The organism is Comamonas sp. FUJ_7, assembly GCF_057369555.1.
Genome location: NZ_JBXXZI010000003.1, coordinates 109179 through 165759, shown reverse-complemented (window position 1 = coordinate 165759; position 56581 = coordinate 109179). Strand labels below are relative to the sequence as shown.

51 protein-coding genes and 1 tRNA gene (2 of these 52 only partly in view) are annotated in these 56581 nt (G+C 59.5%); 32 read left to right on the top strand and 20 right to left on the bottom strand.

Translation table 11 applies throughout. The annotated features are described in order from the left end of the window. The 4 genes in view from AC2I9W_RS06230 to AC2I9W_RS06215 are tightly spaced (at most 59 nt apart) and all read left to right on the top strand, a layout consistent with a single transcriptional unit that may run on beyond the window. Nucleotides 1-40: the end of a response regulator gene (locus AC2I9W_RS06230; protein WP_486409146.1), read on the top strand. 323 nt of this gene lie to the left of the window's left edge; the window shows 40 of its 363 coding nt (coding positions 324-363); its start codon lies beyond the left edge, outside the window; it ends in the stop codon at nucleotides 38-40. A gap of 15 nt (nucleotides 41-55) precedes the next feature. Next, entirely contained in the window at nucleotides 56-583 is a 528-nt protein-coding gene (locus tag AC2I9W_RS06225; RefSeq protein WP_486409145.1) for a chemotaxis protein CheW, read from the top strand. Between the two features lie 19 nt (nucleotides 584-602). Continuing rightward, on the top strand, nucleotides 603-2846 hold the full coding sequence (locus tag AC2I9W_RS06220; RefSeq protein ID WP_486409144.1) for a methyl-accepting chemotaxis protein: 2244 nt from the start codon (nucleotides 603-605) through the stop codon (nucleotides 2844-2846). Nucleotides 2847-2905: 59 nt separating this feature from the next. Then, nucleotides 2906-9739 carry a hybrid sensor histidine kinase/response regulator gene (locus AC2I9W_RS06215; protein ID WP_486409143.1) on the top strand — a complete coding sequence of 2278 codons (6834 nt, stop codon included), beginning with the start codon at nucleotides 2906-2908 and terminating at the stop codon, nucleotides 9737-9739. Nucleotides 9740-9840: 101 nt separating this feature from the next. On the opposite strand, the gene AC2I9W_RS06210 is transcribed toward AC2I9W_RS06215, so the two are convergent. Then, nucleotides 9841-11331: a cryptochrome/photolyase family protein gene (locus AC2I9W_RS06210; RefSeq protein WP_486409142.1), complete on the bottom strand. Its 1491-nt coding sequence runs from the start codon at nucleotides 11329-11331 to the stop codon at nucleotides 9841-9843. Nucleotides 11332-11354: 23 nt separating this feature from the next. On the opposite strand from AC2I9W_RS06210, the gene AC2I9W_RS06205 reads away from it, so the two are divergent. The 13 genes from AC2I9W_RS06205 (at nucleotide 11355) to AC2I9W_RS06145 (ending at nucleotide 24445) form a co-directional block, all read left to right on the top strand. Next, nucleotides 11355-11954 (top strand): YqgE/AlgH family protein, encoded by a 600-nt coding sequence (locus tag AC2I9W_RS06205; RefSeq protein ID WP_486409141.1) that lies wholly within the window; start codon nucleotides 11355-11357, stop codon nucleotides 11952-11954. Between the two features lie 17 nt (nucleotides 11955-11971). Further along, a complete protein-coding gene (ruvX, locus tag AC2I9W_RS06200) occupies nucleotides 11972-12487 on the top strand; it encodes a Holliday junction resolvase RuvX (protein WP_486409140.1) in 516 nt (171 codons plus the stop codon). Then, entirely contained in the window at nucleotides 12484-13014 is a 531-nt protein-coding gene (pyrR, locus tag AC2I9W_RS06195; RefSeq protein WP_486409139.1) for a bifunctional pyr operon transcriptional regulator/uracil phosphoribosyltransferase PyrR, read from the top strand. Before ruvX ends, pyrR begins: the two co-directional genes overlap by 4 nt. Before the next feature lie 2 nt (nucleotides 13015-13016). Next, nucleotides 13017-13979 carry an aspartate carbamoyltransferase catalytic subunit gene (locus tag AC2I9W_RS06190; RefSeq protein ID WP_486409138.1) on the top strand — a complete coding sequence of 321 codons (963 nt, stop codon included), beginning with the start codon at nucleotides 13017-13019 and terminating at the stop codon, nucleotides 13977-13979. Nucleotides 13980-14192: 213 nt separating this feature from the next. Then, nucleotides 14193-15485 (top strand): dihydroorotase, encoded by a 1293-nt coding sequence (locus tag AC2I9W_RS06185; RefSeq protein WP_486409137.1) that lies wholly within the window; start codon nucleotides 14193-14195, stop codon nucleotides 15483-15485. Nucleotides 15486-15683: 198 nt separating this feature from the next. After that, nucleotides 15684-16445 (top strand): lysophospholipid acyltransferase family protein, encoded by a 762-nt coding sequence (locus AC2I9W_RS06180; protein WP_486409301.1) that lies wholly within the window; start codon nucleotides 15684-15686, stop codon nucleotides 16443-16445. A 37-nt stretch (nucleotides 16446-16482) separates the two neighbouring features. Continuing rightward, nucleotides 16483-16863 (top strand): arsenate reductase (glutaredoxin), encoded by a 381-nt coding sequence (arsC, locus tag AC2I9W_RS06175; RefSeq protein WP_486409136.1) that lies wholly within the window; start codon nucleotides 16483-16485, stop codon nucleotides 16861-16863. Between the two features lie 184 nt (nucleotides 16864-17047). Next, complete coding sequence (locus AC2I9W_RS06170) at nucleotides 17048-18598, top strand: Do family serine endopeptidase (protein WP_486409135.1); 1551 nt, start codon at nucleotides 17048-17050, stop codon at nucleotides 18596-18598. 286 nt (nucleotides 18599-18884) lie between these two features. Further along, nucleotides 18885-20444, top strand: coding sequence for a phosphatase domain-containing protein (locus AC2I9W_RS06165; RefSeq protein WP_486409134.1), 1560 nt, complete (start codon nucleotides 18885-18887; stop codon nucleotides 20442-20444). A gap of 89 nt (nucleotides 20445-20533) precedes the next feature. Then, nucleotides 20534-20938, top strand: coding sequence for a hypothetical protein (locus tag AC2I9W_RS06160; protein WP_158393355.1), 405 nt, complete (start codon nucleotides 20534-20536; stop codon nucleotides 20936-20938). 276 nt (nucleotides 20939-21214) lie between these two features. Continuing rightward, a complete protein-coding gene (locus tag AC2I9W_RS06155) occupies nucleotides 21215-21874 on the top strand; it encodes a response regulator (RefSeq protein ID WP_486409133.1) in 660 nt (219 codons plus the stop codon). Next, complete coding sequence (locus AC2I9W_RS06150) at nucleotides 21871-23253, top strand: ATP-binding protein (protein ID WP_486409132.1); 1383 nt, start codon at nucleotides 21871-21873, stop codon at nucleotides 23251-23253. Before AC2I9W_RS06155 ends, AC2I9W_RS06150 begins: the two co-directional genes overlap by 4 nt. A gap of 136 nt (nucleotides 23254-23389) precedes the next feature. Further along, the gene (locus AC2I9W_RS06145) at nucleotides 23390-24445 is read left to right on the top strand and encodes a GAF domain-containing protein (RefSeq protein ID WP_486409131.1); all 1056 of its coding nucleotides are present in this window, start codon (nucleotides 23390-23392) and stop codon (nucleotides 24443-24445) included. A gap of 53 nt (nucleotides 24446-24498) precedes the next feature. On the opposite strand, the gene AC2I9W_RS06140 is transcribed toward AC2I9W_RS06145, so the two are convergent. The 8 genes from AC2I9W_RS06140 to AC2I9W_RS06105 all read right to left on the bottom strand — a co-directional run bounded on the left by AC2I9W_RS06140 (nucleotide 24499) and on the right by AC2I9W_RS06105 (nucleotide 34082). Then, nucleotides 24499-24573: transfer RNA gene (locus AC2I9W_RS06140), tRNA-Arg, on the bottom strand. A gap of 21 nt (nucleotides 24574-24594) precedes the next feature. Continuing rightward, nucleotides 24595-24903 (bottom strand): hypothetical protein, encoded by a 309-nt coding sequence (locus tag AC2I9W_RS06135; RefSeq protein WP_486409130.1) that lies wholly within the window; start codon nucleotides 24901-24903, stop codon nucleotides 24595-24597. A gap of 57 nt (nucleotides 24904-24960) precedes the next feature. Further along, nucleotides 24961-29235 (bottom strand): translocation/assembly module TamB domain-containing protein, encoded by a 4275-nt coding sequence (locus AC2I9W_RS06130; RefSeq protein WP_486409129.1) that lies wholly within the window; start codon nucleotides 29233-29235, stop codon nucleotides 24961-24963. A 2-nt stretch (nucleotides 29236-29237) separates the two neighbouring features. Beyond that, a complete protein-coding gene (locus AC2I9W_RS06125) occupies nucleotides 29238-31145 on the bottom strand; it encodes an autotransporter assembly complex protein TamA (RefSeq protein WP_486409128.1) in 1908 nt (635 codons plus the stop codon). A 5-nt stretch (nucleotides 31146-31150) separates the two neighbouring features. After that, on the bottom strand, nucleotides 31151-32338 hold the full coding sequence (locus AC2I9W_RS06120; RefSeq protein WP_486409127.1) for a vWA domain-containing protein: 1188 nt from the start codon (nucleotides 32336-32338) through the stop codon (nucleotides 31151-31153). Between the two features lie 18 nt (nucleotides 32339-32356). Continuing rightward, a complete protein-coding gene (locus tag AC2I9W_RS06115) occupies nucleotides 32357-32959 on the bottom strand; it encodes a GNAT family N-acetyltransferase (RefSeq protein WP_486409126.1) in 603 nt (200 codons plus the stop codon). 6 nt (nucleotides 32960-32965) lie between these two features. Continuing rightward, nucleotides 32966-33190, bottom strand: a complete 225-nt coding sequence (locus AC2I9W_RS06110; RefSeq protein WP_486409125.1) for a hypothetical protein — start codon at nucleotides 33188-33190, stop codon at nucleotides 32966-32968. Between the two features lie 37 nt (nucleotides 33191-33227). Continuing rightward, entirely contained in the window at nucleotides 33228-34082 is an 855-nt protein-coding gene (locus AC2I9W_RS06105) for an AAA family ATPase (protein WP_486409124.1), read from the bottom strand. A 116-nt stretch (nucleotides 34083-34198) separates the two neighbouring features. Between AC2I9W_RS06105 and AC2I9W_RS06100 the strand changes: the two genes are divergently transcribed. Beyond that, nucleotides 34199-34867: a c-type cytochrome gene (locus tag AC2I9W_RS06100; protein ID WP_486409123.1), complete on the top strand. Its 669-nt coding sequence runs from the start codon at nucleotides 34199-34201 to the stop codon at nucleotides 34865-34867. 71 nt (nucleotides 34868-34938) lie between these two features. Here the strand turns inward: AC2I9W_RS06100 and AC2I9W_RS06095 are convergent, their stop codons facing one another. Then, on the bottom strand, nucleotides 34939-35391 hold the full coding sequence (locus AC2I9W_RS06095; RefSeq protein ID WP_486409122.1) for a DUF1841 family protein: 453 nt from the start codon (nucleotides 35389-35391) through the stop codon (nucleotides 34939-34941). Between the two features lie 16 nt (nucleotides 35392-35407). Next, nucleotides 35408-37318, bottom strand: coding sequence for a glutathione-regulated potassium-efflux system protein KefC (kefC, locus tag AC2I9W_RS06090; protein WP_486409121.1), 1911 nt, complete (start codon nucleotides 37316-37318; stop codon nucleotides 35408-35410). 204 nt (nucleotides 37319-37522) lie between these two features. Here kefC and AC2I9W_RS06085 point away from each other — a divergent pair, with 204 nt between their 5' ends. Together AC2I9W_RS06085 and AC2I9W_RS06080 are read left to right on the top strand one after the other, a co-directional pair. After that, entirely contained in the window at nucleotides 37523-38155 is a 633-nt protein-coding gene (locus AC2I9W_RS06085) for a LysE family transporter (protein WP_486409120.1), read from the top strand. A gap of 131 nt (nucleotides 38156-38286) precedes the next feature. After that, nucleotides 38287-38751, top strand: coding sequence for a MaoC family dehydratase (locus AC2I9W_RS06080; protein WP_486409119.1), 465 nt, complete (start codon nucleotides 38287-38289; stop codon nucleotides 38749-38751). Between the two features lie 68 nt (nucleotides 38752-38819). Here AC2I9W_RS06080 and trmL read toward each other — a convergent pair whose 3' ends face one another. Both trmL and AC2I9W_RS06070 read right to left on the bottom strand, forming a co-directional pair. Next, on the bottom strand, nucleotides 38820-39314 hold the full coding sequence (trmL, locus tag AC2I9W_RS06075; RefSeq protein ID WP_486409118.1) for a tRNA (uridine(34)/cytosine(34)/5-carboxymethylaminomethyluridine(34)-2'-O)-methyltransferase TrmL: 495 nt from the start codon (nucleotides 39312-39314) through the stop codon (nucleotides 38820-38822). Between the two features lie 71 nt (nucleotides 39315-39385). After that, nucleotides 39386-39880, bottom strand: coding sequence for a ComF family protein (locus tag AC2I9W_RS06070; RefSeq protein WP_486409117.1), 495 nt, complete (start codon nucleotides 39878-39880; stop codon nucleotides 39386-39388). A 321-nt stretch (nucleotides 39881-40201) separates the two neighbouring features. Here AC2I9W_RS06070 and AC2I9W_RS06065 point away from each other — a divergent pair, with 321 nt between their 5' ends. The 7 genes from AC2I9W_RS06065 to AC2I9W_RS06035 all read left to right on the top strand — a co-directional run bounded on the left by AC2I9W_RS06065 (nucleotide 40202) and on the right by AC2I9W_RS06035 (nucleotide 46888). After that, a complete protein-coding gene (locus AC2I9W_RS06065) occupies nucleotides 40202-41110 on the top strand; it encodes a class I SAM-dependent methyltransferase (protein ID WP_486409116.1) in 909 nt (302 codons plus the stop codon). A 579-nt stretch (nucleotides 41111-41689) separates the two neighbouring features. After that, on the top strand, nucleotides 41690-43261 hold the full coding sequence (gene coxB / locus AC2I9W_RS06060; RefSeq protein WP_486409115.1) for a cytochrome c oxidase subunit II: 1572 nt from the start codon (nucleotides 41690-41692) through the stop codon (nucleotides 43259-43261). 35 nt (nucleotides 43262-43296) lie between these two features. Next, nucleotides 43297-44940 carry a cytochrome c oxidase subunit I gene (ctaD, locus tag AC2I9W_RS06055; RefSeq protein WP_486409114.1) on the top strand — a complete coding sequence of 548 codons (1644 nt, stop codon included), beginning with the start codon at nucleotides 43297-43299 and terminating at the stop codon, nucleotides 44938-44940. Nucleotides 44941-44949: 9 nt separating this feature from the next. Further along, nucleotides 44950-45072, top strand: coding sequence for a cytochrome oxidase small assembly protein (locus tag AC2I9W_RS06050; RefSeq protein ID WP_486409113.1), 123 nt, complete (start codon nucleotides 44950-44952; stop codon nucleotides 45070-45072). Between the two features lie 37 nt (nucleotides 45073-45109). Further along, complete coding sequence (locus AC2I9W_RS06045) at nucleotides 45110-45724, top strand: cytochrome c oxidase assembly protein (protein WP_486409112.1); 615 nt, start codon at nucleotides 45110-45112, stop codon at nucleotides 45722-45724. Then, nucleotides 45721-45918, top strand: coding sequence for a DUF2970 domain-containing protein (locus AC2I9W_RS06040; RefSeq protein WP_486409111.1), 198 nt, complete (start codon nucleotides 45721-45723; stop codon nucleotides 45916-45918). The genes AC2I9W_RS06045 and AC2I9W_RS06040 overlap by 4 nt, the downstream gene beginning before the upstream one ends. 88 nt (nucleotides 45919-46006) lie before the next feature. After that, complete coding sequence (locus tag AC2I9W_RS06035; RefSeq protein WP_486409110.1) at nucleotides 46007-46888, top strand: cytochrome c oxidase subunit 3; 882 nt, start codon at nucleotides 46007-46009, stop codon at nucleotides 46886-46888. 120 nt (nucleotides 46889-47008) lie between these two features. Here the strand turns inward: AC2I9W_RS06035 and AC2I9W_RS06030 are convergent, their stop codons facing one another. Beyond that, nucleotides 47009-47248: a twin transmembrane helix small protein gene (locus AC2I9W_RS06030; RefSeq protein ID WP_486409109.1), complete on the bottom strand. Its 240-nt coding sequence runs from the start codon at nucleotides 47246-47248 to the stop codon at nucleotides 47009-47011. 14 nt (nucleotides 47249-47262) lie between these two features. Between AC2I9W_RS06030 and AC2I9W_RS06025 the strand changes: the two genes are divergently transcribed. The 4 genes from AC2I9W_RS06025 to AC2I9W_RS06010 all read left to right on the top strand — a co-directional run bounded on the left by AC2I9W_RS06025 (nucleotide 47263) and on the right by AC2I9W_RS06010 (nucleotide 50388). Next, complete coding sequence (locus tag AC2I9W_RS06025) at nucleotides 47263-48084, top strand: SURF1 family protein (RefSeq protein WP_486409108.1); 822 nt, start codon at nucleotides 47263-47265, stop codon at nucleotides 48082-48084. Continuing rightward, entirely contained in the window at nucleotides 48011-48772 is a 762-nt protein-coding gene (locus AC2I9W_RS06020) for a hypothetical protein (RefSeq protein ID WP_486409107.1), read from the top strand. Before AC2I9W_RS06025 ends, AC2I9W_RS06020 begins: the two co-directional genes overlap by 74 nt. A gap of 71 nt (nucleotides 48773-48843) precedes the next feature. After that, entirely contained in the window at nucleotides 48844-49767 is a 924-nt protein-coding gene (gene cyoE, locus AC2I9W_RS06015) for a heme o synthase (RefSeq protein WP_486409106.1), read from the top strand. Between the two features lie 6 nt (nucleotides 49768-49773). Next, nucleotides 49774-50388 carry an SCO family protein gene (locus AC2I9W_RS06010; RefSeq protein WP_486409105.1) on the top strand — a complete coding sequence of 205 codons (615 nt, stop codon included), beginning with the start codon at nucleotides 49774-49776 and terminating at the stop codon, nucleotides 50386-50388. A 15-nt stretch (nucleotides 50389-50403) separates the two neighbouring features. On the opposite strand, the gene AC2I9W_RS06005 is transcribed toward AC2I9W_RS06010, so the two are convergent. The 5 genes from AC2I9W_RS06005 to AC2I9W_RS05985 form a co-directional block, all read right to left on the bottom strand. Next, complete coding sequence (locus AC2I9W_RS06005; RefSeq protein WP_486409104.1) at nucleotides 50404-51333, bottom strand: DUF6999 family protein; 930 nt, start codon at nucleotides 51331-51333, stop codon at nucleotides 50404-50406. 21 nt (nucleotides 51334-51354) lie between these two features. Beyond that, nucleotides 51355-53289 (bottom strand): beta-ketoacyl-ACP synthase III, encoded by a 1935-nt coding sequence (locus AC2I9W_RS06000; protein ID WP_486409103.1) that lies wholly within the window; start codon nucleotides 53287-53289, stop codon nucleotides 51355-51357. Between the two features lie 18 nt (nucleotides 53290-53307). Beyond that, complete coding sequence (locus AC2I9W_RS05995) at nucleotides 53308-54240, bottom strand: fatty acid desaturase (protein ID WP_486409102.1); 933 nt, start codon at nucleotides 54238-54240, stop codon at nucleotides 53308-53310. After that, nucleotides 54240-54983 (bottom strand): sterol desaturase family protein, encoded by a 744-nt coding sequence (locus AC2I9W_RS05990; RefSeq protein ID WP_486409101.1) that lies wholly within the window; start codon nucleotides 54981-54983, stop codon nucleotides 54240-54242. The genes AC2I9W_RS05995 and AC2I9W_RS05990 overlap by 1 nt, the downstream gene beginning before the upstream one ends. A 249-nt stretch (nucleotides 54984-55232) precedes the next feature. Further along, entirely contained in the window at nucleotides 55233-56159 is a 927-nt protein-coding gene (locus AC2I9W_RS05985; protein WP_486409100.1) for a Bug family tripartite tricarboxylate transporter substrate binding protein, read from the bottom strand. Between AC2I9W_RS05985 and AC2I9W_RS05980 the strand changes: the two genes are divergently transcribed. After that, nucleotides 56146-56310 carry a hypothetical protein gene (locus AC2I9W_RS05980; protein ID WP_486409099.1) on the top strand — a complete coding sequence of 55 codons (165 nt, stop codon included), beginning with the start codon at nucleotides 56146-56148 and terminating at the stop codon, nucleotides 56308-56310. The two genes, AC2I9W_RS05985 and AC2I9W_RS05980, sit on opposite strands and share 14 nt — an antisense overlap. Nucleotides 56311-56382: 72 nt before the next feature. Here AC2I9W_RS05980 and rpoH read toward each other — a convergent pair whose 3' ends face one another. Next, nucleotides 56383-56581, bottom strand: the 3' portion of a protein-coding gene (gene rpoH, locus AC2I9W_RS05975) for an RNA polymerase sigma factor RpoH (protein WP_486409098.1). It continues 746 nt past the right edge of the window; only the last 199 of its 945 coding nucleotides appear in the window; its start codon lies off the right edge, out of view; the stop codon is at nucleotides 56383-56385.

Genomic DNA, 56581 nt, shown 5'->3' with positions numbered 1-56581 from the left:
GGATGCAGCCGAGCTGCAGGCCAAGATCGCAGCGCTGTAAAGGGCTGCGCTGCACATGGCGAACCGCGAAGCCCTCAGAGATCTTCAATCCCGTCTGGCCGGGCGCTTGCAGGCAGCGCGCAGCGAAGACGTCAGTGTCGCGGCCTGGCTGGCAGTCCAGGCAGGTGGACGAGACTATCTGCTCCCGCTCAATCAAGCGGGAGAAATTTTCCCTTGGACTGGTGTTCAGCCCGTCCCTTACACACAGACTTGGTTTCTGGGCATCGCCAATTTACGTGGTGCCCTGATGGGAGTCGTCGATCTGGCTCAGCTGCTAGGGCATGGCGGCACTCGCAATGAACAGGAGCTCTTGGACTGCAGTTTGCTGGCATTCAATCCCGCTCTGGAAGTCAATGCCGCTTTGCTCGTTGACCGCTTGCTGGGCTTGAGGGCAGCCGATGCCTTTACCAAGGCTGAGCCTGCGCCAGAGCATTCCCCCAGTTTTTTCGGTGCCGTTCATATTGATGCGAATGGTCGCCGTTGGCAGGAGCTGAAGTTGCAGCTTCTAACTCAAACGGCCAAGTTTTTAAGCATTCGTGCTTGAGGTTTCTGGATAAAGCGCTATGTCCTTTGCACAAAAAATAAACCAGTTGTTCCGACGCAAGCCCATTGCGGCCACTGTCAGCAGTGAAAGCAGCATGATGAGTGAAACCGTCGCGCAGGATATGTATGACGGAGCACTGAACAGTGTGCAGGGGGCACCATCCGTTTTTGGTGTGGAAGAAGCCGATCGCGAAGCTGAGCTGGTTCGTCTGCCCATTCTGGGATCGGCCACAGCCTCCAAGCACCAACGCACTTTGTTTGCCTTGCTGGGTGGCTCAGCACTGGTGCTGGTAGGTAGTGCTGTCTGGATGCTGCGAGATGCCAACAACTCCAACCAGCAGCTGGCAGCGACAGGTCAGGCCCTGATGCAATCACAGCGATTGGCTAAGTCTGTCTCCATTGCCATGACGGGGGCTGCTCCTGCATTTGCAGACGTTAAGGACAGCGCTGGCGTCCTGGCGCGCAATGTGCGTGCGTTGGCGGCTGGCGATGACGAGCTGGATGTGAATGCGCTGAGCAGCGGTTTGCAAGAGCAGGTGAGCTCTGTGAATGCGCTGATGGAGCGCGCCGAAAAGAGTGCGGCGCTGATTCTGGGCCAGCAAAAGACATTGACCCAGGTGGGGGATGCGCTGCGTTCAATCAACCGCCAGTCATCCGACTTGCTGGAAACCGCTGAAACCATTTCCTCTTTGAAACTGCAGCAAGGCGCTGGTGCAGCCGAGATTTCTGCTGCTGGTCAGCTGGTGATGTTGACGCAGCGCATTGCCAAGTCTGCCAACGAATTCCAGACGCTGGAGGGAGTGAGCCCCGAAGCCGTGTTCTTGCTGGGCAAGGACTTGAATACCTTCAAGGAAATTTCCGAGGGCTTGCTCAATGGCAGCCCCGAATTGCGCCTGTCTGCCGCCCGTGATCCGCAGGTGAGAGAGCAGCTGGAAACACTGATCAAGCAATACGACGACACGCGTACACAGGCCAGTGCCATTCTGGGAAACCTGCAAGGTTTGGTGTCGGCCCGTGAAGCACAGGCCAGCATCAACAACGACAGTGAGCCTTTGCGTCAGCAACTGGAGCAGCTGCAGGCATCTTTGCAGGGTTTGGGTGGAGCCAACATGCTGCAGCTGGCGTTGCTGGCGCTGGCCATTTTGACCGCCGTGCTCAGCGGTATTGGCATCTCGCGCGTGCAGCTGCTGGATAGTCGCTCTCGTCAGAAAGAAGCCGAGCGTCACCAGGTGGATGCCCGCATGCAGGAGCAGGAAGCCAAGCGCATCAACGACGCCAACCAGGCTGCCATTTTGCGTTTGATGAACGAGCTGCAGTCCGTGGCCGAGGGAGACCTGACGCAGGAAGCCACCGTGACCGAAGACATTACCGGCGCAATTGCCGACTCGGTGAACTACACGGTGGAAGAGCTGCGCGCGCTGGTGGGATCGGTGCAGAACACGGTGACCCGCGTCGCTCAGACCACCGAGCAGGTGGATCTGACATCGACCGAGCTGCTGGCAGCATCGAATGAACAGCTGCATGAGATCCGCGAAACCGGCAAGTCGATTCTGGACATGGCTGGCCGTATCAATAATGTTTCGGCCCAGGCGCAGGAGTCAGCCCAAGTGGCCCGTCAGTCGCTGCAGGCGGCTGATTCGGGACTGAAGGCTGTGCAGAACGCGATTGGCGGCATGAACTCCATCCGTGACCAGATTCAGGATACCTCCAAGCGAATCAAGCGCCTGGGCGAGTCTTCGCAGGAGATTGGTGAAATTACCGAACTGATTTCGGACATTACCGAGCAGACCAACGTGCTGGCGCTGAATGCCGCCATTCAGGCCGCATCTGCGGGTGAAGCGGGCCGGGGTTTCTCGGTGGTGGCGGAAGAAGTGCAGCGACTGGCGGAGCGCTCGGCCGATGCCACGCGACAGATTGCATCACTGGTGAAGGCTATTCAGACTGATACCCAGGACGCGGTAGCCGCTATGGAGCGCTCTACGCAAGGGGTGGTGGAAGGGGCTCGCCTGTCTGACTCCGCGGGTACTGCACTGTCTGAAATTGATAGTGTGTCACGCAGACTGGCTGAGTTGATTGAGCAAATTTCCAACTCAACTTCGCGTGAGGCCAAGATGGCCAACGGTGTGGCTGAAAACATTCAGCACATTTTTGCGGTGACTGAACAGACCGGTGAGGGTACGCGTACCACTGCACAGCAGGTGCGAGAGCTCTCTCATATGGCTGAGGAACTGCGTCAGTCTGTTTCCCGATTCAAGATTGCCTGATTTGACTGGCTCTCCCTCTTATAAAAATGCACGACCCCTGAGGGTTAAGGAACTAGAGCATGTCAGTGGTTGACGACTCGCCAACACGTGCAGCCATGTCTGCACCTGCAGAGCAGGACCTGGGGCCATTGGCCTGGGTGCTGGATGAAGTGCGCAAGTCGCTTGAGGCAGCGACCAAGGCTGTGAGCCGTTTCATGCGCGATGCGGATGCGGCTCGCCTGTCGGATCTTGAAGAGCTTGATACCTCGGCCCTGCGCATTGCGCGCCAGCAGCTGCATCAGGCCTGTGGTGCTTTGGAGATGGTGGGCGTCACGGCTCCGGCACAGGTTTTGCGCAGCATGGAAGCTGCGGTGAACCGCTTCGTGCAAAGGCCTGAATACTGCACTCTTGAGGCGGCCAATACACTGGAGCGCACTCACTTTGCGCTGATGGAATTTCTGGAGGCAGTTCTGGCCGGGCAGCAGGTGTCTGCTGTGGCCTTGTTTCCTCAATATCGAGAGACTCAGGCTCTGGCTGGCAATGACAAGGCACACCCTGCCGATTTATGGCCAGCCGAGCGCCGGGCGCGTGAGCCCCATTGGACAGGCAATGTGCCGGAGCCGCTGGCTTATGGACCTCACGCCCGTGCCATGCTGGATGGCGTGGTGCTGCGCATGGTCAAGAGCGATGACCGCGAGGCCGCAGCCCAGATGCGTGAGCTGTGCCTGCGCTTTGCTGCAGGCCAGACCGAGGATGTGGCGGCGCGCAGCTTTTGGAAGATTGCTGCGGCCTTTTTTGAAGGACTGGCGCGGGGGCTGATTACCGCCGACATCTATGTCAAGCGCATGGCTTCACGTGTGCTCATGCAGTATGCGGCGATGGCCAAGGGCGACAGCCTGCCCCCGGCACGACTGCTGCAGGACCTGATGTTTTTCTGCGCTCAGGCTAAGCCGCGTGAGCAAGCGGGTGACAGCCTGAAGGCAGTGCATGAAGCCTATTCCATGGAGCAAATGCCTCTCGTGGACTATCACGTGGCGCGGTATGGCCGCTTTGACCCAGCAGTGCTGGTGCAGGCTCGCAAGCGCATTGCCGCAGCTGCAGAGACATGGTCGGGTGTGGCTGGCGGTGATCGCAGCAAGATCAAGGCCATGGTGGAGCAGTTTAGCCAGGTCTCCGAGTCTCTGGTCAAGCTGCAGCCAGTCAGCCATGGGCTGGCCCGCGCGCTGATTCGTGTGGCGGAAACGGTGGATCGCATTGGCGAGCCGCCTCCGGCAGAGCTGGCAATGGAAGTGGCGACGGCAGTGCTGTACCTGCAAGCCAGCTTCATGACTGCAAGGCATGACGAGGAAATTCAGGCCGCACAGTCCCGCGTGCTGGTTCAACGCTTGGATGCGGCTTTGCACGGAGCACCGTCCGAGCCTCTGGAAAGCTGGATGGAGGAGCTTTACCGCCATGCCAGTGACCAGCAGACCATGGGGTCTGTGGTTGGTGAGCTGCGAGTCACTCTGGGAGAGGCGGAAAAGCAGCTGGATCTGTTCTTCCGCAACCCCGCAGATGCGTCGGTGCTAGCTTCTGTACCGGGTCAGATGGCGCAGATGCGCGGTGTGTTGTCGGTGCTGGGCTTCGACCAGGCCGCAACAGCCATGCAGCGCATGCGCGAGACCGTCGAGCATCTGATGCTTGGCGAAGTGTCGCTGGAAAACCAGCCGCGTGTGTTTGAAAAGCTGGGAAGCAGTCTGGGAGCCATGGGCTTTCTCATCGACATGCTCAGCTACCAGCGCAATATGGCGCGCAAGCTGTTTGTCTACGATGAGGAGAAGGACGAGCTGCGCATCGTCATGGGGCACAGCCGCAGTCGTGGGCCGGAGGCTTTCCGCCCGACAGTGGACATCCCAATGGATGTCGCCGCACAGGCTCCGGTGTTCCAGGCCGCACCCGCACCCGCACCTGTCACTGCAGCCGCTGTAGCGGCCTCTGCACCCGTACTGAAGCAGGCACCGGCCATTGAGCCTTCGGTGGCAGCACCGCCACCGCCTGCAGAAGAGCCCTCGTTTGCACCGACCGAGCCGGCAGCGTTGCCCACTCAAGACACTGCTCCTGCAGTGCCTCAAGTGGCAGCGCCGCTGCTCAAGCTGGATGCAGAAGATGGGGGCGGGCTGTGGGCGCCGACGGAGCCAGGTGCTCTGCCTGAATTCGAGATGATGGCGGCGGCTCCCGCCGTCGAAGAGCCGGAGGCTGTGGGCTCAGACGCTCTGGCCGATGCCATGGCACAGGTGTTTGCCGGCATACAGTCGAGCAAGCATGAAACACCGGATCCCAAGGTCGAAGCCTTGTCTGCAGAGAACCAGGCGGCAGATTTTGCAGCTTTGCTCACTCCTGATGCGGGCGCGGTTGATTGGGTGGCTCCTGCAGCACTTGCTCCCGCGCAAGAACTCAGCGCGCAAGAGTTGGACGGTGACGATGAACTGCTATTCATCTTTTTGGAAGAAGCCCGCGAAGTGGTGGAAAACGGTCTGCAAGCCCTGAAGGCGCTTGCCGATGACCCTGCCAATTTGACCGAGCAGACCACATTGCGCCGGGCTTTCCACACGCTCAAGGGCAGCTCGCGCATGGTGGGGCTGGATGAGTTTGGTGAGGCCGGTTGGGCCATGGAGCAGATGCTCAATGCCTGGCTGGCAGAGCAGCAGCCCATGCCAGAGCCTATGCAGATGCTGGCGCAGGATGCTTTGAAAGCGTTTGCCGCCTGGGCTCAGGATATTGAAAACAAGCAGGCGCAGAACTGGTCGGCAACACCATTCCGTGCGGCAGCCGATGCCATGCGACTGCAGGGAGAGCGCGCGGAGGTGGGCCTGGTACCACGACGTGGCGAGCGCTCTGAGCCGGTTGAATCTACGCCTGACGCGGTAGCTCTTGATGCAAGCAGTCAGGAGCTGGAGATGCCCTCCACCTTGCCGGAGCAAGAGGAGATCATTGAAGCGACAGAGTTCTTGGCTTTGGCTTCCGATGCCGAGGTGACCGAACTCCCCGTTGCAGAGACGGATTCGCCTGACACCGTGGACGGCCTTGAGGTTGTCGATGAAGTCGATACTGCTGGTGCTGCAGAGCGGGTTTGGCCTGCGGAGCCGGAGCTTTCTCAGGCGCTAGCTCCTGCAGTGGACTTGCCAGAGACTCAGGAGCAACCTGTCGCTGAAGCGGTTGAGTGGGTCATGCCGGAGCTGGACTTCCCTGAAGAGCTGTCGTTGGAGCCTGTGGCGGACACCAGCTCCGAACCCCCTGCGACTGCTGACGACTTTGCCCTGCCGGACCTGGATATCCCCGACGACTTGCTCCAGCCACTGAGCGCGGCTGAAGAGGCCGCCGTCGTTGCCGATGAGCAGGTGCCAGATAGCAACGCAGCGGTTCAGCAGCCCGTGTCTGCTGAACCGGTGCAGGAGCTGGACTTTGCCGCTTTTGAGGCCGCGATGCGTGAAAGCGAGCAAGCGGCGATTGAGGCCCAGACGCAGCCAGAAACCGTGGGTGAAGTGGAGGCCGAGCCTGCACTGCCCGAAGAGACGCCTGTTGAGCAGGAGCCGGACTTCGAGGCAATCGAGGCCTTGCTTGATGGTGCAGTGGCTGAAGCAGGCGCTGTAGCGCCGGAGGCTGAGCCATCCACTGCTGAGCCCATTGCTGAGCCTGTTGAGATTGAGCTTGCAGAGCCAGAGGCGCAAGTTCAGGAAGATCTGGAGGCTGACGGCTATCGCCATATCGATGGTTTGCGCATCAGTGCCCCGCTGTACAACGTCTACCTCAATGAGGCAGACGACTGGTCCAAGCGCCTGGGCGAGGTGCTGCAGCAATGGTCGCAAGAGCCCACCGGCCCCATCCCCGAAGATGCCATTGCACTGGCGCACTCGCTGGCAGGCAGCTCGGGCACGGTGGGCTTCAAGGCATTGTCGAATCTGGCACGCCTGCTGGAGCATGCCTTGCAGCATTTGCAGCCCCAGGGCCATGCCAGCGAGCTGCAGATTCAGCAAAGTGTGACGGCATCGGATGAGGTGCGCCGCTTGCTGCATCAGTTTGCTGCCGGCTTCCTCAAAGAGGCCGTACCTGCGGTGGAAGATGCACTGCGTGAGATCCTGAATACGCCGATCGATGTCAGCGAATCTGAAGTCGTCGATGACGGGCTCGACGAACTGGCGCAACTGGCTGATGCCGAGTGGCCCGAGGTTCCCGAGATTCTGACACCCGCCGACCCCAAGGACGTGCCGCTGGACTTTGCCCAGGCGCAGCCCGAGGCCGATAGGCCTGCGACGGATGTGGTTGAAGACGGCTTGGCAGCAGACCCGATGCTGGATGCTGTTGCGCATGAGGATGAGCTGCCCCCGTACTCCATGCTGCCCACCAGCAGCAGTGTGGCGCAGGAAGCCGAGTTGCAGCGTCGCATTGATGAAGCCATTGCCCTGGCAGTACATGCCAGCGACGATGAAGACGACATTGATGTGCTCGACCAGGTAGACCCTGACCTGTTCCCCATCTTTGAGGAAGAGGCCGTTGAGTTGCTGCCCAAGCTCGGTGCGGCACTGCGCCGCTGGCATGGACGCCCGGCTCTGGATGAGGCGCGCAACGAGGCCCTGCGTGCCTTGCACACCATCAAGGGTAGTGCGCGACTGGCGGGAGCCATGCGCATGGGCGAAATGGCCCACCGACTGGAGTCGGCAGTCGAGCGCATTGACCAGGAAAAGCCCACAGCGGATGCCATCGAGCCATTGCTGAACAGCTTTGATGCTTTGCAAGCCAGCTTTGATGTGCTGCGCATGGCTGAAGAGCAGGAAGCTGAACAGCCTCTGGCACAGCTGGATGACCAGCTGGCTTCCGCGCCACTGCATCTGAGTGCGACCGTCAACGATGAGCCTGCGCAGAGCGCGGAAGGTGTGGCTGCTGAAGATGTGGCGCAGCCTTCTGAGCCCATCCAGATGCCTGCGCCTGTGGTGCCGCGTGCAGCCTCGCAGCAGACCGTGCGTGTGCGGGCGCAGTTGCTGGACCGTCTGATTTCTCAGACCGGTGAAGTGCTGATTGCCCGCTCGCGGGTGGATTCTCGACTGAATCAGGCACGCAGTGCGCTGGATGACCTGACTGGCAACCTGGAGCGTTTGCGTACCCAGCTGCGCGACATCGAAGTGCAGGCCGAAAGCCAGATGCAGTCGCGTCTGGCCCTGTCCAAGGACACGGCGGCTGGGTTTGACCCGCTGGAGTTCGACCGCTTTACCCGCGTGCAGGAGCTGACCCGCATGATGGCCGAGTCGGTCAACGACGTGGCCACCGTGCAGCGCAATCTGCAGCGCGATCTGGCTGCTGCCGAAGACGACCTGGTCGCTCAAGGCCGCCAGGCGCGCGACCTGCAGCGCGATCTGCTACGCACGCGTATGGTGGAGTTTGACTCCTTTGCCGAGCGTCTGTATGCCGTGGTGCGCCAGACTTCCAAGGAGCTGGGCAAGCAGGTGCGCCTGAACATTCTGGGCGGCACCATCGAAATGGACCGCGGCATGCTGGAACGCATGATGCCGGCCTTCGAGCACTTGCTGCGTAACTGCGTGGCACACGGCATTGAGTCGCCCGAGCAGCGCCAGGAGCTGGGCAAGCCCGCTGTCGGCACGATTGAAATCGTGCTGAGCCAGGAGCGCAACGACGTGGCGCTTTCGGTGGAAGACGATGGCGCAGGCTTGAATCTGGAGCGCATTCGCGCCAAGGCCATCAGCCTCAAGCTATGGACGGACGAGCGTCATATGACGCTGGAGGACGCAGGCCGCCTCATCTTCGAGCCGGGCTTTACAACGGCTGCCGAAGTGACCGGCGTTGCGGGCCGTGGCATTGGTATGGACGTGGTGCGCTCCGAAGTGAACGCACTGGGTGGCCGTATCGAAACGCATACCGAGCCCGGTCGTGGCAGCGCCTTCAGACTGGTGCTGCCCCTGACCACGGCGCTGACGCAAGTCGTCATGCTGCGTATGGGCGCTGTGACCATGGGCGTGCCTGCAAACTTGGTGGAAATTGTGCGTCGCGTACCCGTCGATGCGCTGGAGGAAAGCTATAGCAAGCAAGAGTTCCAGGACGGCAGCGAAGTCATGCCGTTCTACTGGGCTGGTGCACTGTGGCAGACCTCGCTGCGCAGCGAGGAAAACGTGGGCCGCACGCGTCCTGTGATGATTGTGCGCAGCGCCTCGCAGCGTGTGGCACTGCATGTGGATGAAGTGCTGGGCAACCAGGAAGTGGTGATCAAGAACCTGGGGCCGCAGCTCTCGCGTCTGCCCGGCTTGACCGGCATGTCCGTGCTGCCCTCGGGTGCTGTGGTGCAGATCTACAACCCTGTGGCACTGGCCAACGTCTATGGCGACAAGGTGCGAGCCATGCTGGCCAAGGCCGAGCAGGCTGCCCAAGAGGGGCAGCTGAGCCAGGGCGCAGGCGCAGGCTTGCTGGGCGCCGAAGCCGCGCAGACCACCGTGCCTTTGGTGCTGGTGGTGGACGACTCCATCACCGTGCGCCGCGTCACCCAGCGTCTGCTGCAGCGCGAAGGCTACCGCGTCACGCTGGCATCCGATGGCCTGCAAGCCATGGATCGCCTACAGGACGAGCGCCCCACGCTGGTGCTGTCGGACATCGAAATGCCGCGCATGGATGGCTTCGATCTGCTGCGCAATATCCGCGCTGACCAGAAGCTCGAAGGCCTGCCCGTGGTGATGATCACCTCGCGTATCGCCCAGAAGCACCGCGAAATGGCGCGCGAGTTGGGTGCCAATCACTATCTGGGCAAGCCGTACTCGGATGAGGAACTGCTGGGTCTGATTCAGCACTACGCCTTGCAGCGCAGCGGCCCGGCACCCGAGCGAAACCCGCTCAGCGGGCCAGCGCCCGATGAAGAAGAAAGCCTGGCTGAATAAGACCTGCTACTGAAAAGAAAGCGGCTTGCGCAAGTTCTGATTGGGTTTGAGATTGAAAGTCACCTCAAACCTAGATGGAACAAGCGCAAGCCGCTTCTTTTTTAGCTGTTGGATTTCAGAATGCCATAGCGGGCCAGAGTCTTCTCGCGCGCTGCGGCGTGGTCGACGACGGGGTGGGGGTAGTCGCTGCCCAGCGTGATGCCAGCCTCCAGCAAATCCAGCGGCTTGGCCTGCCAGGGCGCGTGGCGCAGTTTGGCGGGCAGGGCGGCCACTTCGGGCACATAGCGGGCGATGAACTTGCCCTCCGGGTCAAACTTTTCGCTTTGGGTTACCGGGTTGAAGATGCGAAACCAGGGCTGGGCGTCGCAGCCCGTGGAGGCCGCCCATTGCCAGCCGCCGTTGTTGGCCGCCAGGTCGAAGTCATTGAGCTTTTCGGCGTAATACGCTTCGCCCCTGCGCCAGTCGATGCCCAGGTCCTTGACCAGAAAACTGGCCGTGACCATGCGCAGCCGATTGTGCATATAGCCGCTGGTATTGAGCTGGCGCATGGCGGCATCGACCAGCGGGTAGCCGGTGCGGCCCTCGCACCATGCGGCAAACAGGGCATCAGCCTTGGCTCCTGTCTCCCACTCAATGGCGTCGTAGGCAGGCTTGAAGCTGCGCTCCACCACATGAGGCTGGTGGGCAAGGATCTGAAAGTAGAAGTCGCGCCAGATCAGCTCGCTCAGCCATGTGGAAGCACCCTCGCGGGCCGCTTCAGACCAGTCTTGGTTATTCGCCGCTTCGTGGGCCAGTCGTGCCAGCTCGCGTATCGACACGGTACCAAAGCGCAGGTGCACACTGAGGTAGCTGGGGCCTTTGAGGGCCGGAAAGTCGCGTGCGGCCTTGTACTGCGGCAGGCGTGGCAAAAAATCAGCCAGCAACTGGCGCGCACCGCTGACTCCGGTGGGCAGGCGCAGGCCTGCCAGCGTATCGGCGGCAAAGCCCAGCTCGGCTGCCGTGGGGATGGGGCGGCGCTGGTCCTCTGGCAGGTCGGCCAGCTTGGTGCGCAGGTCGCGCTCGCTGGGGTAGCTGCTGAGGTAGAAGGGCGAGACTTTTTTGAGCCAGGCGTTTTTGTAGGGCGTGAAGACCGAGTAAGGCGACAGGCTCTGCGTCAGTACTTCGTCGCGGCCAAAGATGCGGTGGTCCTTGAAGCGCAGCAGCAGTCGACCGCTGGCCTTGAGGCTGCGAGCCACCTGGGCGTCGCGTGCCAGGGCGGCGGGCTCGTCATCGTCATTGCAGAAGACGGCCGCTGCGCCCAGTTGCTCGGCAAGGGCTGGAATGATGTCCTGCGGCAGGCCGCGCCGGATCAATAGACCGGCATGGGGGCGGCTGGCGGACTGGCGAATCGCCTCGTCCAGCTCGCGCAGGCTCTGGCAGATGAACTCCACGCGCCGGTCGGCGTGGGGCAGGCTCAGCAAAATGCTGTCATCCAGAACAAAGACACAGAACAGCGTTTTGCATTGCTGGGCAGCGTGGTAGAGGGCAGCGTTATCGCTCAGGCGCAGGTCGCGCCGGAACCAAATCAAGCCCACAGGGTAAGAAGGAGTCATGGATCGCCATTAAAATCGCAGGCATGTCTGCAGAATCTGCGCCTATCAACTTGACGCACCACTTCCTGATCGCCATGCCTGGCCTGGAAGATGAGTCGTTTTCGCGCAGCGTTGTGTACCTGTGCGAGCACAGCGAGCGTGGCGCGCTCGGTTTGATTATCAACAAGCCTTCCAAGCTCAGCCTGCAAGGGCTGCTGAAAAAAGTGGATTTGGGCCTCAAGCGCGATGATTTGCTCGATCAACAGGTTTTCACCGGTGGCCCGGTGCAGACGGATCGCGGCTTTGTACTGCACGAGCCCATGATTATTGAAGGGGCGCCCGAGAACGAGTCGGCCTACGCTTCGACCATGACCATCCCCGGCGGCCTGGAGATGACGACTTCCAAGGATGTGCTCGAAGCCCTGTCGGATGGCGCTGGCCCCAAGCGCGTGCTGGTCACGCTGGGTTATTCGTCCTGGGATGAGGGACAGCTCGAATCCGAGATTGGCGAAAATGCCTGGCTGACGGTGGAAGCCGACCCCGAAGTCATCTTCAGCACCCCGGTGGACGAGCGCTATGACCGCGCTCTGGGTCTGCTGGGCTTGCAGCGCTGGATGCTATCGCCCGAAGCCGGACGCGCATGAATGTCGCAGAGACACGCATGAACCCTATTTCTACTTCCAACAAGGCCGCCGATGCGGCCTTTTCCTCGGCCGAAAACCAGTCCGGGGTTGCTCCCGCTGCGAGCCCGGCAGCAGCCCCCGTGCCGCAAAAGCCCGAGGTGCCTGCGCACTTTCAGCAATTTCTGGCCTTTGACTTTGGTACCAAGCGCACCGGCTGTGCTTCGGGTAACCGGGTGATGGGCGGAGCCAGCCCTCTGCCCACCATCAAGGCAGAAGGAGCTGATGCCCGGCTGCAGGCCGTGGACAAGCTGATCCGCGAGTGGCAGCCCAATGCGCTGGTGATTGGCGTGCCCTACCACCCCGATGGCGCGGCGCACGAGAACACGGCGCGAGCTCTGAAATTTGGCCGTCAGCTCAGAAGCCGCTTCAAACTGCCGGTGTATGAGGTGGACGAACGCTACAGCACGACCGAAGCACTGGCGGGCGGCGCACGCGACGCCGACGCCGCTTCGGCCTGCATCATTCTTGAACAATTTTTGAGGAGTCTCCCATGAGTGAAACCATTGCAGGAAATCAGTCGGGACAGGGCAGCCTGATCCTGGACGCAGAAGCCCTGTACAGCGAGTTGCTGCGCGGCGTGCAACGCATCATGGGGCCCAACACGCGTCTGGCGGGCATTACCTCGGGCGGTGCCTGGCTGGTGGAGCGTCTGCACAAGGATCTGAACCTGGCGGGCAAGCCCAGCGTGCTGTCTTCCTCGCTGCACCGTGACGACTTCTCGCAACGCGGCATGTCCAGCAGCGCCCAGACGCAGATCGACTTTGACGTCAACGGTGCAGACATTCTGGTGCTCGACGATGTGCTCTACACAGGCCGCACCGTGCGCGCCGTGCTGAACGAACTCTATGACTATGGCCGTCCCGCTTGCGTGCGACTGGCCGTTCTGGTGGACCGGGGTGGGCGCGAGCTGCCTATCCAGGCCGACTTTGCCGCAGCGCGCGTGGCGTTGCCGGCCGACCGCTCCCTGGCGCTGGCGCGCGACGAGAGCGGTGTTTTCCACTTCCGCATTCAAGAGGCCTGATCGTGCTGTACAAGCGCAACCCCCAACTCAACAAGAATGGCGAGCTGATCCACCTGCTCTCCACCGAAGGTCTGTCCAAGGACATCCTGACCCAGATTCTCGACACGGCCAGCAACTTCGTCAGCGTCAACGACCGCGAAGTCAAAAAGGTGCCACTGCTGCGTGGCAAGAGCGTGTTCAATCTGTTCTTTGAAAACAGCACGCGCACCCGCACCACCTTTGAGATCGCTGCCAAGCGCCTGTCGGCCGATGTGTTCAATCTGGACATCTCGCGCTCCTCGACAGCCAAGGGCGAGACCTTGCTGGACACTATCGACAACCTGAGCGCCATGGCGGCCGATATCTTTGTCGTGCGCCACAGCGAATCGGGCGCCCCCTATCTGATCGCCAAGCATGTGGCCCCCCATGTCCACGTGGTCAACGCCGGTGACGGCCGCCACGCACACCCCACACAGGGTCTGCTGGACATGTACACCATCCGCCACTACAAGAAGGATTTCTCCAACTTGCGCGTGGCGATTGTGGGTGACGTGCTGCACTCGCGCGTGGCGCGCTCGGACATCCACGCTCTGACCACATTGGGCGCCGCTGAAGTGCGCGTGGTCGGCCCCCGCACCCTGGTGCCTGCCGATATGGCCAGCATGGGCGTGCGTGTCTTCCACAACCTGGAAGAGGGTATCAAGGACTGCGACGTCATCATCATGCTGCGTCTGCAAAACGAGCGCATGAGCGGCGCGCTGCTGCCGTCGAGCCAGGAATACTTCAAGAGCTTTGGCCTGACCGAAAAGCGCCTGGAGCTGGCCAAGCCCGATGCCATCGTCATGCACCCCGGCCCCATCAACCGTGGCGTGGAGATTGACTCCGCCGTGGTGGATGGCCCGCAGGCCGTGATCCTGTCGCAGGTGACCTTCGGTATCGCCGTGCGCATGGCTGTCATGTCCATCGTCGCGGGGAATGAAGCCTGATGGAACATCAGGCCATCCCCCTGAGCGGCTGCGCCGCTTCCCCCTTCTCTCGCAGCCTTGCTGTGGGAAGGGGGACGACAGCCTCGCTGCGCGGCGGCGCTTGCTCGCTGTCTCTGGCTTGGGTTGTGCCAGTTTTTTGGGATGGGTGTTTAATATTTTGATAGCTGCTAGCGCTTATGAAATAAGGGCTAGAAGCCAATTTGGTGCCAAACCATGAAGATTCTGATTCGCAATGGCCGGGTGATGGACCCGGCACGCGGTTTCGACCAGCAGGCCGATATCGCCATCGATGGCAACAAAATCGCCGCCATCGGCTCCGTGCCCCAAGGTTTTGTGGCCGAGCGTGAAATCGATGCCAGCGGCCAGTGGGTGCTGCCCGGTCTGGTGGACTTGGCTGTGCGCCTGCGCGAGCCCGGTCATGAGCATGAAGGCATGTTGCAGTCCGAGATGTCCGCAGCCGTGGCTGGTGGCGTGACCAGCTTGGTCTGCCTGCCCGATACCGACCCCGTGCTCGACGAGCAAGGTCTGGTGGAAATGCTGAAGTTCCGTGCAGAGAAGCAGCACAAGTCGCGCCTGTTCCCCATGGGCGCGCTGACCGTGGGACTCAAGGGCGAGACGCTGACCGAGATGGCCGAGCTGACCGAATCCGGCTGCGTGGCCTTTGGTCAGGCCGAGGTGCCGCTGCCCAGCATCACCACACTGAGCCGTGCTCTGAGCTATGCCAATACTTTTGGCTATGCCGTGTGGCTGCGTCCGCAGGACAAAGACCTGGGCAAGGGCGTGGCTGCCAGCGGCGCCTTGGCCACCCGCATGGGTCTGGCTGGCGTGTCCGTGGCGGCAGAGACGATTGCGCTGCACACGATTTTTGAGCTGATTCGCGGTTCGCAAACCCGTGTTCACCTGTGCCGCATCTCCAGCGCCGCTGGCGTGGAGCTGGTGCGCCGAGCCAAGGCCGAAGGCCTGAACGTGACGGCTGACGTTTCCATCAACTCGCTGCTGCTGACCGAGAATGACATCGGCTACTTCGACAGCAGCGCCCGTGTGGTGCCCGTGCTGCGCCAGCAGCGCGACCGCGATGCGCTATCTGCTGCACTGGCGGACGGCACAATCGATGCGCTGGTTTCCGATCACTGCCCGGTGGACGAAGACGCCAAGGTGCTGCCTTTTGCCGAAGCCGAACCCGGTGCGACCGGGGTGGAGCTGCTGCTGTCCGTCGCCGTGAAGTGGAGCCGTGACTACAACATCGACCTGAGCCGTGCGCTTGCCGTAGTGACTTCTGCACCTGTGACCGTGCTGGGCAATGCCTTGGGCGAGCAGCAGTCTCAACTGGGTCAGCTGACGGTGGGCGGTGTGGCCGACCTGTGCATTGTTGACCCCGATGCCGAATGGACGGTCGAACCCCAGGCGCTGCAAAGCCAGGGCAAGAGCACGCCGTTCAGCGGTTATGAGTTGCCTGCACGGGTTCAATGCACCATCGTGGATGGCGAGGTGGCGTTTCAGCGATAGCTGCTGAACACCCCCTGAGCGGCTTGGCCGCTTCCCCCTCTCTTTACGTGCTGCGCACTAGGGGAGGGGGACGACGCCTTCGCCGCAATGCGATTCTTGCTTGGCGTCTTTGCGCTTGATACGCGCCAGTTCAAGCGCGATGCCGGTTTCAAGTTGCTGCAATTGAGTCCTAACGAGCCGCTACACTCTTTGGAAATCATGGCAAACGGCTTGCACAAAATCAAAACCAGCACGCGTGCGGTCTGGCGCGGGTGGCGTTTGATGGCCCATGTGGCCAAGGGCGCCTGGATTGTGGCGTTCCGCTTTCCTCAACTCAACCATTGGCAGCAGCATGAACATGTGCAGGCATGGGCCGCTACTTTGCTGCTGCGCGCAGGTGTTGAGCTGGAGGTCAAGGGCAAGCCTCCGACCCAAGGGCCGGTGCTGATCGTCAGCAACCATATCTCCTGGCTCGACATTCCGCTGCTGCATGCAGCGCGCCACTGTCGCTTTATTTCGAAATCTGACGTCAAGGGCTGGCCCATCATCGGCACGCTGGCCACGGCGGCAGGCACGCTTTACATACAGCGCAGCTCACGACGCGATGCCGTGCGCATGGTCGGTGCAATGGAAGAGGCTTTCAAGCGCAGAGAAATTCTGGCGGTCTTTCCTGAAGGGACGACGGGTGATGGCCGTGAGCTGCTGGCATTCCATTCCAATCTTCTGGAAGCGGCCGTGCAATGCAATGTGCCGGTACAGCCCGTTGGGCTGAGCTTTGTGGATGGGCGCACGGGCTCCATCAGTTATGCGGCCACCTATGTGGGAGATGAAACCCTGCTGGGCTCCATCTGGCGTGTGTTGAGTTCTGAGCAGTTGCAGGCAGTTGTGCACTATGGCGAGCCGGAAACGGCACAGGGCCGGGATCGCCGTATCTGGGCCAAGGACCTACATGCCGAGGTAGATCGACTGCGGGCCCAATGAGGCCGGGCTTGGGCGTGTGGCTCGCTACACTGCAGCCATGACTACAAGTACTGAAGCCCCAGTGAACCGCCCCGATATCACCATCTTCCACAACAACCGCTGCAGCAATTCGCGTGGCGCGCTGGCTTTGCTGCGCGAGCGTGGCATTGAGCCCAATATCGTGGAGTATCTGGCAACGCCGCTGACAGCGCCTGAGCTGGCTGAGCTGATTGCGCACTTGGGCGTGCCGGTGCGTGAGTTGTTGCGCACCAAGGAAGCGCAATACAAGGAACTGGGCCTGGACAATGCAGCGGTGAGCGATGCGCAAATCATTGCTGCGGTTGCCGCTCATCCGGTGCTGCTCAATCGCCCCATCGTTGTGACGCCCAAGGGGGCCAAGCTGTGCCGACCACCGGAGTTGGTTCTGGAGCTGCTTTGAGTGATTGCCTGATTTTTGAGTAAAAAATCCTTTATCTCCTTACTGGGTAATGGCTCATAGCTCTCTTTTTAGGAGATTTTAGGCGGCAAGGTGTCGATCTTTGCTTTCCTAAGTCTGGCCTAAGTGTGCAGGTTCAAACTTGCTTTCAATGACACCGCTTTGGTGTATCTCTGAAAGGTTTGCCATGAACACACTTTTGTCCACCCCTCGTCGATTGGTGATGGCTCTGGTTGCTGCAGGAGCCATCGGTGCGCTGGGCGCCACGGGCGCCGGACTGGTCGGCTCGCGCAGCCCAGCGACAGCCCAGGTAGCGTCGTCGACGACGACAGCGCCAAACCATCTGCCTGTGGTGGGAGCACCTAATTTTGCCGACATCACGGCACGCAATGGCGCCGCGGTAGTCAATATCAGCGTCGTCGGTTCTTCGCGCTCCATGAGAGATGGCGATGGTGAGGCGACAGCGGATCAGCAAAGTTTTCGCGGTGGATCGCAGCAGATGGAGCCGGACGACCCATTTTTTGAATTCTTTCGCCAGTTCGGCATCCCCGGTATGCCTGGCATGCCAGGCAGGGGCCCTGGAGGGCAGCAGTCGCAACCCTCTGAAACGCCGGTGCGCGGACAGGGCTCAGGCTTTATTGTCTCCAGTGATGGCGTGATTTTGACCAACGCCCATGTGGTGCATGGAGCCGATGAAGTCACGGTCAAGCTTACCGATCGCCGAGAGTTCAAGGCCAAGGTGCTGGGGGCGGATCCCAAGACGGACGTGGCGGTGCTTCAAATTGAAGCCACGGGTTTGCCGACCGTCAAACTGGGGCAGACCAGCCAGCTGCGGGTAGGAGACTGGGTGCTGGCCATTGGCTCCCCCTTCGGTTTTGAAAACAGCGTGACGGCTGGTGTGGTCAGCGCCAAGGGGCGTTCGTTGCCTGATGACTCCTTTGTGCCTTTCCTGCAGACGGATGTGGCTATCAACCCCGGTAACTCGGGTGGTCCCTTGTTCAATGCACAAGGGGAGGTAGTGGGCATTAACAGTCAGATCTATACCCGCTCGGGGGGCTACCAAGGTGTGTCGTTTGCGATTCCGATTGATCTGGCAACGAGGGTACAGCAGCAGATTCAGTCCACTGGCAAGGCGCAGCACGCCAAGCTTGGTGTGAGCGTGCAGGAGGTGAACCAGGCTTTTGCTGACTCTTTCAAGCTGGACAAGCCCGAAGGGGCACTGGTCGCCAGCGTTGAGAAGAATGGCCCGGCTGCCAAGGCAGGACTGGAGCCGGGCGATGTGGTGCGTAAAGTCGATGACGCGGCGGTTATCGCCTCGGGCGATCTGCCAGCCTTGATCGGCCAAGCTCTGCCAGGACAGAAGATCAAGCTGGAAGTCTGGCGCAAAGGAGAGGCAAAGACGCTGACGGCGACTTTGGGTGATGCTAGCGACAAGCCTGTGAAGGAGGCTGCATCTGCTCAGGAGGCAGGCAAGGGCAAGCTGGGACTGGCCTTGCGGCCTTTGCAGCCTGAAGAGCAAAGTCAGCTCGGTGTCGATGCTGGCTTGCTGGTTGCTCAGGCCAGTGGACCTGCTGCCGCTGCAGGAATTGCCCAGGGAGATGTGCTGCTGTCGATCAACGGGGTGCCTGCCAGCAATATCGAAGCAGTGCGCGCAACCGTCGCTAAGGCAGACAAGACGGTCGCTGTCCTGATCTGGCGTGATGGCAACAAGATTTTTGTGCCAGTACGACTGGGTTGAATGAGCCTGAAAAAAAGCCGCTATCGAGAGAAGCGGCTTTTTTGATGAATTTTGCCGATTCGCTCCGATTGCCTTGATTCATCGCAAAAGCTTGCTTAATTGCGGGGGCAAATGGGGATCTCCCTATGGATTTGTCACGTTTTATTAAGTGTCAGATTCACACGGGTGTAATGAAATAGACTGATCAGTTCAATCATTCGCCTGTTGACTGCCATCGAGAGCAGCAAAGCGTGACTGCCATCAAAACGTGACAGCCTCCGAAGTAGGCGCTGCGAGGGAGACTTCTTTGGAACAGCAAAACAGTCTGCAGGTGCAAGGCCTTGGGGCATCGTATGGCCCGCGTGTTGTCTTGGCCGAAGTGGATTTTGTCTTGCCTGCCAAGGGCGTGACGGCCCTGCTGGGCCCAGCCGGTACAGGCAAATCGACATTGCTGCGCACTTTGGCCGGTCTGAATGAAGCCAATCCACGATTTCGCACTTGGGGTCAGGTGACATACGCGGGGCAACTCCTGGACATGCCACTGAGTGCTGAAAGCCCCCAGGCCTTGCCGCGTCTGGTGCAGCAGCACGCCCGCCTTATGCGCGCCAATACGCTGGATGCCCTGATCGAGATGGGGCGCCAGACTGAAAGCCGTTCTCCATTGGAGTGGCGCCAGTGGGTGACAGAGCAGTTGCAGCAGTTTGGCTTTGCCGAGCTGGCCCAGGTGCTGGACAGCCCGACCATGCTGCTCAGCACAGTGCAGCAGCGTGCGGTTGCCATCTTGCGGGAGGCATGGGCCAAGCCTGCAGTCTTGATGGTGGATGAGCCTACGGCTGATCTGGAAGGCTATGAAGCCTTTTTGCTGCTGGATGTCATCAAGCAAATTGGTCAGCACAGCAGTGTGCTGCTGGTCACGCATCAACAGCAGCATGCTCAGGCGGCTGCCCAGCAGATGTTGTTGCTTGCGGGAGGGCGCATTCAGGAAGCAGCCAGCATGAGCGCTTTTACGCAGCGTCCGGTCAGTGCCGCAGGGCAGCAGTTTCTGCGTACCGGAAGTTGTGCCGTACCCATGCCGGGAACCCCCATTCATGAGCTGGCGGACGATGTGCTGCCACCCCCACCACTGCCCGCAGTTGCACTGGCGGCGATTGCAGAGTTTGTGGAGGCCGCGCCGGCAACTCCTGAAGTCAGTGTTGTGCAAGAGCCAGAGGAGGCGGAAGCTTCAGTATTGCCTGCTTCACAGCCTGCCCCCGAGATCAAAAAGGTCGAGGAAGAGCCTGTCGCTGCTGTGTCCGAGTCTGCCCCCGCTGCGACCTATCAGCCTCGTCCAGTCAATGCAGCTGTGCTGATGGAGATGCAGCCACTGGTCGCGGCTGAAAACGCCGTGGCTGCAAGCCGTGGGCCCAATGGATTTTCCTGGCTGGTGCCGGGCCGGTTGGCAGGAACACCCTGGCCGGGCGTGGTGCATGACATGGATGCAGACCTCAAGGCATTGAGCCGTTGCGGCATCACCATGCTGATCACCTTGACGGAAAAAGACTTTCCCCAGGATGCCTTGGCTCGTCATGGCCTCAAGAATTTTCATTTGCCTGTTTATGACCAGGAGCCTCCTACGGTTGCCCAGATGCAGATGCTCTTGGCTCGCATGTCGGCCGCTTTGCGCCGCGGTGAGGTACTGGCTGTGCACTGCCTTGCGGGCCTGGGTAGGACTGGGACGGTGCTGGCGGCCTGGTTGGTGCGCGAAGGCTTGACGGCAGAAGAGGCCTTGCGACGGGTGCGTTTGATTGATGCGCAGTATGTGCAGTCAGACGCGCAAGAGGCACTGCTGCATGAATTCGAAAACGCTCTGCTCCAAAAAATGGGCTGAGTTTTCAAGATAACGATGAAACGTGCGCTATCTGCTTCGAGTCCGAGGCGGGTGACGTACGGGCCCTGTAAAAAGAAAGTGAGTATGTAATGAGTTTGGATGCTGTGTTGACTCAGGCCGTGGCCTCGGTGCCCGAATGTCTGGCTGCCGGTTATGTGGATGCTGCTTCAGGCATGTTGCTGTCTATCCGTACCGTGGACTCCCATCCCCGCGAAGTGATTGACTTGGTGGCAGCGGCCACAGCCGATTTGTTCAACGGCCCCAATGTCTCCATGATCGAGACATTGTTCAAGCGCTCGCGTGGCGTGAACACGGATGACCACCACTACTTTCAGGAAATCATCATCAACAGCGACAACCTGATTCACGTCTTTCTGCGCAGCAAGGCGGTGCCTGACTATGTAGCCGTTTTTGTCTGCCGCCGCACAGCCAATCTGGGTATGGCTTTGACAAAGGCCCGCATGGCCATGCCAGGGCTGGAAGCCGCAGTCTGACTGTGATCCTTTGAGTCAGCGTTGGGCTGCCTCAGGCTTTATTGAAAACGATAGAGAGCAGCTTGCCTGTAGGTGGATTTTCCCTTTAAGTCTCTGTCCATGAAGGCGTGTCCGTTTTGAACGGCGCGCCTTTGTTGTTGATGCAGGGGCGCAGCAGCTTCTTGCACATAAGAGCATGGCTCTCAGATATCGTCCATATGCTCCATCGGGAGTTTGTTGCCCTGTTGCAGACCCAGAGGGGCGGCGTAATGGCTCAGGAGGCGCTATTCTTCTTGCATGCGATTGCTGCTTGTTGAAGACGACACCATGATCGGCCAGGCCGTGCAGGCGCTGCTGCGTACCGATGGCTACGTAGTAGATTGGGTGGAGGACGGAGCTCAGGCCGATACGGCTTTGCTTGCCCACACGTACGACCTAGTGCTACTAGACCTTGGCTTGCCCAAAGTCGATGGGCTGCAGGTACTGCGGCAGCTGAGGGCTCGCAAGATCACAACGCCGGTCTTGATCACGACTGCGCGTGACGCAGTGCGTGACCGGATTGCAGGTCTGGATGCGGGGGCCGATGACTATGTCATCAAGCCTTACGACATGGATGAGTTGCTGGCTCGCATCCGTGCGCTGACGCGCCGAGCCAGTGGACAGCTTGACGCTGTCTATGAGCACAATGGTGTGGTGCTCAACCCCCAGACGCGGGAAGCCAGTGTTGACGGGCAACCAGTCAGTCTCTCCGGTCGTGAGTGGGCTGTTTTACAGGCCTTGCTGAGCAGGCCTGGAGCGACTTTGTCGCGTCAGCAACTCGAAGACAAGCTCTATGGCTGGGGTGACGAGGTCAGCAGCAACGCCATCGAGGTCTATATCCATGGGTTGCGCAAAAAACTGGGAGCCGCAGCGGTGCTCAATGTGCGTGGTCTTGGTTATATGGTGCCCAAGCCATGAAAAGCATCAAAGTGCCAAGCCTCCTCCGTCTGCCAAGCTCGCTGGGCGGACGACTGCTGTCGTTGATCTGCATGGCCATTTTTGGGGTCATGGTGCTGCAAGGCGTGTTTGCCTATCGCAATGCACTGGAGCAGACGGACACATTGTTCGACTACCAGATGCAGCAAACAGCATTCGCGCTGCGCGCGGGCCTGCCTGTAGACGCCAAAGGCAGGCCACAGGGAACGCCGCCCGAAGATGAAAACCATGAATTCATCGTGCAGGTCTGGACAAATGAAGGGCTGAGAATTTTCGAATCGGCTTTGGGTGGTGCTTTGCCCCAGATGGCGGTGCTGGGCTTTACTAATGTGCCTTTGCGAGGAACGACATACAGAGTGTTCTCTCTGCAGACAAGATCCCAGGTCATTCAGGTTGCACAAGATATGCGTGTGCGCCAGGTGCTGGCGAGAGATGCGGCGTGGAGCAGCTTGCTGCCGGTAGTACTTTTGCTGCCATTGCTGGCGCTGCTGGTGTGGTGGGTCATCCGGCATTCATTGACTCCGGTGCAACGTGTCAGGCATGAACTGGCTTTGCGTCAACCGCAAGATTTGCAAGCCGTGGCGGAAGATGATTTGCCGGATGAGATGCGTCCACTGGTCAAAGAGCTCAACAGCCTGTTGTTGCGCGTGAGTCAGGCATTTGAGGCGCAGCAAAATTTTGTGGCAGATGCGGCCCATGAACTGCGCTCGCCCTTGGCTGCCTTGCAGTTGCAGCTACAGGTTTTGCACAAGGCACAAGACCAGAAGGAGCGAGCAGTGGCCGAAGAACGTCTGGCGCAGGGCATTGAAAGAGCACGCAGGCTGGTGGAACAGTTGCTGGCTTTGGCTAGGCTAGAAGGAGCGCAGCAGACGGGCTCGGTGGTGAAGGTGGACTTGCGCTTGCTAGTGGCTCAGGCGCTGGCGGATGCGGCTCCTGCCGCTCAGGCCAAAGAGATTGATCTGGGGCTGAGCGACGATCCATTGCAGCAAAGTGCATTCAGCGTAGAGGCTGATGCACAGGCCCTGGCAACTCTATTGCGTAACTTGCTGGATAACGCCATCAAATACGTTCCCTCTGGAGGGCGCGTGGATGTGGGCTGGGCTAGAGACTCCCAAGGCGATGCGCTGATCATCGAGGATTCTGGTGCAGGTATTGAGCCGGCTGAGCGCCAGCGTGTGCTGCAGCGCTTTGTGCGGGGCGCTGATGCTGGCGCAATGGCCGCAGGCAGTGGATTGGGGCTGGCGATTGTGCAAAGCATTGCGCAAAGCAGCGGTGCCGAGTTACTGCTTGATGAGTCTCCCCGGCTGGGAGGTTTGAGAGTCAGAGTGCGGTGGCCGAAGAAGTCGTCTGACAGCCGATGACTCGGTGCGGAGCCTGTTAAATCCCGAAAAGATTTGCATGATGCATCAAAGCACACCATACCTCTGAGTCACGGAAAATGGAGATTGATCTTGCTTTCTCTTTATTCGTGACTTTCTCTTTATCAAAGGCTGCCCGATGTCATCGATAGTTCAGCGACTCTCCAGCTCTGTGACATCCTCCCAGACGCTGTGCGCATTCACGCAACCTTTGCTGGAGATTCTGATCGAGGTGACCGAGCTGGAGTCGGCTTATCTCACAACCGTGGACGAGTCTCGTGGCATCCAGAGTGTTCTCTATGCGCTGAACAAAGGGGAGATGAACATTCCCGAAGGCCTGCAAGTCCCGTGGGCTGACACCTTGTGCAAAAGAGCACTGGATGAAGGTCGCAATTACGTGAACAACGTGACGGAGTGTTGGGCTGACTCGGGTGCAGCCCAAAAGCTGGGGATTAAGACTTATGTCAGCACCCCCGTCAGATTTGCGGATGGATCACTCTACGGAACACTGTGTGCGGCCAGTACAAAGTCGCAGTCTCTGAGCGATGAGGCCAGAGACACATTGCGACTGTTTGCCACCATCATCGGTGGATTTGCAGAGCGTGAAGAGCTGTTGAGATCCTTGCAGAAAGCCAATGAGGAACTGTCATCGCTGGTGATGGTGGATGCGTTGACGGGCTTGCCTAACCGGCGCTGTGTAACCGAGGAGTTGCAACGCGTCATTGCACACTGCCGGCGTACGCGTGAGTGGGCTCTGGTCGGATTTATTGACCTGGATGACTTCAAACAGATCAACGACCATTTTGGGCATGAAGCAGGAGATGCCTTGATGCGCTCGCAGGCCGAAAAACTGCGTACTGCCTTGCGCGGAAGCGACATGCTGGCGCGGTTTGGTGGCGACGAATTTGTAGTGGTGGGCGTGGGCCCTCAATTGACGCAGGATTGCACCCCCACGCTCCAAGAGCTGCAGAGACGCTTGTCTAGCGTGTCCGTTACCAGTGTTGAATTAGCCGATGGCCGCCGCATTGCTTATCCGGGCGCAAGCGTGGGCTTGGTCGGCCTGAACCCAGATGAGACCGGTGTGGATGATGCACTGCAAAAAGCCGATGCAGCCATGTATCAGATCAAATCAGTTCGCAAGCATGGGTCTGAGAGACGCACCAGGGCGAATGAATCACGCCACACTGGCTTTTAGCACTCACCAACAGAAAAGGCCGCGAAGGTGATGTACCTTTGCGGCCTTGAATTTGGTCCCCCCGACAGGAATCGAACCTGTATTTGTCGCTTAGGAGGCGACCGTTCTATCCATTGAACTACGGGGAGGGACGCTGGATTCTAACTGCGTTAGCCTGCCTCTTCGGGCTTTGATGCAGGATGTTGAGGCCGGGCGTACTGCTTTAGTGCCTTGATGGCTGGCATCACTTTGGCGTGCGCCGTGACCGAGTCGTTATCCAGAAATTCCTCAATGCTGCGTTCTTGCAATAGTTCGTGCAGGCGATTTTGTGTGACTGCCTGCAGTATTTCATGGGCCCGATCCAGGGTTTGTTCGCTGTGTGCTGCAGCGGACTCACCTATCTCGGCGATCCATTCTTTTTGAATGGCAGAGACAAGCTGGCCCGCTGCGGTTTGCTGTGGCGTGCGTGTGGCAGACATATCAGAAAAGATAGCTGCTAGCGCTTTTCATACAAGCGTTAGAGGCTGATTTCATGCTTAATCCTTTCGCACGGTATAGACCAGATCCATGGCACTGGTTACGCCGGTCTGGGCGCGCAGCGTGAGGTTGCGCGACAGGTCGTAGAAGATGTAGATGATGCCCATGGCTCCGGACAGGCTTTGCTCGTACGTCAGGTAGAGCTTGTCCGAGAGGCGTTTGCCCATGGTCAGTGCGGCGCCCCCTGCATCCCCATCGCCACCGCCCTTGAAGCCTACTTCGTCCAGGCCCAGGCTGCCGGCAATCTTGCCGCTGCTGCTGTTGCCGCCGGCCAGAAGTGCCAAGGCCGCTTGCTGCAGCAGTGCACTGCTGGCACCGCCTGAAGCAGGGTCGCGGCCCATGACGACCCAGGACAGCTTTTCTGCATCCGGCAGGACAGGGTCGGAATACAGAAGCACACGCGGCGCGCTGGCTGTTCCCAGCACCTGCACACCAGCCTTGACGGCAATGTTGGGGCGCAGGGCCAGAATGTCCAGCGAGGGGTTGTTGTAGGGGCCATTGAAGCGAATCAGGCCGTTTTCCACATTCAGAGACTGACCCCAGGCACGGTAGCGGCCTTCGACGGTACGGATTTCTCCGGTGATGCTGGGCGGCCCGCCAGCATAGCTGGCACCACGCACTTCAAGCTGTCCTTGCAGTCTGGTGGTGATACCAAAGCCTTGCAACGCAAAGTCGCGGCCCATGTCCAGCTTGACGAGGATGTCGGGCAGCTTGCGAGGTGTGGCGCGTGCCTGCTCCTTGCGGGCTTCACGCTCGGCACGCAGACGCTCTTCCTCTTCGGCCTTGCGCAAGGCGGCTGAGCGCACTACGACGTCCTTGTCCAAAGAGGGGGCCGACTCTTCCGGAAGAATGATGGAGGCTCGGTCAACGGCGAGATCACCACGCAGAATGAACTGACCTTGCTCCAGTTTTGCCTGCAGAGCACCGGAGACACTGACCTGACGGTCGGCCCGTACCAGCACCTGAAGCTTGCTGGCAGTGGCTTGCAGGTTCATGCTCAGTCCGGCGTCTGGGCCTGTGCCGGGGGTGAACTGGGCATAGCCGGAGCCGGTGAGCAGGCCACCATCTTCAGGAGCGCGGGTCAGGTTGCCGCTGTAGCCCAGAATACGGGCCTGGCTTCCCTTGCCGCCTTTGAGGCGCAGCTCGGTGATATCCAGTCGAGTGCCCTGCAGCTTGGCACGCAGAATGCCATCGCGCAGGTCCACGCCGTCGAGCAGGGATTGAATATGAAGCCCATCGGCTCTGAGATCACCCTGCCATTGCGGGTTTTGAAGTGTGCCGCTGAGAGCAGCATCGGCTGCCAAAGTGCCTTGCACGCGCCAGCCAGGCGGGGCAAACAAGGCCCATAGACCGATATCTGGCATATCTGCATGCAGCTGGCCGGACAGCGGCGCTGTGCCGGGCAGAGTCCAGGCACCTTGCTGGTAGCTGAGCTGGGTGCGCAGATCAGCGGTGAGTTTGCCAGCGCGTTCGCTATCCCACAGAAGCTTGGCGTTGACTTGCGCTCCATCGGCTTTGACGTTCAGTCGAACGTCTTGGATGCGGGCGCGCATGCCAGCTCCGCTGACCTGGCGGGTGCGGGTGCGACCGGGTTTGCTCGCGGTCGGGCCGGTGGTGTGAATGACTGTGGTGCTGGAGCCGTCATCGACAGCCAGTCGCAGGTCGCCGTCAGCACGCTCTACGGTGATATCGGCCTTGAGCTTCTTGCCCAGCGTGTCCAGATCCCAGCGGGCATTGAAGCTCAGGTCGCCAGACAGGCCTGCAGCTTCCAGTGGCGGCTCATCATCCCCAAAGCTGAATGCATCGACCCAGGCCAGGGGCAGGCCCTTGGCCTGACCTGAGCTTTGCACGCCCCATTGGCCGCTGCCGGTGTGAGTGATGGAGCCACTGTCCCATACGAGCTGGGCTGGCTTCAGCGCTTCAGTACTGGTGCGGCGAATGCCCAGTTTTGGGGGGATCAGCTGTAGCTGGCCGGCGCTGAATTGATAGACGGTGTTCAGCACCGTCTGGCCGCTGGTGCGCTGCTTGATTTGAAGCGGAGCGCCGGGCTGCAATTGCGCAAGCCAGGGGCCTGGTTTGTCATTATCGACGGTGAACTGCGCCTGGAGCTTCTCGAAGCTGGCTTGCCAGTCCAGTGGTGCGGAGCCTTTACCGCCTGCCAAACCGGCCTGCACAACGGTGTCGAGCTGCGCGCTTTTGCCCGCTTGCTGGGCTTGAGCACTCAGGCTGATGGTGGCGTTCTCGGGGCTACCGTTCAGGCTCAACACAAGCGACGGTATAACCGCGGCCTGATCTGGAGCGGAGCCCGCAGCAAGATAGCGAATTTTTTCGGCCTGCAATTTGGCTTGAAGCTGCATGCCGCTGGCGGGAATGCTTTGGCCATGAGCCGAATGTAGGCGTTTGAGCAGGTTCTCCCAGCCTCCTTTGACGGCCAGTTGCAAGTCTGCACGGCCATCCAGCTGGGCTCCACCCAGCGGGTCTTTGATACCGGGCAGTTTGCGCAGCCACTGAGAAAGTGTGGAGAGCGAGTTCAGTCTCAGCAGGCTTTGCGCATCGCCGCTGTCGGGGCCGATCTGTCCGTCAAAACTCAGCTGTGCACCGGGCGCGGCTGCTTTGATCTGAGCTTTGGCCAGCTGGGTTTCAGTGTTGAACTCAACGGCCTTGCCCTCGATGCTGGCTTGCAGGGCCTCCAGTTGCAGCTTGTCGAGTTGCAGCAGTGGCGCTTGCCATTGACCTTGTGCGGCCAGAGTCTGAATGCGCAATGCCTTGCTGTCTCGTCTGGCAGCAGCAGCCTGCAGGCTGACACCGAACACGATCTTGCTGGCCGCTGCGTTGTCGCTGCTGTTGTGGTCGGCATCAGGCTGTACTGCCTTTGCAGTGATTTCGCCTTGCAGCGGAGAGGCGTCCAGAGTGCTGTAGAGGTCTGCCGGGTTGAGTTGCTCAACCACGGCCTGGCCTTCAAAAAGCTGGGTGGTGGGCGTGAAGTGGCCGTTGAGCGCAATCTTGCCTTGGCCTTGCGTCTTGCCAACCTGAAGGTGAGAGTCCGACACAACCCATTGCTGGCCGTCATAGTGCACTTGGGCCAGCAGGTCGGCCACAGGCAGGCGCTGCTTGTCCCAAGGGCCGGGCAGGGTGTTACGGAAGCGGGCGTTCAGCTCCCAGGGCTGCGTCGTCAGATCGTCTGTTGCTGGCCAGGCCTTGTCGGGGCCGGCCTGCAGTTCACCGCTCAGCAAAGTGCGTGGGCCTTGAGGCCAAAAGGCAGAGATATCGAGGTTGTGCAGATCTGCCTTGGCAGCCAGCAGAGGCTGGCTGCGCCAGGGCATGATGCTGGCCTCAATATCGGCATGCATGGACTCGGTGGCAGCATCACTGCTGGACTTTGAATTTGATAGCTGCTTGCCCTTGTCTGTAGATGCTTTTAGGTCAATTTCATTGATATTTTCGGCGCTGGAGCTGTGCGGCTGGGCTTGCGCGCTGGCCTTGATTTCCAGGGCTGCAGCCTCGGTGGCCAGCGTGCCATGTGCGCTGACCTTGGCTTGAACGGCAATCGTGGCATTCTGCTCTTCAGGCTTTCCCAGTGGGTTGGGTACTTGTACATCGCCGCTGGCTTCTGCCTGCAGTGCCATGGGGGCTGCACCTTCCAGCTTGAGGTGTGCCTGGTAGTTGCCTTGCGCAAAACGCAGGCTGCTGACCTTCAGGTCGTGATGCGTGCCCGTGTATTCATAGCGGCCGCTCAGGTCCTGCACCACGGCTTGCGGTGGCCCTTGCCAAGTGATGTGATCGACCTTGAAAGGTAGTTCAATCTTGACTGGCAGGGTCAGCGACTGCATGCGTTCGCTGGGTTCCTTGTCGGGGTTCGGGGTGCTGGCAATGCTCAGCTCGGCAATATGAACCTCACCCAGCTTGAGTGTGCGTGACAGCACCAGAGGACGGAACTGCCAGCCAATCTGGGCGTTCTTGACTTCGACCTTCATGGTCGGGCTTTGCCATTGCAGCCAGCCGATATGGCCGCCGTTCTTCACGCTGCCCGTGACATCCTTGGCTACGAGCGTCTGGTTGGCCGGCATCCATCCGGCGACGCGCTGAAGGATCTGATTGAGGGAGTCGTCATGGCCTATCCACCACAGCAGCGTGCCCAGGGCCAGAGCAACTGCGAGAAAAGTAGCGGTAAAGAACCAGCCGAGTGCACGTAGCCAGCGTCGGCGTTTGACAGGCGAAGCGGGCTCAGCAGCAGCGACCGTCGCAGAGGAGGGGGAGGAGTCTTGTTCTGCCATGCTTAAAACGTGAAGCCCAGACGCAGGTGCAGGCGCAGTCGCTGCTCTTGTGCGCCCCAGGCGAGATCTGCTTGAATCGGCCCGACCGGGCTTTTCCAGCGTATGCCGGTACCCAGGCCAACGCGGGTGTAGAGGTGGTTGATGTCATCACCCACGGTACCGGCGTCAATGAAGATGGCGTGCTCGAAATCCTGGGTATTGCCTTTGATGGAAATGGGGCGTTGCCACTCCACGCTGCCCATGGCCATGTAGCGGCCTGCAATCACGCGGCCATTGTCGGTACGTGCACCAATCGACTGATAGCCGTAACCACGCACCGTGTTGTCACCACCCGTGAGAAACATGATAGTGGTGGGCAGGTCCACGTCTTTTTGGGCGATGACGGCACCTGCTCCGGCCCTGATCTGCAGGCGGCTGCGGCGATGGGTGGTTTCATCGCGCTCGCCCAGTGGGATCAGGCTCAGCCAACGGCCGGTGATGCGGCCAAAGGGCGAGCGCTGTGGTGTCAGCGTCGTGCCTGCACCGGCTTCCAGCGCCAGGCCAAAGCCGGATGAGGGAAGCAGGTTGTTGTCGAAGTAGCGAGCCGTCCAGCCATAGTTGGCTAGCAGGGACGAGGCACCGGGAGGTGCGCCTGCGCCTTGCGTCTTGGCGTAGTCGTACTGCAGGTACATATTGCGCTCAATGCGGTCTTCAGCCTTGGAGCGGCCAAAGCGCAGTTGTGCGCTGTTGGTGTTGAAGTCGCCGGCCGGTGCGCGCTCAAACTTGGCACCGGTAAACCAGCGCCAGAGGTCGTCACCGGGAAGCCCGACCAGCTGCGTGGAGATCAGCGGATTTTTCTTGTCCAGCTGCAGCTTGCTGGTGGCACGCCAGTTCAGGCCTGGAACCTTGTTATAGATGTGATCAATCGATAGGCGAGGTCCGGTGTCGGTGCTGGCGCCCACACCAAACACCCACTTTTGCAGTTTGGCTTCGCGAACCTTTGCGATGACGGGTGAAGTAATGGCGGCGCCTTGGTTTTTGCGCTGCTCGTCGCGCTGGGCCTCAGTGGCATCTTGCTGTGGAGAGTCTGCCAATGACAAAAAGACCGAGTCGTAGTAGCCGCTGCTGACCAGCCTTTGCTGGGCGTCGAGCATGGTTTGCAGGTCGTACTCCTTGCCTTCCGGCAGTCGTGCAATACGGGCCGTGCCCACCGGGTCGTAACGCTTGGCACCGTCGATTTGCAGTGGGCCAAATGTGTAAGCAGGGCCGGGGTCGTAGCTGACGCTGACTTGCGCTTTGTTGGTGTCTGCATCGATATCGGCCAAGCTGGTGTCAATGCGGGCCAGTGGATAGCGGCGCTTTTGCAGCTCTTTGAGGCCGCCGCTTTTGGCGCTGCTCCAGGCCGATTGGGAGAACTGCTCTCCTGCTTGCAGTGGCCAGGTTTCCTCAATCTGCAGGCGCTGTGAGGTGCCCAGTTCGTCGTTGGCATTGATGCCGGTAAAGCGAACCTCGGATTTTTCAATGACAGTAGGGGGGCCGGGGTCAACCTTGACCAGTACCGTGCGCGGAACCTCTTCGTCGGGTGTTTCCGTCAGCTCGACCGTGACTGTGGGACTGAAGTAGCCCAGAGTACCGATCAGCTCTCGTACGTTGGCATCGGTTGCGCCCAGCAGTCGTGTCAGCTCCCGACGCTGCAGGTCGGGCTGGTGACGAAAGCGCTTGAGCTCCAGGTGCTGCTCCAGCAGTGACTGAACTTCCTTGGGTGCCTCCACTTCCAGAGTGAAGGCAGGAGGGCCGCTGGAGTCTATGCCCATGGCTTCTACATCTTTGTCCTTGGACGGAAGCAGGCTGCAGCCGCTGAGTATCAATGCGGCGCTTAAAAACAAAGCCGGCTTCAGTGCCGGCTTTGGGGGAAGCAATGTCTGGGGCATAACAATTATTTTGACAGCATACGCATGGCATCCTCCAGGCCTTTGAGCGACAGCGGATACATACGATCACTCATCAATTGTTGGATGATGCTGATGCTCTGACGGTATTGCCATACCCCTTGAGGTTCCGGATTGATCCAGGCAAAGTGAGGAAAGGCGTTGGTCAGCCGCTGGAGCCATTCGGCGCCGGGTTCCTCGTTCATATACTCAACCGAGCCGCCAGGCTGTAGGACTTCGTAGGGACTCATAGTGGCATCCCCTACAAAAATCAGCTTGTAGTCCTTGTTGTACTTGCGAATGATGTCCCAGGTTGAAAACTTCTCGGCAAAGCGGCGGCGGTTGTTCTTCCACATGAAGTCATAGACACAGTTGTGGAAGTAGTAGAACTCCAGGTGCTTGAGCTCGCTTTTGACAGCGGAGAACAGCTCTTCAACCTTTTGCACATGTTCATCCATGGTGCCGCCCACATCCATGAGCAGCAGCACTTTCACATTGTTGTGCCGCTCTGGAATCATCTTGATGTCCAGATAGCCTGCATTGGCGGCTGTGGAGCGAATGGTGTCCGGCAGGTCTAGCTCCAGTTCGCTGCCCTGACGTGCAAACTTGCGCAGGCGGCGCAGTGCCACCTTGATGTTGCGCGTGCCCAGCTCCTGGGTGTCGTCATAGTCTCGGTAGGCGCGCTGTTCCCAGACCTTGACGGCGCTCTTGTTGCGCCCTGGCCCGCCAATACGTATGCCTGCTGGGTTGTAGCCACCGTGGCCGAAGGGGCTGGTGCCACCGGTGCCAATCCATTTGCTGCCGCCTTCGTGGCGCTCTTTCTGCTCTTCTAGGCGTTTCTTGAGCGTCTCCATCAGCTCATCCCAGCCCATGGCCTCGATCTTGGCTTTGTCCTCGGGGCTGAGTTCTCGCTCGAGCAGCTTTTGCAGCCAGTCCTGCGGAATTTCCTTGGTCAGGTCGGCCAGCATTTCCACGCCCTTGAAGTAGGCGGAGAAAGCGCGGTCGTACTTGTCGTAGTGCTTCTCGTCCTTGACGAGGATGGTGCGACCCAGGTGGTAGAAGTCGTCCAGGCTCCAGCGGTCTTCGCTCTTGGGGCCGATGATCCCTGCATCCAGAGCCTCCAGCAATGCCAGAAACTCCTTGACGGAGACGGGTAGCTTGGCGGCGCGCAAGGTGTAGAAAAAGTCGATCAGCATGAAATCAGCCTCTAGCGCTTATGTGGTGGGCGCATGCTGCTCTAAAAGATAGAGCAGTTGCGCACGGGCTTCGGGCCATTCACCACTGCGCATGGAATACATCACCGTGTCGCGAATCGTGCCGTCGCGGCGCAGTGCATGGCCGCGCAGCACGCCGTCTTTCTTGGCTCCCAGGCGCTCGATGGCGCGCTGGCTGGCAAAGTTGAAATTGTCTGTGCGCCAGCCCACCACGTGGCAGCCCAGTGTGCCAAAAGCATGGGCCAGCAGCAGGAGCTTGGCCGAGGTGTTGACATGGGTGCGCTGCACGCTCTTGGCATACCAGGTGTATCCGATCTCCAGGCGCCGCACTGACGGGGCGATGTCGTGATAGCTGGTGGTGCCAAGAACTGTGCCGCTGTAGTCATCGACCACGGCAAAGGCAAAGCGGTGGCCTTGCTCACGGCCCTGCAGCGCTGTTTCGATATAACTGCGTACCTCGCCAGGCTCTGGCACGGAGGTCACGCGGATCTTCCACAGCTCGCCATCGGCAGCGGCAGCCGCCAGGCCCGGCTCATGGCTCAGTGCCAGCGGCTCCAGACGCACACCGCGGTCGCGCAAAGTGACGGGGGTGACAAAAGACATGGTGCGTTACTCCACTGTATGGTTTTTGCACCGCCACAGGCGGGCCAGCTTGAGGCCTACGCCTCCGCCCACTCCCACCAGGGCGATGGCAGCAATGCTGCCGGCTCCGTACCCCTGGGCAAACAGATCAAAGCCCAGTACATGAGACAGGCCCCAGCCCAGCAGGGCTCCACCCACAAAGCCGATGGCGTCTGAGCTGCCTTCCAGCAGCAATTGTTGGACGGTGCTCATGGATGTCTCCTCTGGTTTGCGGTGCTTTAGGCGGTGCTTATCGGTTGCGCTGGTTCATGAAAACCAGCTTTTCAAACAGGCTCATATCCTGCTCGTTTTTCAACAATGCGCCCACCAAGGGCGGTACGCTGACCTTGCCGTCGATGTCCTGCAGCGAGGAAGCCGGAATCTCTTCGGCAACCAGCAGCTTGAGCCAGTCGATCAGCTCACTGGTCGATGGTTTTTTCTTGAGGCCGGGCAGGTTGCGCACATCGTAGAACACCTTCATGGCGGCATTGAGCAGCTCGCCCTGCAGCTTGGGAAAGTGCACCGCAACGATCTGGCGCATGGTTTCTGCTTCGGGGAACTTGATGTAGTGGAAGAAGCAGCGGCGCAGGAAAGCGTCGGGCAGCTCTTTTTCATTGTTCGAAGTGATGAACACCAGAGGCCTGTGCTTGGCGCGAATCATCTCGCGTGTTTCGTAGCAGTAGAACTCCATGCGGTCGATTTCTCGCAACAAGTCGTTGGGAAACTCAATGTCCGCCTTGTCAATTTCGTCGATCAGTAAAGCCACGGGGCGGTCAGCGGTGAATGCTTGCCAGAGCACGCCCTTGACGATGTAGTTGTTGATGTCCTTGACCCGCTCACCGCCATCCAAATCCGACATCTGTGAGTCGCGCAGGCGGCTGACTGCGTCGTACTCATACAGGCCTTGCTGGGCCTTGGTGGTGGACTTGATATGCCACTGCAGCAGGGGCATGTCCAGCGCACTGGCCACTTCCTCGGCCAGCATGGTCTTGCCTGTGCCGGGCTCACCTTTGATGAGCAAAGGGCGCTGAAGGGTGGCGGCGGCGTTGACAGCCAGCATCAGATCCTGCGTGGCTACGTATTTGTCGGAACCTTGAAACTTCATGGGCGGTATCAGCGTAAGTATTGATAAGCGTGCGCAATTCTCACTGCCATAATCGTTTGCACTGCAGCAAGGCATTTGAGCACCCGTCTGAACTTTTGAAGGATTGTGCGCGAAAAATGATAAAGACCTGGACCACGATATTGGCAGTAGTTGTCGCATCAGTGACCGGCATGGCAAATGCTCAGGCCATCAAGGGGGATGCCAAGGCTGGCGAGAGTAAGGTTGACATGTGCATAGGCTGCCATGGCATCCCCGGCTATCAGGCCAGCTTTCCTCAGGTTTACAAAGTCCCCATGATTGGCGGACAAAGCGAGGCTTATATCGCGGCATCGCTGCAGGCTTATCAAAAAGGTGACCGCAAGCACCCGAGCATGCGCGCAATTGCGGAGCCCCTGAGCGAGCAAGATATGGCGGATGTGGCTGCGTTCTATGCAGGCCATGGCAAAAAGCAGGAAGCTGGCAAAGTCAAAGAGCCCACAGCAGAAGTCGCGGCTTTGCTCCAAAAAGGCGCTTGCATCTCTTGTCACGGCGAGGGCTTTGCCAAGCCCATTGATCCCTCTTACCCCAAGCTGGCCGGCCAGTACTCAGACTATCTTTATGCCTCGCTCAAGGCATATCAGGATGGCTCAGGCAATCGCCTGATAGGCCGTAACAACGCCATCATGGGGGGTATGGTCAAGCAGTTCAGCAATGAGGAGCTACGACAGCTGTCTAGATATCTTGGCAGTCTGGATACGGAGCTGCAGACCGTGACGCAGCCGAATTTCAGGCTGGGCAAAAAATAAAGACTGTAGCGAAAAAGAGCCCGCAATTGCGGGCTCTTTTTTGTGAGTCGAAAGAACAATGGGCGCTCTGCTCAAGGGGAGCTTTTGAAGCGGCCATCCGTGGTGGCCAGGCGCTGCACACCGGCGACATAGGCTTCACCGTCGGGAGGGCGCCCCGAGCGCTGGCTTTCCCAGAGCATCTGACCCAGACACTCCATGGCCGCGTGATGGGCATCATGCAGGTCCTGCTTTTTGGCCAGCAGTTCGACGGCTTGGCGAATTCCTCGGGGGGAGTCCACACTGCATTGCTCGCTAATGGACAGGTGCATGGACAGGTGCAGAAACGGATTGGTGCGCTCAGGTTCTGCATCGTAGTCGCGCGCTACGGCGGCTTCCACGTCGGAGAGCTCATCAAAATACTCGGGGTGCTCGTCTATCCACAGGCTGGCCAGCGTCTCGATGGCCTCCATGGGCGCGCCGCTGATCATCTTGGCGCGTACACCGCAAAAAAATCGCCGTACGTCGGCTTGGCTGGGGTTAAACATAGTGGCGCGCAGCGTATCACGGCTGCTTGTTGTCGGCGCCGCTGTGGTCTTGCTCGGCGCTGGGTGGTGTCGCTGCAGGCAGGTCTTGAGATTCAGACTCTTTCTGCGCTTTCAGCAGGGCGGCGCGCTCTTTGGCCATTTGCTCCACCAGTTGCTGGCGGCCTTGTTTGGCCACGGCAATCAACTGGTTCTGGTCTTTGTAATGAGGGTACATACGCTCGGCCAAGGCCAGGTTGTGCTCACGAAAGCGCTGCGTGGTGAAGCGGGCCTGTGCGGGGCTTTGGCCAAGCAGCTCCAGCACGGATTGGGCAGAGAGCAGGCTGGAGTCGAACACCTCCCGTTCGGCATGTTTGATGCCCAGATCGCGCAGGCGGAACCAGTGGTCCAGGTCGCGGGCGCGGGCAACGACTTCAAGGTGAGGAAAATGCTTGCGAACCTGCGTGGCGATCTTGATGGACTGCTCAGGCGAATCCACGGCAATCACCAGTACACGGGCCGAGGCCGCACCGGCAATGCGCAACAAATCCATCCGGGTGGCATCACCGTAGAAGACGCGATAGCCATAGGTTTGGGCGGCTTCCAGCATTTCGACGCTGTGGTCAAGAATAGTGGGGCGCATCCCTTGTGCCAGAAGTACCCGGGCGACGATCTGACCATAGCGGCCAAAGCCGGCAATGATGATGGGAGACTCTTGTGGCTCTGAAATTTCTTGGGCCTTGCTAGCTTGCTCTTCTTCATCCTTGATGGTCGAGAAGCGGCGCAGCAGCAACTTGTCCATCAGTACCAGCAGCAAAGGGCCCAGCAGCATAGACAGCGCAACGGCGGCGACCAGCATGGAGGAGACGTTGTGACGAAATACCTTGTACTGCGCCGCAGTCTGGAACACCACAAAGGCAAACTCACCTCCTTGTGCCAGCATCAGCGTGAAGACTGGACGCTCGCGCCATGGAATTTTCATGAACTTGGCCAGACCAAAAATCATCAACGCCTTCAGCGCAATAAAGCCCACAACCATGGCGGCCATGGTCCAGGGTGATTTGAGGATGACGCCAAAGTCAATGCTCATGCCCACAGCCATGAAGAACAGGCCCAGCAGCAAGCCCTTGAAGGGCTCGATATTGGTTTCCAGTTCGCTGCGGTACTCGCTGTCGGCCAGCAGCACGCCAGCCAGAAAAGCCCCCAAAGCCATGGACAGGCCAACTTGCGTCATCAGCATGGCAATGCCCACCACCAGCAGCAGCGAAGTGGCCGTGAAGATTTCAGGCGTCTTGCTGCGGGCAATCCAGCGCAGCACAGGCTGCAGCAAGAGGCGACCACCGATGATGACGGCGGCGATTGTGCCGACGGTCTTGAAGATGGCCAGCCAGACATGGCTGTCACCATGTGTGGCATGGGCGGCTTTGTAGGCACCCAGAATAGGAATCAGCGCCAGGATGGGGATGGCAGCCACGTCCTGAAACAGCAAAATCGAAAACGCTGCCTGTCCGCTGGGCGTGCGCATGAGGTTGCGCTCAGCCATCACTTGCAGGCAGATAGCGGTGGATGACAGCGCCAGGCCCATGCCAGCGATCAGGCTTACGCGCCAGGAAAGGCCAAAGCCCCAGGCGGCGATAAATAAAATGCCGGTGCAGACCAGCATCTGCGCCATGCCCCAGCCAAAAATGGGACGCCGCAAATCCCACAGGCGCTTGGGCTGTAACTCCAGGCCGATGACAAACAGCATCAGCACCACACCAAACTCGGCAAAGTGAAGAATGTCCTCCACATTGCGCACCAGGCCAAAGCCCCAGGGTCCCATGGCGATGCCCGCACCCAGATAGCCAATGATGGCGCCCAGCCCCAGCGCTCTGGCGATAGGGACGGCCAGTACTGCCGCCGTCAGATAGATAAAGCCGTAAGTGAGCCAGATCGGTGTGCCGTGTTCCATGGGAGTGTTATTTGGTGTTTACCCTAGCTGGCTTCATTCTGTCACTCTGAGTTGTGCGTCAGCTTATTGAAAGCGCAAAAAAATGGGACGAATCGTTAACTGCCGCTTATAGCGCCTCGTCTCCACCGTGTCTGCAAGCACACGGCGCAACTTTTAAGATATGCGTTTTGTGATTTGCGCCTGAAACAGGTGCCTGGAGTGGGTATGGACTTGCACACGTGGTTTGCGTTTTTTGTGGCCTGCTGGATCATTGCCGTATCCCCTGGTTCAGGGGCTGTGCTGTCCATGAGCCACGGCTTGTCCTATGGCGTGCGCAAGACCAGTGCCACCATCATGGGTCTGCAACTGGGGCTGCTGCTCATCTTGTTGATAGCGGGAGCTGGTGTGGGCTCGCTGCTCATGGCCTCCGAGTGGGCTTTTAATGCGGTCAAGGTGGTAGGGGCCTGCTACCTGATTTATCTGGGCATCAGCCAATGGCGATCCAGTGGCTCACCACTGGCTGCGCAGGAAACCATGCCAGAGATCAGCCTCAAAAAGCGTGTGCTGACGGGCTTTCTGACCAATGCCACCAACCCCAAAGGCATCATCTTCATGGTTGCCGTGCTGCCGCAGTTCATGACCACCAGTCGCCCGCTGGGGCTGCAATTGGCGATTTTGGCGGCCACCATGCTGGCGGTGGATACCATGGTCATGCACAGCTATGCCGCTGGAGCCAGTGCTTTGCGGGGGCTGATGCGCAGTGCCAAAGCCATGCGCAACCAGAACCGGGTGTTTGGCGGGCTGTTGATGGCGGTGGGGGCGGGGCTGTTTTTTGTGCAGCGTTCTGGTGACGCTTGAAGTGATTAAAAACAATAGCTATCAGCGCTTGAATCCATTGCGTTTGGGGCCTATTTGATTGTGAATTCTAGGGGAAGCCCCCTGTCCCGCGTCAGACATGGCGTAGGGCAGGGGGCTTCTACATTGGGCGCATGAAAACCTTTCGCTCTTACTCCGAAGTGCTGGCCTCAATTGGTCAGGAAGTCGCTGTCAGCGACTGGGTCACCATTGGCCAGGCACAGATTCAAATGTTTGCCGATGCCACGGGTGATCAGCAATGGATTCATACGGATGCGGAACGAGCAGCCAAGGGGCCGTTTGGAGCGCCGATTGCCCATGGCTTTCTCACGCTGTCCTTGCTACCGCAGTTCTTCGAGAGCACTTTCGAGATAGAAGGCGCCAAGATGGGCGTGAACTATGGGCTCAATCGGGTGCGCTTCATGGCTCCTGTACCCGTGAACAGTCGCCTGCGTGCCCGTATGACATTGCAGGACGCGGAGCGCATTGCGGGCGATGGCTTGCAGATGACCTGGTTGGTGACGGTGGAGCGTGAAGGCTCTGATAAGCCCGTGTGCGTGGCGGAGTCGCTGGCACGCAGCTTTGGCGCAGCGGCCTGAGCCGCACCATGAAAAAAGCCCCTTAGCGTAGTCCTTGGGGCTTGAATTTTCTTGAGCAGGCTGTGTGCTCAGGGAGCGGGCACGGGTTCGGCCATCGCCGCGCCTGCAAAGCCTTGCTGACGCCAGGCTTCAAATACGGTGACAGCTACGGCGTTGGAGAGGTTCAGGCTGCGCTGTGATGCCAGCATGGGCAGGCGCAGGCGCTGGGCATTGGGGAACTGGGCGCGCACCTCGGGCGGCAGACCTTTGCTTTCAGAACCAAACACCAGCCAGTCACCTGCTTTGAATTCGATAGCATGGGCAGGGCTGCTGCTATGCGTGGTCATGGCAAACATACGCTCTCGCTCGGGTTGGCAGGTTTCGAGGAAAGCATTCCAGCTGGCGTGACGGGCGACATTGGCGTACTCGTGGTAATCCAAGCCAGCGCGGCGCATATGGCGGTCTTCCATGGAAAAGCCCAATGGCTCGATCAGATGCAGGCTGCAGCCCGTGTTGGCGGCCAGGCGGATGACATTGCCCGTGTTGGGTGGGATCTCGGGCGCCACAAGAACGATATGAAACATGGGGCGCTATTGTGCAGGGCGGCTTTTACCCACGCTGGTGGCCCCGGAAGTTCCAGACTGGCGAATATGGGTCAAGGCGTTCGAGCCAGAACCACGGCACTGACAGAGCTCGCTCCGGCCAGGAGCAAGCTGCTGGCCAGTGCATCCAGAGTCGCTCCTGTTGTCATGACATCGTCGAGCAGCAGAATTTTCTGACCTTCAATAAGAAGTCTTTGTCTGGGAGTCATGCTGAAAACACCACGCAACTGGCGCAGGCGCTGCTCCCGGCTGGAGGCGTGTTGTGGCAGTGGCCGGTGCTGGCGTTGCACGGCATCAATCAGCAAAGAGTGCTGCGTGTCGCTCTGTGCCCCAAGAGATTGGGCCAGCAGCAGCCCATGGTCGAAGCCTCTTTCACGTACCCGCTGCGTGGAAGCTGGCATGGGCAGCAGGACATCACAGGCCCGAAGTTGCTCTCTCACTTCGGGATGCTGAGCCATCAGCTTGGCAAGACTGCGCACCAAACCGAGATCGGCCCGGAATTTGTAGCGCGTAATCAGTTCCTGCCAAGGATAGCTGTAGTCCAGCACGGCTGCGCAGTGCTGGAGTCGGGGTGGCTTTTTGAGGCAGCTGCCGCAAAGGCTGACCAAGGCTGGCAGTGGTAGGGCGCAGCAGTGACAGCGATGCCTGAGGCTGGCCCAGCGGCTCTGGCAGTCATGGCAGATGCGTGGTCCCGGCCAGCGCCCGCAGATTGCGCATTGACTGGGCAAGATATCTAGCCAGCGCTGCTGCTGGCGGCGCAGATGCGAAAGCCATGTCGCATGAAGGTTGGGCATGGAATCAATATACTCGCGGCGCATCGATCTTCTTTCCGGCAGCTGCCCCAGTCATCTGCCCGCCTTTGTCTGCTCATGTCCCACGCTCTGCCTCCAACTATTGATTCTGTAGCTGCAAACCATTGGTATATGAGCGCTCCAGCCGAATCTCCATGGTTGCATGAAGAAGTGGCAGATCGGATGCAGCAGCGTCTGGACTGGATCGTGAAGCCGCCCGAGAAGTGGTGCCACTGGGAGCCCGTGCGTGGCGGCATGAAGGTGCACAAGCTGCTGCGTGAGCGCTATCCCGATGCCGAGTGCACGCTGTATGAGCCCGTAGCGCAGCGCGAAGCGGTGGCGCAGGAAAAGCTGGGCAGCCGCTGGTGGCAGCTCTCGCGCTGGAAAGGGGCGGGCGCTCAGGTCGCTGCGCCCGCAGATGGCAGCATGGACATGCTCTGGGCCAATATGCTGCTGCACACAGCGGCCGACCCTCAGGCTTTGATTGAGCGTTGGCACAAGGCACTCAAGGTCGATGGCTATGTCATGTTCTCCGCGCTGGGCCCGGACACCGTGCAGCAGCTGCACCGCCTTTATGCTGAATTGGACTGGGGACCTGCTGGCCATGCGTTTACTGACATGCATGACTGGGGCGACATGCTTGTGCACTCCGGCTTTGCCGAGCCGGTGATGGACATGGAGCGCATCACCCTGACTTTTGCGACACCAGAGCGCTTGCTGCAAGAGCTGCGCGAGTTGGGGCGCAACCTGCATCCCGCTCGCTTTGCCGGTCTGCGCGGCCGCCGCTGGAAGGCGGAACTGATGGAAAAAATGCTTGAGAAATGGTCGGATAAACAGCCCGATGGGCAACTGTCGCTGACCTTCGAAATCGTCTATGGCCACGCCTACAAGCCTCAGCCCAAGCTGCGAGTGGAGGCTAATAGTGCCGTCTCTTTGGAAGACATGAAGGCCATGCTCAAGCAGCCACGCAACGCGGGTTTGCGATAGCACATCTGTCGTTTTCCGGTCATTGAAACGACACAAAGCTGCCTACAATTTCCCCAGGTTATTTCACAGAAAGCAGCATTTCTTCGGGCTTCTCTCCAGCCTGAAGAAAACAAGACAGTGCGGCTGAAGCCGCCAGGGGAGATATCGGGTGTTTCGCTTTGCCAAGGGGACTGGCCAGCGGTTTGAACAGCGGCCGGCTTCCGTTTTTCATCACCACCACAAGCCAGCGTTGTGCTGCGCTGACGAGTCCATGAGTCTGGCGCTTGCCAAGGTTCTGGAGCGTCTCACTTTCCCTCTCCCTGTTTTGGCTTTCAGGCCAGTAGCGGCCATGCCCGGCATTGTGTCTGGCGTGCGCTTGCCTGCAAGAGTTTCAAGCCCGATGGACCTTGTGCGAACGAGGTCGATTGGCATGGGTTTCCGGTACATGCATTAGTGAATGCGCGCAGACAGTGCTATCAAATTTTGGGGCATGCTGCGTTGAAGTTCGCGAGGTAGTGTGAGTGTCACAGCCTTCTCGTCCGTTGTGGCGAAAGCGTTGTGAACGAGTGGACAACTGAGGCTTTGAGGTAAGTGAAAACGATGAAAAACATTTCCACCAAGCTGGTTCCCTTGAGTCTGACCTTGGCTGTGTGGGGTAGCTCCATGGCTTATGCCGTGCAGGATCTCCCTGGAGGACCTGCCGTCAATCAACTCAACCTGCATCCGCCTGTGACCCGCATTGCCGTGGAGCAGCACTGGCTGCATTGGATGATGCTCATCATCTGCACGGTGATCTTTATTGCGGTGTTTGGGGTGATGTTCTATTCCATCTGGAAGCATCGCAAATCCCAGGGAGCCAAGGCCGCGAACTTTCATGAGTCGGTCAAGGTGGAGGTGGCCTGGACGGTCGCCCCCTTCATCATCGTGATTTTGATGGCGCTGCCCGCCACCAAGGTGCTGGTGGCGCAGAAAGACACGACCAATGCAGACCTCACCATCAAGGCCACCGGCTATCAGTGGAAGTGGGGCTATGACTATCTGAGCGGTGAAGGCGAGGGGCTGGCATTCATCTCTACGCTCGATAGCGCTCAGCGCCAGATGTCCAACAGCGGTGACGTCAGCAATGCCCCCAACGACTATTTGCTGCGCGTGGACAACCCGCTGGTCGTGCCGGTAGGCAAGAAGGTGCGCATCATCACCACGGCAAACGATGTGATTCACTCCTTCATGGTGCCGGCCTTTGGCATCAAGCAGGATGCGATTCCTGGCTTTGTGCGTGACACCTGGTTCAAGTCTGAAAAAACGGGTGACTTTTATGGGCAGTGTGCGGAGCTGTGCGGCAAGGAGCACGCTTACATGCCTATCCATGTGAAGGTGCTGTCTGCTGAAGCCTATACCGCATGGGTTGCAGCCGAAAAGAAAAAGCTGGCAGCCAAGGCCGATGACCCGAACAAAGTCTGGGCGCTGGCCGATCTGGTGGCGCGTGGTGAGAAGGTCTATGCCGCCAACTGCGCCGCCTGTCACCAGGCCAATGGCAAGGGCGCAGGCCCCATCAAGGCACTGGATGGCAGTGCGGTGGTGCTGGGCCCTCTGGCTGACATGATGCACGCCGTGCTGGAAGGCCGAGCCAATGGCGCCATGCCAGCCTGGAAGCAACTCAGCGACACCGATCTGGCTGCAGTGGTGACCTTTGCCAAGAACCATTGGAGCAACAAGACGGGTGAGCTGGTGCAGCCTGCCCAGTTTGTCGCGGCGCGTGGCGGCAAATTCCCTGAAGGCGGGGGCAGCGCAGTCCCCGCAGCAGCGCCTGCCCCTGCCGTCGACAGTGCGCCCATTGCTGCAGCAGGTGCAGAGGCAACGACTCAGCAGGTTTTCTTCGAAACCGGCAAGAGCACCTTGGACGAGCAGGCTCAGGCTGCAGTGAAGAAGGCTGCCGAGTACTGGGCAGCCCATAAGGACGCCAAGATCGCCTTGTCCGGCTTTGTGGACGCCACCGGCAATGCGGACAAGAACGCCGAGCTGGCCAAGGAGCGAGCCAAGGCCGTAGCCAAGCTGTTGGAGGACAGTGGCATTGCCGCTGATCGCATCGAGCTGCGCAAGCCCGAGACCATCACGGCTGCCGAAGGAGCCGACCAGCAGGCCCGCCGTGTAGACATCACGGCTGCGAAATAAGTCCCTGGGTATAGAGACAGATTGGAGACCAGAATATGAGCGCCGTAGTTCCTCCCGTCCACACCCATGAGGGCCATGGTCATGACCATGGGCACGACGACCATCACCACGCCATGCCTACTGGCTGGCGCCGCTGGCTGTTTGCCACCAATCACAAGGACATCGGAACGATGTACCTGCTGTTCTCCTTCACCATGCTGATGATTGGGGGAGTTCTGGCCATGCTGATCCGTGCCGAGCTGTTCCAGCCCGGCCTGCAGATCGTCAACCCCGAGCTGTTCAACCAGCTCACCACCATGCATGGTCTGATCATGGTGTTCGGCGCCATCATGCCGGCCTTTGTGGGCTTTGCGAACTGGATGCTGCCGCTGCAGATCGGTGCTTCCGATATGGCATTTGCGCGCATGAACAACTTCAGCTTCTGGCTGCTGATTCCTGCAGGCATCATGCTGGTGGGCTCGTTTTTCATGCCTGGCGGCGCTCCCGCTGCGGGCTGGACGCTGTATGCACCGCTGACGCTGCAGATGGGTCCATCCATGGACACCAGCATCTTTGCCATGCACGTCATGGGGGCCAGCTCCATCATGGGCGCGATCAACATCATCGTGACCATTCTGAACATGCGCGCTCCCGGCATGACGCTGATGAAGATGCCGCTATTCGCCTGGACCTGGCTGATCACCGCCTATCTGCTGATTGCCGTGATGCCCGTGCTGGCCGGTGCCATCACCATGACGCTGACCGACCGTCACTTCGGCACCAGCTTCTTCAACCCTGCGGGCGGCGGCGACCCGGTCATGTACCAGCACATCTTCTGGTTTTTCGGTCACCCCGAGGTCTACATCATGATCTTGCCGGCCTTCGGCATCGTCAGCCAGATCGTGCCTGCCTTCAGCCGCAAAAAACTGTTTGGCTACACCTCCATGGTCTATGCCGTGGCGGCCATTGCCATCCTGTCCTTCATCGTCTGGGCACACCACATGTTCACCACCGGCATGCCGGTCACGGGGCAGCTGTTCTTCATGTACGCGACCATGCTGATCTCGGTGCCTACGGCCGTGAAGGTATTCAACTGGACGGCCACCATGTGGCGTGGCTCCATGACGTTTGAGACCCCCATGCTGTTTGCCGTGGGCTTTATCTTTGTGTTCACCATGGGCGGCTTTACGGGGCTGATTCTGTCCATGGCTCCCATCGACATTCAGCTGCAAGACACCTACTACGTGGTGGCGCACTTCCACTATGTGCTGGTGGCCGGTTCGCTGTTTTCCATGTTCGCAGGCTACTACTACTGGGCGCCCAAGTGGACGGGTGTGATGTATTCCGAAACCCGCGGTCGCATTCACTTCTGGGGCTCGCTGATCACTTTCAACATCACCTTCTTCCCCATGCACTTTCTGGGCCTGGCCGGCATGCCGCGTCGCTATGCAGACTACCCCATGCAGTTTGCCGACTTCAACATGATTGCTTCCATCGGCGGTTTTGGCTTTGGCCTGATGCAGGTGTATTTCTTCCTGTTCGTGGTGGTGCCTGCCATGCGCGGTCATGGCGAAAAAGCGCCGCAAAAGCCCTGGGAAGCGGCGGAAGGACTGGAGTGGGAAGTGCCTTCGCCTGCACCGTTCCATACCTTTGAGAATCCGCCCAAGCTCGATGAAACCGCCACCAAGGTGATCGGCTAAGGAGCAGCAATGTCAACACAAACCAGGCTGCAAGCGCAGCGCAGGGCGAATCTGAAGCTGGGGCTGATTCTGGCTTCAACCGCAATCGTGTTCTTTGTCGGTTTTGTGGTGAAGATGGCCTGGCTGCATTGAGGGAGCTGGCTGGCGCAATGAATGCAAGGAGGGTGATGTGAGCATAGCCAAGGAAAACGCGAAGATGGTGGGCAAGCTGGCGATTGTTGCCTTGGGCATGTTTGCGTTTGGCTATGTGCTCATCCCCATCTACAAGCACATTTGCGAGCTGACGGGCATCAACATCCTGTCGCTGTCCGAAAAACAGGTACCCGGTGCCGGTGTTGCAGGGCGCGATGTGAAAGTGCCTTCCAACAGCCAGATCGATACCAGCCGCACCATCACCGTGGAGTTTGATGCCAATGCGCGTGGCCCCTGGGACTTCAAGCCCGCCAAGCGCTCGGTCCAGGTGCATCCCGGCGAGCTGGCCACGGTGATGTATGAGTTTCAGAACGTGCAAAACCGCCGCATGGCCGCACAAGCCATACCCAGTTATGCGCCACGTCAGGCCACGGCCTTCTTCAACAAGATGGAGTGCTTTTGCTTTTCGCAATACACGCTGGACCCTGGCGAGAAGCGCGAATGGCCGGTGGCTTTTGTGATCGATCCGCGCATCTCCAAGGATGTGAAAACCATTACCTTGTCGTACACGTTTTTTGAAGTGGGTGGCAAGACACCCGCAGCGCCTGCGGGTAACACGGCAGCCGTTGTCGCTCCTGGAGAGCACTCATGACGCAGGGCGAGAAAAAAGGCGGTTTCTGGCGCAGCATGGTGGCGGTGGCCTGGGCCATGCTGGGCGTGCGCAAGGGCAAGGAGTATGAAAAGGACTTTGCCAGCATCACGCCACTGCATGTGATTGCCGTGGGGCTGGTGGCGATTTTCATCTTGGTATTAGCGTTGATATGGATCGTCAATCTGATCGTTTAGCCTGGGCTGAAGCAGATGCGGCGAATGAAGAGCAAGTGATAGTGGAGCGTCGGTAAAAACAACGATCAACAGTGTCAGGAGCCGAGTGATGAGTGCAACCCCGCAGGGCGCAACCCCTTACTACTATGTACCAGCCGAATCCAGCCATCCCGTGATGGCGGCCATCGGTCTGTTCTTCATGATTCTCGGTGCTGGCACCTGGATCAATGGCCACGAATGGGGAATGTATTCCCTGTTCTTCGGACTGATCTGGTGGCTGGCCATCCTGTTTTTCTGGTTCCGTGATGCGGCGCGCGAGAGCGAGGCCGGCCTCAACAGCCGCAAGATCGATCTCTCCTACCGCTGGAGCATGAGCTGGTTCATCTTCTCGGAGGTGATGTTCTTCGGCGCTTTCTTCACTGCCCTGTGGTGGGCGCGTGCACACTCGGTGCCGGCTTTGGGCAATCTGGGCAACAGCCTGCTCTGGCCTGACTTTCAGGCGGTATGGCCCAGCGTGGCTGCGGGTGCAACCGCATCGCCGGCCGATATCGTCGAGCCGTTCAAAACCGTGGGCCCGTTCTGGCTGCCGACCATCAACACCGCGCTGCTGCTGACATCGGGCGTGACGCTGACGATTGCCCATCATGCCCTGCAGGCCAACAACCGTGCGCGCTGCATTGCCTTCATGTGGATGACGGTGATTCTGGGTGTCATCTTCCTGTTCGTGCAGGGCTATGAGTACCACCACCTCTACAACGACTACAACCTCAAGCTCAACTCGGGCGTGTTTGGCTCCACCTTCTACATGCTCACGGGCTTCCACGGCTTTCACGTGCTGGTGGGCATGCTGATGCTGTTTTTCATCACCATTCGGCTGATGAAGGGTGACTTTACCGACAAGAGTCACTTCGGCTTTGAAGGCGCGGCCTGGTACTGGCACTTTGTGGACGTGGTCTGGGTCTTTCTCTACATCCTCGTCTACTGGATGTAGGCGTAGGCCAAGCTCTCAAAAACAGAAGCGCCTTGCGCTTGATTCATAAGGACTTCAGCATCAAACAATGCTGGAACCTATGTCAATCGAGCGCAAGGCGCTTTGATTTTTGATAGCCCTTTATTGACCCGGATGCCAGCCCGTGGGCTGAATCCAGCCCATCTTGGCACTGAGCAAAACACACACAAACAGCGCAACCGACAGCGCAACGCGCAGCGCCAGGGCGCGAAACATCTTGCGGCTGCGCTCTGCATCATCGGCGGCGGAGTGGTTGCCATCGCCTCTTCGCATCATGAAGAAAAGCGCACTGCCCAGGCTCGCCAAAATGGCAAGAAAAGCGAGAATGATCACGAATTTCATGGATGGATTATCTGGTGCGCACTTCTCGATTTCCAGACCTCAGGCGGTTTCTACTGATTTCTGTGGCGGCGCTGATCTGTGTGGCCGTCACGGCCTCTCTGGGCTTTTGGCAACTGGGCCGTGCTGCGCAGAAACAGGCCATTTTTGATGCCATCTCGCGCCAGCAGGCGCTGGCGCCCTGGAATAACGCGCAACTGGCTGCGCAGGTTCCAGCGGTGGCTGAATCCATCAGCCCAGCGCAAAAGACGCAACTGCTGTACAGACCGGTGCAACTGCAAGGCCAGTGGCTGGCTGAGCAGACCCTGTTTCTGGACAACCGGCAGATGCAGGGCAAGGCCGGCTTTTATGTACTCACGCCGTTTCGGCTGAGCGAGCCTTACGGGCGTGCAGTCGTCATCGTGCAGCGCGGCTGGGCGCCGCGCAACTTCATGGATCGCACGGTCTTGCCAGAGGTACAGACGCCTGCAGGCACCGTCACCATTGAAGGCAAGCTGGAGGCCCCGCCTTCCAAACTGATGGAGCTGGAAGCGACCTATGGCGGGGCAGACCCTGATGAGCAAAAGTCGCGCATCCGACAGAATGCAGACATTGCCCAGTGGGCGCAGCAAAGCGGCTTGCCGCTGCTGGGCCTGAGCGTGGTGCAGAGCGGCGCAGCCAGCGAAGGTTTGCTGCGCGACTGGCCGCAGGTCAATGCCGGTGTGCAAAAGCATTACGGCTACGCGTTTCAGTGGTTCGGACTCAGTGTCTTGGTGGTGTTGCTCTATGTCTGGTTTCAACTCGTCCGACGCTTTTACCCCTCCCGCCGCGCTGCAGACAACGCAGCACAAGCACAGTGATGAGCCGCTGAGCTTTGCCGTTCACAACCTGCCCGACCCCGCGCAAAGTCAGGCCGCGCAGGTAAAGCAGGCGCGCAGCGGCCGCTGGAAGATGCTGGCCGTGCTACTGGTCTGCGCGGCCCCCGTGGTGGCTTCCTACTTCACCTATTACGTGCTGCGCCCCACGCAGCAGCGCAGCTATGGCGAGCTGATTGCCGAGCAGCCAGCGTTGCCCGAGGTGCAGGCGCAGACGCTGGATGGGCGCAGCGTGAATCTGAGCAGCCTCAAAGGCCAGTGGTTGCTGGTCAGCACCAGCACTGCGGCTTGTGAGCAGCGCTGCCAGGACCATCTGTACCTGCAGCGCCAGTTGCGCGAGACGCTGGGCCGGGAGAAAGGCCGGCTGGACTGGGTCTGGCTGATCAGCGATCAGCAAGCCGTGCCAAAAAAAATTCTGCCCGCTGCAGAGCAGGCCACCACGCTGCGTGTGCCCTCGGACGCCATCAGCGGCTGGCTCAAGGCCAGTGCCGGGCATGCGCTGGACGAGCATCTGTATGTGGTCGATCCGCAGGGTCACTGGATGATGCGTTTTCCCGCCAGCATGGACAAAGCCACGGCAGGCAAGGCCAAGCGCGACCTGGAGCGGTTGCTGCGCGCATCTTCCTCGTGGGATGAGGCTGGACGCAGTGAGGTTGGGGTGCAGCAGAAATAAGCACTCAATTGCCTTGTGGCGCTTTTGAATAAAGCGTTGATAGCTACTTAATTCATAGTGAGGAGGGCGGCATGCAGGCAGAGATCTCTAAATTGGAAAGCGCTGCTTCAGCCGTTCCTGCAGAAGCCTCACGCTGGTCTCAGTACTACGCATTGACCAAGCCCAAGGTCGTACAACTCATCGTGTTCTGTGCCTTTATCGGCATGGTGCTGGCTGTGCCTGGAGCGCCCAGCTGGCAGGACTGGGGGCGCATGCTGGTGGCCTGTGCGGGCATCTGGCTGGTGGCGGCAGCGGCGGCGGCTTTCAACTGTCTGGTGGAGCGCACGATTGATGCCCGCATGAAGCGCACCGCATGGCGGCCCACTGCGCGCGGCGAGTTGTCGCACTCACAGGCGCTGCTGTTTTCAGCCTTGCTGTGCGCGGCGGGCGCAGCCATCTTGCTGCTGGCGGTGAATGCTCTGACGCTGTGGCTGACGCTGGCCACCTTTGTCGGCTATGCCGTGATCTACACGCTGGTGCTCAAGCCGCTGACGCCGCAGAACATCGTCATCGGTGGCGCTTCGGGAGCCATGCCGCCCGTGCTGGGCTGGACGGCGATGACGGGGCAGGTGGGGCATGAGGCGTTGCTGCTGTTTCTCATCATCTTTCTGTGGACGCCACCGCACTTCTGGGCGCTGGCGCTGTATCGGGTCGAAGACTACCGCCGCGCTGGCCTGCCCATGCTGCCTGTCACCCATGGCAATGCCTTCACGCGACTGCAGGTGTTTCTCTACACGCTGGTGCTGTTTGCAGGCTGTCTGCTGCCCTTTGTTGTGGGCATGAGCGGCTATGTTTATCTCTTTGCCGCAGTGATTCTGGGGTTGGGCTTTTGCGGTTATGGTTGGGCACTGCTGCGCAACTACTCGGATGCGCTGGCACGCAAGACTTTCCGCTTTTCTCTGATCCATCTGAGCCTGCTGTTTGCCGCGCTGCTGGTGGATCACTACCTGGCCTGATCGATCATGGATAAACGAGGTGCACTGCGCGTACTCAGCGCATGGGGTACAGCTGCATTGGCTGGCACAACCGCATTGACATTGACTGCCTGCAAGGACAGCAGCAAACCCCAGTTTCAGGGTGTGGATGTGACGGGCGCTGACTACGCCAAAGATCTGCCACTGACCGATGTACATGGTCAAAAGCGCAGCCTCAAGGATTTCTCGGGCAAGGTGGTGGCCGTGTTCTTTGGCTATACCCAGTGCCCCGATGTCTGCCCCACCACGCTGCAGGAACTGCTCGAAGTCAAGCAGGCATTGGGAGCCGATGGCGACAAGCTGCAGGCCGTGTTTGTCTCGCTGGACCCAGAACGCGACACCCCCGAAGTGCTCAAGGCTTATTTGGCCAACTTTGACGAGAGCTTTGTGGGCCTGAGCGGTACCCCAGAAGAAATTGCCGCAGTTGCCAAGGATTTCAAGATCTTCTTCAAGAAAGTGCCTGGCAAGATGGAGGGCACATACACGCTGGACCACTCTGCCGGAACCTATCTCTTTGACACTCAGGGACGACTGCGTGTGTACGAGCGCTATGGCGCCGGCCCGCAGGTGCTGACGCAGGACATCAAGATCCTGCTGGGCTGATAGCGCTCAAGCCCTTCAGGGCTGCGAAGAGTCAAGGGTGTCCGCCGCTTTTTTCATCTTGGCCAGCTCGCGAGCAGGAACAGGGTGCTCTCCACTGGCCATGCGTGTCAGCAGCGAATGCAGCATCTCGGTGGATAGTCCGTGCAGCACCAGCCGGTAAGCGGCATACAGGGTGGACATGGGCACCATGGGGTGCTTGTTGTTGAGCAGTACCAGATGCTCGGGCGAGGCCAGAATCTTGGCGCAGTAAATGCCTAGCGTCTCGTCCAGCTGCAAGGAGTTGCTGGCGCGCCAGAAGTCGTTGTCGGTCAGCAGCAGCTGATAAACCGGTGTGTATATCTCGATGGCGCTTTGCAGATCGATCACATTGAAGCGTCCGCGTGGCATGTCTTCCAGCTTCAAGTCCGGCTCGCGAATCATTGAAAAGTCGGGCTCGGGTACGGGCAGCAGCTCCTGATTGTTCTCGCGCAGCGCCTTGTTCAGGCGGATGACGAAGTTGAAGAGATTGAGGTCATGCTTGAGAAACAGCTCGTCTTTGACCTCATCAATTTCCATCGGGGTAAGTGGCGCGGTGCTGATTTTGGTGGGAGCATTGGCAGCCACAAACTGCAGTACCTGAGAGCCGAGGTGGAAGTGCCGCATGATGAGCCAGTTGGCCTCGGGCGAAAGAAACTTCTTCATGCCAAAGGCCAGCAGGCGGTGCAACAGCATGGAATGCGACCAGCGCTTGGGCAAGAAAATCTTCAGCGCCTGGATGATGATCATCGACAGCCGGGCCAATGGGCGTATGGCAGGCAGAAAGAACTGGCGTGATCCGCTGCTGCAGTCGCGCAGCCAGGCCGCCTTCACATCGTCTGGTAGTGGCGTGCTCTGGTCCAGATACAGAGCCAGCCAGGGGCTGGGGTCTCGCTCATCCCAGACATGGTCGTTGAACTCGTTTTTCATGGCGTCTCCCGGCGCTTGTCGTTATTGCTCAGTCAGCACATGCTGAAACTGCATCAGGTACATGGCGGCTGTATTGCGTGCGGTCTGCAGTATGGCCTGCTGGGCCTTGCCTTCGCTGTCCAGCTCCAGCGCCATCTGCACGGCCATCAGCCAGCGCTCCAGATGGTGCTCGTCATTGGCACCGTGGTATTCCAGAAAGCGGAAGGCATCGGGCGGCAGTGGCAGGGCGGCGCGCAGCAGTGGCAGCAAGCTGGGCACAATGCGCTGGCCCGTGCCTTCGATGATGTAGATGGCGCCCAGCAGACCAATGGGATTGGGTGTGGCCGCTAGGCCGTGCAGATAGGCGTTGAGCGCTTCTCCGCCGGGGTTGCGGCGCAGTTTGGCGATATCAGTCTCGGTGCCACCGGCTTTCAGATAATCGTTGTGCAAGATCTTGAAGTCGTGCTGCTCATCATCGGCATGCAGATCAATCAGTCCCGCCAGCGCAGCGTAGTCACCTGTTAGGGACGTCGCGCCTTCGCGCATCCATAGGCTGCCTTCGCGCACCTGCGGAATCCAGTGGCTCATCCAGCGCACATAGTCGCTCGTCTGCAGCTGGCGTGTGCGGATGCGGTGCAGCAGGGGAGTGCGCCAGACGCGCGAGCGGTAGTCCTGCCAGATGCTGGCCAGCTCGGTCAGCAGCGGGGCCAGCTGTTGCGGCGCAGTGGCCGGGTCATGCGGCGCGGCGATGGTGGAGACATCGGGCAGTGCATCATTGGCAATGACATCGGGCTTCGCTGTTTTGTGAGAGAAATAGCCTGCAGACGCTTGCTGAACGGGCATATCCAGCTCTACTTCCCATAGCATGTAGCCTGCCGTGAAGCGGCCGGATTCGGGGATGAAGCAGAGCACGGTGTCGCCGGCCTTGAGGCGGCTGCCCTGCTTTTCCAGAAACTCCGACATCATGATGAAAATCGAAGCCGCCCCGGTGTTGCCACGCCATGCCAGATTGCTCCACCAGCGATCACGTGGAATGCTCAGCTGGGCTTTGCTCAGCAAGTCATCCACCACGGGGATAAAGCGCTCAGACGAGTAGTGACACAGAAAGTGGTCAATACCGCGCTCGGGTACCCAGCCCTTGTGCGCCAGGTCGGCGTATTCGTGAATGCAGACATCAAACAGATGCGGCAGCAGGCGAATGTCCTGACGCAGCGACAGCGCACCAGCGGCCTCGGCATCGGCCCAGGCAGGGAAGTCCAGATGGCTTTTGCTGCGGTCGGCTGTCAGGCCCAGCTGCATGCAGACTGGGTAGTCGCCGGCAAAGCTGCGCTGGTGTGTCCACTTGAGCTTGAGGCGCAGGCCGTTGACTTGAGGCAGGGCTTTGGGCCCACCCAGCAGCACAGCGCCTGCGCCGTCCGACAGCATCCAGCGCAGAAAGTGCGCGTCAAAGTCCGTGTCATAGCCCTGCGCGGCAAAGCGAGAGCGCTTGAACAGGCGAGAGGGCATTTCGCTGGCCACGGACAGGGCCAGCGCATGCGCACCGCTTTCCACGGCCATGGCGGCGGCCTGCATGGCGCCCACGCTGGCAGCGCAGACGCCGTGTACGGAGAGAGTTTCCATGGGTGGCGCGGCCATCTCGCCCTGAATCATGCTGGCAAAGCCAGGCATCAACGCATCGCCCCCGGACGATCCGCTGGACAGGTAGCCGATATCGGCCAGTGTCTTGCCCGCCAGTGCCAGCGTGTGCTCGATGGCACCCTTGGCCATCTGTGTGTTGCTGAAGACAGTCTGGCCTTCGCCGTCGATGGCGTAGTGGCGCGTCTGAATGCCGTTCTCAGCGAGGATGCGGCGCTTGATGCGCTCGGAGATGCGGTTCAGCGGTGCGACATATGCATCCATACCAGCGTTGTCCACGGGAGCGCCGGGTAGAAACATGCCAGCGGATTGCAGATAGACGTTTGAATAGGCAACAGGCATATGTTCTCAACAGGTTTCTTATTTCACAGCGTCTGGAGGCATCTGCGGCTTGGTTCTTACCGCGGGCCAGACCAGACCCAATACAAACACGCGCCCCATATAGGGCAACAGTCCACCTTCATTGAGGGCGGGAGTGACTCGCTGGCGGTAGGTCTGAGCGTGCAGGTTTGCCAGCTCGGACCAGTGGGCATGCGGGCATTCATGGTGCGCGGTGTGCAGGCCAATATTAAAAAGCAGGGGGTTGACCAGGCCCTCGAAGTTGCGCGCGTAGTTCAGCTTGATACCCGGGGTATTGCGCTGCGCTCTGGAGAGTGGCCTGCCGTCGGCATGGGCATGCTGCAGGTAGTTGGTGGCCAGCAGCCAGTGCAGTCCGTGCAGCTGGGGAACGATGATGAAGAGCAGCGCCTTTTGCCAGTCCAGCCAGAGAAAAAATCCCCAGCTGCCCAGCCACAGAACGTACTGCCCCATGCAGTAGCGAAACGCCCCCGGCCAGTGAATGCGTAGATTGTTGAGCCAGCGAAAAAACAGCGGATACAGCTTCAAGCCTGCCTGAATAGGGTGGATCAGATAGCCCCAGAGGTGGTTGGTATCGCCTCCGAACTCCGGACGATAGGTGCGGGCAATGTCCTTGGGGCCGTGACGAAAGCGGTGGTGATTGCCCACATGGGCGGGCCAGAACACAAAAGTGGGGTGGCCTTGCAGCAGAGTCAGCCAGTAGTCCGTGGCGCGATTCGTCCAGCGGCCCCACCACATGCGCACATGAGTGTGATTGTGGTGAATCACGCCCACGCCAAGAGTCAGAAATAGCTGGATGCTATAAAAAATGAAGTTGAAGCCATGCTCCCACTGCCACCACACCAGCAAGGGCATCACCAGCATATAGAGCACGGACTGCCAGTCGCGCCAATGACGTAGCGTGGGGAAGAAGCGCTGACTAGGGTGCTGACGCATCAGTGGCCGGCAGTCTGTGTAGGTGCGGGCTTGACCTTGGTACCCATGATCTGGTCCATGAAGGCCAGCGCAAATCCATAGTTGCCCGCCGGTCTGGCGTGGTGCAAATGGTGGCGGCGGCTGGCGGCCAGAGGGTGGGTGTCAGAGACCTTGGGGAAAAAATCCCAGTTGGAATGGCCGATCAGGTTCAGAATCAGGCTGAGTACGGGCACGGACGCCAGCGACCAGAAGTAAAAATCATGCACCAGCATGGGCAGCAAGATGATGTTGCCCAGCATCAGCGCCTCAATGGGATGAAAGCTGTAGGTGGACCACGGTGTGGTCACGATAGAGCGGTGGTGGTCACCGTGATAGCGTACCAGCTGCCGCGTATGCAGCAGACGGTGGTTGATCCAGAAGTGCACATCGTTCCAGATCAGCAGCGCAAAAATCTCCAGCGCAATGCGGCCGGCGCTTGCCGTGGGTGAGAGCTGTGCCCAGCCCAGTTGCAAAAAGCCCCAGGGCACGATCATGCCCAGTCCGAAGATCAAAATGGAATGGAACGACTGCCGCCATTCGCGCTGCAGCTGATCGGGCTTGAGAGGGCGTGTATCCAGCGGCTTTCCAATCCCTGCGCTGGCCAGCAGACGCGTAAGGCCCAGCATGGCTAGTGCGCCCAGCACATAAATTCCGCCAAAAAAGACCAGTCCCAATGCCATGACCTGCCAGGCATTGAGTTGAGTGAACCAGGTTCCAGCGTTCATGAAGGCTCCGTAAACATTGACGCCGCCAGACAAAGCAATGCGCCCGAAAGGCATAGCGTAAACGCGTGCCAGTCGGGCGCATGATAGCGGACGCTGCAGTAGCATCAGCTGATACTTAAAGAGGCTCAAAGGAGGCTGCTGCACTCAAAGAAGCGTGTCTCACCGGAGAGGCAGCGAGCAAACGCCGCCGTGCAACGAGGCTGTCGTCCCTCTCAGAGGGAAGGTGCAAGGTGGCTCACGGGGAGTCAGTTACTGCGCAGTAATGTGCTGCTCGCGAATGATGGTGCCCAGGGCTTTTACATCCTGCTGAATGCGGTTGCCCAGCCCTTCGGGCGAGCTGCCCACAGCCTGCCAGCCTTGCATGGCCAGCTTCTGGCGCATCTCTGGGGTGCGCACAATCTCGCTAACGGCTGCTGCCAGCTTGTCTACATGGGCCTTGGGCATGGACTTGGGGGCAGCAACGGCGTTCCAGATTTCCAGATCAAAGTTGTTGACGCCCAGATCCTTGAGGCTGGGCAGGCCGGGAGCCAAGGGGCTGCGGGCCGCAGAGGTCACGCCAATACCGTGCAGCTTGCCAGACTGAATCTGGGCCATGGCGAGGGCTGGAGGCAGCATGGACAGTTGCAGATCGCCCCCCTGGATACCATTGAAAACCTGCGGGTAGCCGGTATAAGGCACATGCACGGCCTTGATGGCCGAGCGGCTCTTGAGCAGCTCCATGCCCAGGTGGCCCACGGTGCCCACGCCGGGCGAGCCATAGCTCCACTTGTCACCGGCCTTGGCTGCGGCATCCAAGAAGGCCTTGCCTTGCGGTGCAGAGGCAGGGGCCACCAGCACCAGCGGTGCCACGCCAATCAGGCTCACAGGCTGCAAATCCTTGACCGGGTCGTAGCGCACAGCGGGATTGAGCAGCTTGGCGATGGTCATATTGCCGTTGATCATCACGCTGAAGGTGTAGCCGTCAGCCTTGGCCACATATTCACCGGCGATATTGCCACCCGCGCCCACGCGGTTTTCCACAATGATGGTCTGGCCCAACTTCTTTTCCAGCGGCTCGGCCAATGCACGGGCTGTCAGGTCGGGCGAAGAGCCTGCGGGGAAGCCCACGATCAGGTGCAAGGGCTTGTCGGGCCAGTTGTCAGCCGCCATGGCGGCGGGTGCCATGGATGCAGTCATCAAAGCTGCGCCCACTGCAACCACGCTTCGGCGGGAAAGTTTTTTGAGGACGCTGGAAGTGCGGGAGTGGCAAATAGGCATGTCAGGTCTCTTGAGTCTTATCGGTATGGAGATCAGCGCAGATGCAAGCAGCATCAGCGCCAGAAAATAAAAAACCCGGAAATTATCCGGGTTTGAGATTCAGCATTTCAGCCTTTTAAGTCGCTGGTGCGCAAGTTAGCGTTTACGCGAACTCGGCCAGCGCTTTTTTCATCTTTTTCATAGCGGCGACTTCGATCTGGCGAATGCGCTCGGCGCTCACACCGTACTCGGCAGCCAGCTCATGCAGCGTCATACCGCCTGAGCCATCGTCATTGACCTTGAGCCAGCGCTCTTCCACGATGCGGCGGCTGCGGTCATCCAGAGCCTCCAGAGCCAGAGCC

Bases quoted from the DNA above. Each gene is read 5' to 3' on its own strand.
- AC2I9W_RS06225 (WP_486409145.1), top strand. From the start codon at position 56: ATGGCGAACCGCGAAGCCCTCAGAGATCTTCAATCCCGTCTGGCCGGG.
- AC2I9W_RS06220 (WP_486409144.1), top strand. From the start codon at position 603: ATGTCCTTTGCACAAAAAATAAACCAGTTGTTCCGACGCAAGCCCATT.
- AC2I9W_RS06215 (WP_486409143.1), top strand. From the start codon at position 2,906: ATGTCAGTGGTTGACGACTCGCCAACACGTGCAGCCATGTCTGCACCT.
- AC2I9W_RS06210 (WP_486409142.1), bottom strand. From the start codon at position 11,331: ATGACTCCTTCTTACCCTGTGGGCTTGATTTGGTTCCGGCGCGACCTG.
- AC2I9W_RS06205 (WP_486409141.1), top strand. From the start codon at position 11,355: ATGTCTGCAGAATCTGCGCCTATCAACTTGACGCACCACTTCCTGATC.
- ruvX (WP_486409140.1), top strand. From the start codon at position 11,972: ATGAACCCTATTTCTACTTCCAACAAGGCCGCCGATGCGGCCTTTTCC.
- pyrR (WP_486409139.1), top strand. From the start codon at position 12,484: ATGAGTGAAACCATTGCAGGAAATCAGTCGGGACAGGGCAGCCTGATC.
- AC2I9W_RS06185 (WP_486409137.1), top strand. From the start codon at position 14,193: ATGAAGATTCTGATTCGCAATGGCCGGGTGATGGACCCGGCACGCGGT.
- AC2I9W_RS06180 (WP_486409301.1), top strand. From the start codon at position 15,684: ATGGCAAACGGCTTGCACAAAATCAAAACCAGCACGCGTGCGGTCTGG.
- arsC (WP_486409136.1), top strand. From the start codon at position 16,483: ATGACTACAAGTACTGAAGCCCCAGTGAACCGCCCCGATATCACCATC.
- AC2I9W_RS06170 (WP_486409135.1), top strand. From the start codon at position 17,048: ATGAACACACTTTTGTCCACCCCTCGTCGATTGGTGATGGCTCTGGTT.
- AC2I9W_RS06160 (WP_158393355.1), top strand. From the start codon at position 20,534: ATGAGTTTGGATGCTGTGTTGACTCAGGCCGTGGCCTCGGTGCCCGAA.
- AC2I9W_RS06155 (WP_486409133.1), top strand. From the start codon at position 21,215: ATGCGATTGCTGCTTGTTGAAGACGACACCATGATCGGCCAGGCCGTG.
- AC2I9W_RS06150 (WP_486409132.1), top strand. From the start codon at position 21,871: ATGAAAAGCATCAAAGTGCCAAGCCTCCTCCGTCTGCCAAGCTCGCTG.
- AC2I9W_RS06145 (WP_486409131.1), top strand. From the start codon at position 23,390: ATGTCATCGATAGTTCAGCGACTCTCCAGCTCTGTGACATCCTCCCAG.
- AC2I9W_RS06135 (WP_486409130.1), bottom strand. From the start codon at position 24,903: ATGTCTGCCACACGCACGCCACAGCAAACCGCAGCGGGCCAGCTTGTC.
- AC2I9W_RS06130 (WP_486409129.1), bottom strand. From the start codon at position 29,235: ATGGCAGAACAAGACTCCTCCCCCTCCTCTGCGACGGTCGCTGCTGCT.
- AC2I9W_RS06125 (WP_486409128.1), bottom strand. From the start codon at position 31,145: ATGCCCCAGACATTGCTTCCCCCAAAGCCGGCACTGAAGCCGGCTTTG.
- AC2I9W_RS06120 (WP_486409127.1), bottom strand. From the start codon at position 32,338: ATGCTGATCGACTTTTTCTACACCTTGCGCGCCGCCAAGCTACCCGTC.
- AC2I9W_RS06115 (WP_486409126.1), bottom strand. From the start codon at position 32,959: ATGTCTTTTGTCACCCCCGTCACTTTGCGCGACCGCGGTGTGCGTCTG.
- AC2I9W_RS06110 (WP_486409125.1), bottom strand. From the start codon at position 33,190: ATGAGCACCGTCCAACAATTGCTGCTGGAAGGCAGCTCAGACGCCATC.
- AC2I9W_RS06105 (WP_486409124.1), bottom strand. From the start codon at position 34,082: ATGAAGTTTCAAGGTTCCGACAAATACGTAGCCACGCAGGATCTGATG.
- AC2I9W_RS06100 (WP_486409123.1), top strand. From the start codon at position 34,199: ATGATAAAGACCTGGACCACGATATTGGCAGTAGTTGTCGCATCAGTG.
- AC2I9W_RS06095 (WP_486409122.1), bottom strand. From the start codon at position 35,391: ATGTTTAACCCCAGCCAAGCCGACGTACGGCGATTTTTTTGCGGTGTA.
- kefC (WP_486409121.1), bottom strand. From the start codon at position 37,318: ATGGAACACGGCACACCGATCTGGCTCACTTACGGCTTTATCTATCTG.
- AC2I9W_RS06085 (WP_486409120.1), top strand. From the start codon at position 37,523: ATGGACTTGCACACGTGGTTTGCGTTTTTTGTGGCCTGCTGGATCATT.
- AC2I9W_RS06080 (WP_486409119.1), top strand. From the start codon at position 38,287: ATGAAAACCTTTCGCTCTTACTCCGAAGTGCTGGCCTCAATTGGTCAG.
- trmL (WP_486409118.1), bottom strand. From the start codon at position 39,314: ATGTTTCATATCGTTCTTGTGGCGCCCGAGATCCCACCCAACACGGGC.
- AC2I9W_RS06065 (WP_486409116.1), top strand. From the start codon at position 40,202: ATGTCCCACGCTCTGCCTCCAACTATTGATTCTGTAGCTGCAAACCAT.
- coxB (WP_486409115.1), top strand. From the start codon at position 41,690: ATGAAAAACATTTCCACCAAGCTGGTTCCCTTGAGTCTGACCTTGGCT.
- ctaD (WP_486409114.1), top strand. From the start codon at position 43,297: ATGAGCGCCGTAGTTCCTCCCGTCCACACCCATGAGGGCCATGGTCAT.
- AC2I9W_RS06050 (WP_486409113.1), top strand. From the start codon at position 44,950: ATGTCAACACAAACCAGGCTGCAAGCGCAGCGCAGGGCGAATCTGAAG.
- AC2I9W_RS06040 (WP_486409111.1), top strand. From the start codon at position 45,721: ATGACGCAGGGCGAGAAAAAAGGCGGTTTCTGGCGCAGCATGGTGGCG.
- AC2I9W_RS06035 (WP_486409110.1), top strand. From the start codon at position 46,007: ATGAGTGCAACCCCGCAGGGCGCAACCCCTTACTACTATGTACCAGCC.
- AC2I9W_RS06030 (WP_486409109.1), bottom strand. From the start codon at position 47,248: ATGAAATTCGTGATCATTCTCGCTTTTCTTGCCATTTTGGCGAGCCTG.
- AC2I9W_RS06020 (WP_486409107.1), top strand. From the start codon at position 48,011: ATGTCTGGTTTCAACTCGTCCGACGCTTTTACCCCTCCCGCCGCGCTG.
- cyoE (WP_486409106.1), top strand. From the start codon at position 48,844: ATGCAGGCAGAGATCTCTAAATTGGAAAGCGCTGCTTCAGCCGTTCCT.
- AC2I9W_RS06010 (WP_486409105.1), top strand. From the start codon at position 49,774: ATGGATAAACGAGGTGCACTGCGCGTACTCAGCGCATGGGGTACAGCT.
- AC2I9W_RS06005 (WP_486409104.1), bottom strand. From the start codon at position 51,333: ATGAAAAACGAGTTCAACGACCATGTCTGGGATGAGCGAGACCCCAGC.
- AC2I9W_RS06000 (WP_486409103.1), bottom strand. From the start codon at position 53,289: ATGCCTGTTGCCTATTCAAACGTCTATCTGCAATCCGCTGGCATGTTT.
- AC2I9W_RS05995 (WP_486409102.1), bottom strand. From the start codon at position 54,240: ATGCGTCAGCACCCTAGTCAGCGCTTCTTCCCCACGCTACGTCATTGG.
- AC2I9W_RS05990 (WP_486409101.1), bottom strand. From the start codon at position 54,983: ATGAACGCTGGAACCTGGTTCACTCAACTCAATGCCTGGCAGGTCATG.
- AC2I9W_RS05980 (WP_486409099.1), top strand. From the start codon at position 56,146: ATGGATGCAGTCATCAAAGCTGCGCCCACTGCAACCACGCTTCGGCGG.
- AC2I9W_RS05985 (WP_486409100.1), bottom strand. From the start codon at position 56,159: ATGACTGCATCCATGGCACCCGCCGCCATGGCGGCTGACAACTGGCCC.